This is a genomic window from Pseudomonas fluorescens, from assembly GCF_002022275.1.
In the GTDB taxonomy this organism is placed as follows: domain Bacteria; phylum Pseudomonadota; class Gammaproteobacteria; order Pseudomonadales; family Pseudomonadaceae; genus Aquipseudomonas; species Aquipseudomonas fluorescens_AJ.
Genome location: NZ_MSDF01000016.1, coordinates 286,876 through 344,546 on the forward strand (window position 1 = coordinate 286,876; position 57,671 = coordinate 344,546).

48 protein-coding genes and 2 pseudogenes (2 of these 50 only partly in view) are annotated in these 57,671 nt (G+C 60.8%); 26 read left to right on the plus strand and 24 right to left on the minus strand.

The annotated features are described in order from the left end of the window. From hutG to BFW87_RS13450, 11 genes are all read left to right on the plus strand, one after another. Window positions 1–58, plus strand: the final stretch of a protein-coding gene (gene hutG, locus BFW87_RS13400) for an N-formylglutamate deformylase (RefSeq protein ID WP_078740271.1). 743 nt of this gene lie to the left of the window's left edge; only the last 58 of its 801 coding nucleotides appear in the window; its start codon lies off the left edge, out of view; it ends in the stop codon at window positions 56–58. 216 nt (window positions 59–274) lie between these two features. Then, window positions 275–1,210, plus strand: coding sequence for a choline ABC transporter substrate-binding protein (locus BFW87_RS13405; protein WP_078740272.1), 936 nt, complete (start codon window positions 275–277; stop codon window positions 1,208–1,210). Between the two features lie 137 nt (window positions 1,211–1,347). Continuing rightward, window positions 1,348–2,277, plus strand: a complete 930-nt coding sequence (locus BFW87_RS13410) for an alpha/beta hydrolase (RefSeq protein ID WP_078740273.1) — start codon at window positions 1,348–1,350, stop codon at window positions 2,275–2,277. A 103-nt stretch (window positions 2,278–2,380) separates the two neighbouring features. Then, entirely contained in the window at window positions 2,381–3,352 is a 972-nt protein-coding gene (gene pip, locus BFW87_RS13415) for a prolyl aminopeptidase (RefSeq protein ID WP_078740274.1), read from the plus strand. Next, window positions 3,349–3,786 carry a D-aminoacyl-tRNA deacylase gene (gene dtd / locus BFW87_RS13420; protein ID WP_078740275.1) on the plus strand — a complete coding sequence of 146 codons (438 nt, stop codon included), beginning with the start codon at window positions 3,349–3,351 and terminating at the stop codon, window positions 3,784–3,786. The genes pip and dtd overlap by 4 nt, the downstream gene beginning before the upstream one ends. A 267-nt stretch (window positions 3,787–4,053) precedes the next feature. Continuing rightward, window positions 4,054–5,838: a glucan biosynthesis protein G gene (locus BFW87_RS13425; protein WP_078740553.1), complete on the plus strand. Its 1,785-nt coding sequence runs from the start codon at window positions 4,054–4,056 to the stop codon at window positions 5,836–5,838. Next, window positions 5,831–8,401, plus strand: a complete 2,571-nt coding sequence (gene mdoH / locus BFW87_RS13430; protein WP_078740276.1) for a glucans biosynthesis glucosyltransferase MdoH — start codon at window positions 5,831–5,833, stop codon at window positions 8,399–8,401. Before BFW87_RS13425 ends, mdoH begins: the two co-directional genes overlap by 8 nt. A gap of 186 nt (window positions 8,402–8,587) precedes the next feature. Beyond that, window positions 8,588–9,388, plus strand: coding sequence for a transporter substrate-binding domain-containing protein (locus BFW87_RS13435; RefSeq protein WP_078740277.1), 801 nt, complete (start codon window positions 8,588–8,590; stop codon window positions 9,386–9,388). Window positions 9,389–9,609: 221 nt separating this feature from the next. Next, window positions 9,610–10,407 (plus strand): transporter substrate-binding domain-containing protein, encoded by a 798-nt coding sequence (locus BFW87_RS13440; RefSeq protein WP_078740278.1) that lies wholly within the window; start codon window positions 9,610–9,612, stop codon window positions 10,405–10,407. Between the two features lie 56 nt (window positions 10,408–10,463). After that, window positions 10,464–11,423 carry an amino acid ABC transporter permease gene (locus tag BFW87_RS13445; protein WP_078740279.1) on the plus strand — a complete coding sequence of 320 codons (960 nt, stop codon included), beginning with the start codon at window positions 10,464–10,466 and terminating at the stop codon, window positions 11,421–11,423. Further along, window positions 11,416–12,150, plus strand: a complete 735-nt coding sequence (locus BFW87_RS13450) for an amino acid ABC transporter ATP-binding protein (protein ID WP_078740280.1) — start codon at window positions 11,416–11,418, stop codon at window positions 12,148–12,150. The genes BFW87_RS13445 and BFW87_RS13450 overlap by 8 nt, the downstream gene beginning before the upstream one ends. 61 nt (window positions 12,151–12,211) lie before the next feature. Here the strand turns inward: BFW87_RS13450 and BFW87_RS13455 are convergent, their stop codons facing one another. From BFW87_RS13455 to ubiE, 12 genes and pseudogenes are all read right to left on the minus strand, one after another. Beyond that, window positions 12,212–14,119, minus strand: coding sequence for a methyl-accepting chemotaxis protein (locus BFW87_RS13455; RefSeq protein ID WP_078740281.1), 1,908 nt, complete (start codon window positions 14,117–14,119; stop codon window positions 12,212–12,214). 135 nt (window positions 14,120–14,254) lie between these two features. Then, window positions 14,255–15,127, minus strand: coding sequence for a methyl-accepting chemotaxis protein (locus BFW87_RS32585; protein WP_439848380.1), 873 nt, complete (start codon window positions 15,125–15,127; stop codon window positions 14,255–14,257). Then, window positions 15,113–16,171: pseudogene (locus tag BFW87_RS32590) on the minus strand (methyl-accepting chemotaxis protein); the annotation flags it as partial. The gene BFW87_RS32585 and the pseudogene BFW87_RS32590, both read right to left, overlap by 15 nt. A 195-nt stretch (window positions 16,172–16,366) precedes the next feature. Beyond that, a complete protein-coding gene (locus BFW87_RS13465; protein ID WP_078740283.1) occupies window positions 16,367–17,074 on the minus strand; it encodes a 16S rRNA (uracil(1498)-N(3))-methyltransferase in 708 nt (235 codons plus the stop codon). After that, window positions 17,071–17,862 (minus strand): twin-arginine translocase subunit TatC, encoded by a 792-nt coding sequence (gene tatC / locus BFW87_RS13470; protein ID WP_078740284.1) that lies wholly within the window; start codon window positions 17,860–17,862, stop codon window positions 17,071–17,073. The genes BFW87_RS13465 and tatC overlap by 4 nt, the downstream gene beginning before the upstream one ends. Beyond that, complete coding sequence (gene tatB, locus BFW87_RS13475; protein ID WP_078740285.1) at window positions 17,859–18,275, minus strand: Sec-independent protein translocase protein TatB; 417 nt, start codon at window positions 18,273–18,275, stop codon at window positions 17,859–17,861. The genes tatC and tatB overlap by 4 nt, the downstream gene beginning before the upstream one ends. A 10-nt stretch (window positions 18,276–18,285) precedes the next feature. Continuing rightward, window positions 18,286–18,564: a twin-arginine translocase TatA/TatE family subunit gene (locus tag BFW87_RS13480; RefSeq protein WP_078740286.1), complete on the minus strand. Its 279-nt coding sequence runs from the start codon at window positions 18,562–18,564 to the stop codon at window positions 18,286–18,288. Window positions 18,565–18,589: 25 nt separating this feature from the next. Continuing rightward, window positions 18,590–18,922, minus strand: coding sequence for a phosphoribosyl-ATP diphosphatase (locus tag BFW87_RS13485; RefSeq protein ID WP_003209299.1), 333 nt, complete (start codon window positions 18,920–18,922; stop codon window positions 18,590–18,592). A 2-nt stretch (window positions 18,923–18,924) separates the two neighbouring features. Next, window positions 18,925–19,317 (minus strand): phosphoribosyl-AMP cyclohydrolase, encoded by a 393-nt coding sequence (gene hisI, locus BFW87_RS13490; protein WP_078740287.1) that lies wholly within the window; start codon window positions 19,315–19,317, stop codon window positions 18,925–18,927. Window positions 19,318–19,358: 41 nt separating this feature from the next. Further along, window positions 19,359–20,963, minus strand: a complete 1,605-nt coding sequence (gene ubiB / locus BFW87_RS13495; protein WP_078740288.1) for a ubiquinone biosynthesis regulatory protein kinase UbiB — start codon at window positions 20,961–20,963, stop codon at window positions 19,359–19,361. Then, window positions 20,960–21,583 carry a ubiquinone biosynthesis accessory factor UbiJ gene (locus tag BFW87_RS13500; RefSeq protein WP_078740289.1) on the minus strand — a complete coding sequence of 208 codons (624 nt, stop codon included), beginning with the start codon at window positions 21,581–21,583 and terminating at the stop codon, window positions 20,960–20,962. The genes ubiB and BFW87_RS13500 overlap by 4 nt, the downstream gene beginning before the upstream one ends. Further along, window positions 21,583–22,353: a bifunctional demethylmenaquinone methyltransferase/2-methoxy-6-polyprenyl-1,4-benzoquinol methylase UbiE gene (gene ubiE, locus BFW87_RS13505; RefSeq protein WP_003171186.1), complete on the minus strand. Its 771-nt coding sequence runs from the start codon at window positions 22,351–22,353 to the stop codon at window positions 21,583–21,585. The genes BFW87_RS13500 and ubiE overlap by 1 nt, the downstream gene beginning before the upstream one ends. 145 nt (window positions 22,354–22,498) lie before the next feature. Here ubiE and BFW87_RS13510 point away from each other — a divergent pair, with 145 nt between their 5' ends. The 3 genes from BFW87_RS13510 (at window position 22,499) to BFW87_RS13520 (ending at window position 24,352) form a co-directional block, all read left to right on the plus strand. After that, complete coding sequence (locus BFW87_RS13510) at window positions 22,499–22,774, plus strand: polyhydroxyalkanoic acid system family protein (protein ID WP_078740290.1); 276 nt, start codon at window positions 22,499–22,501, stop codon at window positions 22,772–22,774. A 105-nt stretch (window positions 22,775–22,879) separates the two neighbouring features. Next, complete coding sequence (locus BFW87_RS13515) at window positions 22,880–23,302, plus strand: phasin family protein (protein WP_078740291.1); 423 nt, start codon at window positions 22,880–22,882, stop codon at window positions 23,300–23,302. 12 nt (window positions 23,303–23,314) lie between these two features. Next, on the plus strand, window positions 23,315–24,352 hold the full coding sequence (locus tag BFW87_RS13520) for a phasin family protein (RefSeq protein ID WP_078740292.1): 1,038 nt from the start codon (window positions 23,315–23,317) through the stop codon (window positions 24,350–24,352). A gap of 175 nt (window positions 24,353–24,527) precedes the next feature. On the opposite strand, the gene BFW87_RS13525 is transcribed toward BFW87_RS13520, so the two are convergent. The 10 genes from BFW87_RS13525 to BFW87_RS13570 all read right to left on the minus strand — a co-directional run bounded on the left by BFW87_RS13525 (window position 24,528) and on the right by BFW87_RS13570 (window position 37,516). Further along, complete coding sequence (locus BFW87_RS13525) at window positions 24,528–25,148, minus strand: TetR/AcrR family transcriptional regulator (RefSeq protein ID WP_078740293.1); 621 nt, start codon at window positions 25,146–25,148, stop codon at window positions 24,528–24,530. A 27-nt stretch (window positions 25,149–25,175) separates the two neighbouring features. Further along, a complete protein-coding gene (gene phaC / locus BFW87_RS13530; RefSeq protein WP_078740294.1) occupies window positions 25,176–26,858 on the minus strand; it encodes a class II poly(R)-hydroxyalkanoic acid synthase in 1,683 nt (560 codons plus the stop codon). Between the two features lie 99 nt (window positions 26,859–26,957). After that, window positions 26,958–27,803, minus strand: coding sequence for a poly(3-hydroxyalkanoate) depolymerase (gene phaZ, locus BFW87_RS13535; RefSeq protein WP_078740295.1), 846 nt, complete (start codon window positions 27,801–27,803; stop codon window positions 26,958–26,960). Window positions 27,804–27,998: 195 nt separating this feature from the next. Then, the gene (gene phaC / locus BFW87_RS13540; RefSeq protein WP_078740296.1) at window positions 27,999–29,678 is read right to left on the minus strand and encodes a class II poly(R)-hydroxyalkanoic acid synthase; all 1,680 of its coding nucleotides are present in this window, start codon (window positions 29,676–29,678) and stop codon (window positions 27,999–28,001) included. 248 nt (window positions 29,679–29,926) lie between these two features. Then, entirely contained in the window at window positions 29,927–30,304 is a 378-nt protein-coding gene (locus tag BFW87_RS13545) for a gamma-butyrobetaine hydroxylase-like domain-containing protein (protein WP_078740297.1), read from the minus strand. Between the two features lie 185 nt (window positions 30,305–30,489). Next, complete coding sequence (hslU, locus tag BFW87_RS13550) at window positions 30,490–31,827, minus strand: ATP-dependent protease ATPase subunit HslU (RefSeq protein WP_078740298.1); 1,338 nt, start codon at window positions 31,825–31,827, stop codon at window positions 30,490–30,492. A gap of 36 nt (window positions 31,828–31,863) precedes the next feature. Continuing rightward, window positions 31,864–32,394: an ATP-dependent protease subunit HslV gene (gene hslV, locus BFW87_RS13555; protein WP_017738857.1), complete on the minus strand. Its 531-nt coding sequence runs from the start codon at window positions 32,392–32,394 to the stop codon at window positions 31,864–31,866. A gap of 258 nt (window positions 32,395–32,652) precedes the next feature. Continuing rightward, window positions 32,653–33,354, minus strand: coding sequence for an SPOR domain-containing protein (locus BFW87_RS13560; protein WP_078740299.1), 702 nt, complete (start codon window positions 33,352–33,354; stop codon window positions 32,653–32,655). Between the two features lies 1 nt (window position 33,355). After that, window positions 33,356–35,092 (minus strand): arginine--tRNA ligase, encoded by a 1,737-nt coding sequence (gene argS, locus BFW87_RS13565; RefSeq protein WP_078740300.1) that lies wholly within the window; start codon window positions 35,090–35,092, stop codon window positions 33,356–33,358. A 204-nt stretch (window positions 35,093–35,296) separates the two neighbouring features. After that, complete coding sequence (locus BFW87_RS13570) at window positions 35,297–37,516, minus strand: primosomal protein N' (RefSeq protein ID WP_078740301.1); 2,220 nt, start codon at window positions 37,514–37,516, stop codon at window positions 35,297–35,299. Between the two features lie 423 nt (window positions 37,517–37,939). On the opposite strand from BFW87_RS13570, the gene rpmE reads away from it, so the two are divergent. Further along, a complete protein-coding gene (gene rpmE / locus BFW87_RS13575) occupies window positions 37,940–38,176 on the plus strand; it encodes a 50S ribosomal protein L31 (protein WP_078740302.1) in 237 nt (78 codons plus the stop codon). 288 nt (window positions 38,177–38,464) lie between these two features. Continuing rightward, on the plus strand, window positions 38,465–39,733 hold the full coding sequence (locus BFW87_RS13580) for a malic enzyme-like NAD(P)-binding protein (RefSeq protein WP_016979185.1): 1,269 nt from the start codon (window positions 38,465–38,467) through the stop codon (window positions 39,731–39,733). A gap of 183 nt (window positions 39,734–39,916) precedes the next feature. Here BFW87_RS13580 and BFW87_RS13585 read toward each other — a convergent pair whose 3' ends face one another. Continuing rightward, a complete protein-coding gene (locus BFW87_RS13585) occupies window positions 39,917–42,379 on the minus strand; it encodes a penicillin-binding protein 1A (protein ID WP_439848381.1) in 2,463 nt (820 codons plus the stop codon). Between the two features lie 220 nt (window positions 42,380–42,599). On the opposite strand from BFW87_RS13585, the gene pilM reads away from it, so the two are divergent. From pilM to hemE, 10 genes and pseudogenes are all read left to right on the plus strand, one after another. After that, entirely contained in the window at window positions 42,600–43,256 is a 657-nt protein-coding gene (pilM, locus tag BFW87_RS13590; protein ID WP_254865892.1) for a type IV pilus assembly protein PilM, read from the plus strand. Further along, window positions 43,253–43,804, plus strand: coding sequence for a PilN domain-containing protein (locus BFW87_RS13595; protein ID WP_078740305.1), 552 nt, complete (start codon window positions 43,253–43,255; stop codon window positions 43,802–43,804). The genes pilM and BFW87_RS13595 overlap by 4 nt, the downstream gene beginning before the upstream one ends. Beyond that, window positions 43,801–44,763 (plus strand): pilus assembly protein PilP, encoded by a 963-nt coding sequence (locus tag BFW87_RS13600; RefSeq protein WP_078740306.1) that lies wholly within the window; start codon window positions 43,801–43,803, stop codon window positions 44,761–44,763. Before BFW87_RS13595 ends, BFW87_RS13600 begins: the two co-directional genes overlap by 4 nt. A 139-nt stretch (window positions 44,764–44,902) precedes the next feature. Further along, window positions 44,903–46,159, plus strand: a pseudogene (locus BFW87_RS13605) (type IV pilus secretin PilQ); the annotation flags it as partial. Between the two features lie 4 nt (window positions 46,160–46,163). After that, on the plus strand, window positions 46,164–46,682 hold the full coding sequence (gene aroK, locus BFW87_RS13610; RefSeq protein WP_017138567.1) for a shikimate kinase AroK: 519 nt from the start codon (window positions 46,164–46,166) through the stop codon (window positions 46,680–46,682). A gap of 124 nt (window positions 46,683–46,806) precedes the next feature. After that, entirely contained in the window at window positions 46,807–47,907 is a 1,101-nt protein-coding gene (gene aroB, locus BFW87_RS13615; RefSeq protein WP_078740308.1) for a 3-dehydroquinate synthase, read from the plus strand. Between the two features lie 10 nt (window positions 47,908–47,917). Continuing rightward, window positions 47,918–49,480 (plus strand): SPOR domain-containing protein, encoded by a 1,563-nt coding sequence (locus tag BFW87_RS13620; RefSeq protein ID WP_078740309.1) that lies wholly within the window; start codon window positions 47,918–47,920, stop codon window positions 49,478–49,480. 352 nt (window positions 49,481–49,832) lie between these two features. Beyond that, window positions 49,833–54,278 (plus strand): glutamate synthase large subunit, encoded by a 4,446-nt coding sequence (gene gltB / locus BFW87_RS13630; RefSeq protein WP_078740310.1) that lies wholly within the window; start codon window positions 49,833–49,835, stop codon window positions 54,276–54,278. 32 nt (window positions 54,279–54,310) lie between these two features. Then, window positions 54,311–55,729: an FAD-dependent oxidoreductase gene (locus BFW87_RS13635; protein WP_071482670.1), complete on the plus strand. Its 1,419-nt coding sequence runs from the start codon at window positions 54,311–54,313 to the stop codon at window positions 55,727–55,729. Between the two features lie 251 nt (window positions 55,730–55,980). Continuing rightward, complete coding sequence (gene hemE, locus BFW87_RS13640; RefSeq protein ID WP_078740311.1) at window positions 55,981–57,048, plus strand: uroporphyrinogen decarboxylase; 1,068 nt, start codon at window positions 55,981–55,983, stop codon at window positions 57,046–57,048. Between the two features lie 142 nt (window positions 57,049–57,190). Here the strand turns inward: hemE and BFW87_RS13645 are convergent, their stop codons facing one another. After that, window positions 57,191–57,671: the final stretch of an MFS transporter gene (locus BFW87_RS13645; protein ID WP_439848382.1), read on the minus strand. The gene runs 746 nt beyond the window's last position; 481 of the gene's 1,227 nt are visible here — the last part of the coding sequence; its start codon lies beyond the right edge, outside the window — the gene reads right to left on this strand; it ends in the stop codon at window positions 57,191–57,193.

The window sequence follows — 57,671 nt, forward strand, 5'->3', positions numbered from 1 at the left end:
TGTGTTGAAGCAGTTGCTGGAAGGCTTTCTGGCCTGGGGGCAGAAGCGTTACGGCTGATATCGCCATCGCAGGCAAGCCAGCGACCACATTTGACGGTATTCACAAATCAAAAATGTGGGAGCTGGCTTGCCTGCGATAGGGCCCCACAGTCGCCCCAGTGCAACTGCCGGTCGCCACAGTTCGTGTTATCACAGATCCCGCTCGGTAAGGTTGTGAGTACGGCGCGTCAGACGCCACTCCCCACAATAAAAGCTGCCGAGTGAGCCCTCATCCATGAAAAGACTGTTGTTGACCCTCACCTGCACCGCGCTGCTCAGCGCCAACGCCATGGCCGCTGAGCCCGCGTCCTGCAAGGCAGTTCGTATGGGCGTAGTCAGCTGGACCGACGTGATCGCCACTTCCGGCATGGCCGACGTGCTGCTCAACGGCCTCGGCTACGACAGTAAACAAACCAGCGCCGTACAGCAGATCATCTTCGCCGGCATCCGCGACAAGCGCCTGGACGTCTTCCTTGGGTACTGGAAACCGGCGATGGACAACAACATCGCGCCGTTTCTTGCGGCGGGGCAGGTCAAAGTCCTCGACAAACCCGGGCTCGCCGACGCCCAGGCCACCCTCGCCGTACCGCAATACGTGGCGGATGCGGGCCTGAAAACTTTCGCTGATATTGCGCGCTTCAAGGACAAACTGGGCGGCAAGATCTACGGCATCGAGCCCGGCAGCGGCGCCAACACCGATATCCAGAAAATGATCGACACAAACCACTTTGGCCTCGGGGGCTTCAAGTTGGTGGCATCCGGTGAAGCAGGCATGCTCGCGGCGGTGCAGCGTGCGGTGAACCGCAAGGAATTCGTAGTGTTTGTGGGTTGGACCCCGCATCCGATGAACATCAACATGAAAATGGCCTACCTCACCGGCAGTGAAGACGTGTTTGGCCCTGACGAAGGCCGCGCCACCGTGTCCACCGTCACTGCACCGGATTTTGCCGAGCGCTGCCCGAATGCCAACCGGCTGCTGGAAAACCTGACCTTCACCGCTGCACAGGAAAGTCAGTTGATGGTGCCGATCATGGAGCGGCAGTCACCGCAGGATGTGGCCAAACAATGGCTGCGTGATCATCCCGAGGATTTGCAGCGCTGGCTGGCGGGGGTTACCGCGTTTGATGGCAAAGATGGCGTGGCGGCCGTTCAGGCCAGCCTGAAACCTTAAGTCGGATGCGAATCCCAATGTGGGAGCTGGCTTGCCTGCGATGGCGGTCTATCAGTCAAAGATGCATCAACTGACAGATAGCCATCGCAGGCAAGCCAGCTCCCACAATAGATCTCCATTGTCAGGGATATTTGCGCATGTATCCGATATCACCACAGCTTGCTGCCTTCATCGCCAAAACCGAAGCCTTCACCAGCGACGATTCCTCCCTGGCTGGCCTGCGCCAGAACTACGACCGCATGTGCCAGGCCTTCACCCCGCCTAAACCTGCTGGGCTGCACGTCTCGGACTGTGCCTTGGGCGGCGTCGGCGTGCGCAGTTACTTGCCCGCGGCAGAGGTTCCGGCTGAAGGCTGGCCCTGCCTCCTTTATATGCATGGCGGCGGCTGGGCAGTCGGTAGCCTGGATTCCCATGATTTCATCTGCTTCGAATTGGCGAGCGCCCTGCAAGTGCTGGTAATCGCCATCGACTACCGCCTCGCGCCTGAACACCCCTTTCCGGCAGCTTATGAGGATTGCCGCGCCGTCTGGCAGGCGATCCAGGCCGGGCAGGGGCCGCACGCCATCAACCTGCAACGTCTGGCGGTAATCGGTGACAGCGCCGGCGGCAACCTGGCGGCGGCGTTGTGCCTGGGCCTGCGCGATGACGGGCAAGCGCTTCCCAGTGCCCAAGTCTTGATCTACCCCGGTCTGGGCGGCCCGGCCGATTTGCCGTCGCGCCGTGATTGCATGGACGCCCCACTGCTCAGCACCGCCGACACCGACTGCTACCTGGCGCTTTACCTCAGCGGTACGAGCCAACCGTCAGCCTACGCAATGCCACTGCTGGCACAGAGTTTTGCCGGTTTGCCCAAGGCGCTGATCGCCGTGGCCCAGTTCGACCCTTTGCGCGACGACGGCATGCTCTACGCCGAACGCCTGCGTGCGGCGGGTGTTGAAACGCTGTTGTACCCAGGCAAAGGCCTGGTGCACGGCTGCTTGCGCGCGCGCGGCCAGGTGCCGGAGGTGGATCAGCTCTACGACTACTTGCTGTATTACCTGAGGAGCGAAGGGCTGACACAGGTCTAAGCGCTCAAGGACATGCTCATTGCACAATTCGGGTTTATGATGCCAGACGGCAGAATAATAGACGTCCCCTCAGGGATGAACCCGACACCCTACGGAGCGCGCAATGCAGACTTGGTACCCGCAGATCAAACCCTACGCCCGGCACGATCTGGCAGTCGATGACACCCACACGCTGTACGTCGATGAAAGTGGCTCCCCCGAAGGCTTGCCCGTCGTCTTCATCCACGGGGGCCCGGGCGCCGGTTGTGATGCCAACAGCCGCTGCTATTTCGACCCGAACCTTTACCGAATCGTAACGTTTGATCAGCGCGGCTGCGGGCGTTCCACGCCTCGCGCCAGCCTTGAGAACAACACCACCTGGGACCTGGTCGCCGACCTTGAGCGCATCCGCGAACACCTGGGCATCGACAAATGGGTGCTGTTTGGCGGTTCCTGGGGTTCGACCCTCTCTCTGGCCTACGCGCAAACCCACCCCGAGCGTGTGCTTGGCCTGATCGTGCGCGGCATTTTCCTGGCCCGCCCGCAGGATATTCACTGGTTCTACCAAGAGGGCGCGAGCCGTCTGTTCCCGGATTACTGGCAGGATTACCTCGCGCCGATCCCCGTGGATGAGCGTCACGACATGATCGCGGCCTACCACAAGCGCCTGACCGGCAACGACCAGATCGCCCAGATGCACGCGGCCAAAGCCTGGTCCGGCTGGGAAGGGCGCATGCTGGGCCTGTGCCCGAGCCCGCAGCACGTGGAGCGTTTCTCCGAGCCGCAACGTGCACTGTCCATCGCGCGCATCGAGTGCCACTACTTCACCAACAACTCCTTCCTGGAGCCTAACCAGCTGATTCGCGACATGCACAAGATCGCCCATCTGCCTGGCGTAATCATTCATGGCCGCTACGATATGATCTGCCCGCTGGACAACGCCTGGGAGCTGCATCAGGCGTGGCCCAACAGCGAACTGCAGGTGATCCGCGAGGCGGGCCACGCTGCGTCCGAGCCGGGCATCACCGACGCGTTGGTCCGTGCGACCGGCGAGATGGCACGGCGCCTGCTTGATCTGCCGCCAGAAGAAGCATGAAGGGCTTGTTGCAACGGGTGCGTGGCGCCCGGGTAGAAGTGGCGGGCGAAGTGGTCGGGGCCATCGATCAGGGTTTGCTGGTGCTGGTGGCCGTCGAACCCTCGGACACCCCCGAAAGTGCCGACAAACTGCTGCACAAGCTGCTTAACTATCGGGTGTTCAGTGACGACGAGGGCAAGATGAACCTGTCCTTGAAGGACATCGGCGGCGGTTTGCTGCTGGTGTCGCAGTTCACCCTGGCGGCGGATACCAAAAGCGGGCTGCGACCAAGCTTCTCCACGGCGGCCCCTCCGGCGCTTGGAGCGGCGCTTTTTGATCACTTGTTGTTACAAGCGCAACAATTGCATGGCAAGGTGGCGTCAGGGCGTTTTGGTGCTGATATGCAGGTGCATTTGGTCAATGATGGCCCTGTGACATTCCTCTTACAGACATGAATGTATTAAAAACGACTTTAATGCCTAAAAACGCAGGGTTTCGCTACAAATACTTCGCTGTCCCTGATGCGTTGTTTCGCGGGCTACTAGATAATCGCGCGCTATGGGGATCAGCGTTGTCTGGTCCATTTTTGACTTAGGTAGAGACTTGTCCGACAAACCTGTGGGGAATCATTTTGACCCGGGGGAGTCGGAACAATGCTCGCCAACCTGGCATATAGATAGCTGGCCGTTGGTTTTTTGATCTGTTTTCGGCGAGGGTTGCTCGTGATTGTTAGTCCCTGTAATGCACCAAAATTGTCTGCCAAGCGGTTGCGAAACGCACTGGTAACGGGCTCTGCCCTGTTTTGCCTGTTCGGCGCGGGTCAACTGTGGGCATTCAGTCTGGATGATGTGTCGGCCAAGGCAAAAGAGCTGGCCGGGCAGAAATACGAAGCTCCGCGCAGCAATCTGCCGAACGAATTTCGCGAAATGAAATTCGCTGATTACCAGAAGATTCGTTTCCGCAACGAAAAAGCCGAATGGGCCGATCAGAACACCCCATTCAAGCTGTCCTTCTATCACCAGGGCATGCACTTCGACACGCCGGTGAAAATCAACGAAGTGACCGCTGACAGCGTTCACGAGATCAAATACGACCCGACCCGTTTCGACTTCGGCGACGTAAAGTTTGATCCAAAAGCCACCGAGCAACTGGGTTATGCCGGTTTCCGTGTGCTGTACCCGATCAACAAAGACGACAAGCAAGACGAAATCATGACCATGCTGGGCGCGAGCTACTTCCGCGTTGTGGGCAAGGGCCAGTCCTATGGCCTGTCCGCCCGTGGTATGGCGATCGACACCGCATTGCCGTCCGGCGAAGAGTTCCCGCGCTTTACCGAGTTCTGGATCGAGCGTCCGAAACCGGGTGAAAAACAGCTGGTGATCTTCGCCCTGCTGGACTCGCCACGGGCCACCGGCGCCTATCGCCTGACCCTGCGCCCTGGCACCGACACCATTGTCGACGTCAAATCGCAGATGTACCTGCGCGACAAGGTCACCAAACTGGGCGTTGCTCCGTTGACCAGCATGTTCCTGTTCGGCGCGAACCAGCCGTCCAAAGTCCTCAACTACCGTCGCGAGCTGCATGATTCCAGCGGTCTGTCGATTCATGCCGGCAACGGCGAGTGGATCTGGCGCCCTCTGAACAACCCTAAACATCTGTCGGTCAGCAACTTCACGGTGGAAAACCCGCGTGGTTTCGGCTTGCTGCAACGCGGCCGCGATTTCAGCCACTACGAAGACCTCGACGACAACTACGACAAGCGCCCAAGCGCCTGGATCGAGCCTGAAGGCGACTGGGGCAAGGGTTCTGTTGATCTCGTAGAGATTCCTACAGCCGACGAAACCAACGACAACATCGTTGCGTTCTGGAGCCCGGCCGAGCTGCCGAAAGTCGGCGAGCCGCTGGACGTGTCCTACCGCCTGCACTGGACCATGGACGAAAAAGCCCTGCACCCGGCCGACAGCGCCTGGGTCAAGCAGACCCTGCGTTCCACCGGTGACGTGAAGCAATCCAACCTGATCCGTTCTCCGGATGGCAGCGTGGCTTACCTGGTGGACTTCGAGGGCCCGTCCCTCAAAGCCTTGCCAGCGGATGCCCCGGTGCGCAGCCAGGTCAGTGTCGGCGACAACGCTGAAATCGTTGAAAACAGCGTGCGCTACAACGAGCACATCAAAGGCTGGCGTTTGACCCTGCGCATGAAGATCAAGGACGCAGGCAAGCCAACCGAGATGCGTGCGGCCCTGGTCCAGGATATTCCGCAGGCCGAGCCTGAGAAGGCATCGACCCAAGTGCTCAAGGCCGACAAGTTGCTGGCCAAGCAGCACGAGAAGCAGGCCAAGAAAGACGCAAAAGAGGCGAAAGACACCAAAGACGCCAAAGATGCGAAAGACAAGGATGCCAAGCAGCCAGACGCTGCTCCTGCTACGCCACTTTCTACCCCGGAACCGACCAAGACTGAAAAAGTCCTGACCGAGACCTGGAGCTATCAGTTGCCTGCCGATGAGTAATTCTCAAGCCACGCCAGAGACTCTGTCCGAGTACCTGGCGCATCTCCCGATGACCGCTGAGCAGCGCGCCGAACTGGCGGGCTGCTCATCCTTCAGCGAACTGCACGAACGCCTGTCGTCCAAGGCCTTCGACGCACCGACTGACGCTGCCCAGGCGTCGGTTGGCCGTCGCTTGACGCTGAACACCGCCGAAGAGCTGCAAGACGCCGAAATGCTGGCCGTCGACGCCGGCGGCCGTGTTTGCCTGAAGGCCACGCCGCCGATCCGCCGGACACGCGTAGTGCCCGAGCCGTGGCGCACCAACATTCTGGTGCGCGGTTGGCGCCGGATGACCGGTCGCACCAACCCTCCGGCGCCGCCGAAGGACGAGCGCGTATTGCCGGCTGCACGCTGGCGCACCGTGGGTTCGATCCGTCGTTACATTTTGCTGGTGCTGATGCTCGGTCAGACCATCGTCGCCGGCTGGTACATGAAAGGCATCATGCCGTACCAGGGCTGGTCGCTGGTTTCGTTCGACGAGATCCGTAACCAGACCCTGCTGCAAACCGCCACCCAGGTCCTGCCTTACGCGCTGCAAACCAGCATCCTGATCATGTTCGGGATCCTGTTCTGCTGGGTGTCGGCGGGTTTCTGGACCGCGCTGATGGGCTTTCTGGAACTGCTGACCGGTCACGATAAATACCGGATCTCCGGTAAAAGTGCCGGTGACGAGCCGATCCCGAAAGATGCCCGCACCGCGCTGGTGATGCCAATCTGCAACGAAGACGTGCCGCGGGTTTTTGCCGGCCTGCGCGCAACGTTTGAATCGGTGGCGGCCACGGGTGACCTCGACCGCTTCGATTTCTTCGTGCTCAGCGACAGTAACGAAGCCGATATCTGCATCGCCGAACAGCAAGCCTGGCTCGACGTATGCCGCGAAGCCGGTGGCTTCGGCAAGATCTTCTATCGCCGTCGTCGCCGTCGCGTTAAACGCAAAAGCGGTAACCTCGACGACTTCTGCCGTCGCTGGGGCGGCGAATACAAGTACATGGTGGTGCTCGACGCCGACAGCGTGATGAGCGGCGAATGCCTCACCAGCCTGGTGCGCTTGATGGAAGCCACGCCGGATGCCGGGATTATCCAGACCGCGCCGCGTGCGTCGGGCATGGACACCCTGTATGCGCGCATGCAGCAGTTCGCCACGCGCGTGTACGGCCCGCTGTTTACTGCCGGCCTGCACTTCTGGCAGCTGGGTGAATCCCACTACTGGGGTCACAACGCAATCATCCGTATGAAGCCGTTCATCGAGCACTGCGCCCTGGCGCCGTTGCCCGGTAAAGGCGCTTTCGCCGGTTCGATTCTGTCCCACGACTTCGTTGAAGCCGCGCTGATGCGCCGTGCCGGCTGGGGCGTGTGGATTGCCTACGACCTGCCGGGCAGCTATGAAGAACTGCCGCCCAACCTGCTGGACGAACTCAAGCGTGACCGTCGCTGGTGCCACGGCAACCTGATGAACTTCCGTCTGTTCCTGGTTAAAGGCATGCACCCGGTGCACCGCGCGGTGTTCCTGACCGGCGTGATGTCTTACCTGTCGGCCCCGCTGTGGTTCCTGTTTCTGGTGCTGTCGACAGCCCTGCTGGCGGTCAACACGCTGATGGAGCCGCAGTACTTCATGGCGCCACGCCAGTTGTACCCGCTGTGGCCGCAATGGCATCCGGACAAGGCGGTGGCGCTGTTCTCCACCACCATCGTGCTGCTGTTCCTGCCTAAATTGCTCAGCATCATTCTGATCTGGGCCAAGGGCGCGAAAGAGTTCGGTGGCAAGTTCAAGGTGACCTTGTCGATGTTGCTGGAGATGCTGTTCTCCATGCTGCTGGCGCCGGTGCGGATGATTTTCCACACCCGTTTCGTGCTCGCCGCGTTCCTCGGCTGGGCTGCGACCTGGAACTCGCCGCAACGTGACGACGACTCCACGCCGTGGAGCGAGGCGGTCAAGCGTCACGGCCCGCAAACGGTGCTGGGCTTCCTGTGGGCGCTGCTGGTGGTGTGGTTGAACCCGAGCTTCCTGTGGTGGCTGACCCCGATCGTCGGCTCGCTGATGCTGTCGATTCCGGTGTCGGTGATTTCCAGTCGGGTCAAGCTGGGCCTCAAGTCCCGCGACGAGAGCCTGTTCCTGATTCCTGAGGAATACAACCCGCCGCAGGCGCTGCTGTCGACCGAGAAGTACACCCACGAAAACCGTTGGCATGCCCTGAATGACGGGTTTGTGCGTTCGGTGGTCGACCCGCAGCAAAATGCCCTGGCCTGCGCCCTGGCGACCTCGCGTCACCGTGAGGCTGAGCCGATTGAGCACTTGCGCCTTGAGCGTGTGCGTCACGCGTTGAAAGTCGGCCCTGCCGGCCTCAACAACGGCGAGCGCCTGGCCCTGCTCAGCGACCCGGTTGCACTCGCGCGCCTGCACGAGCAGGTCTGGAGCGAAGGTCACGCCGAGTGGCTGGCTGCCTGGCGTGCTTCGTTCAAAGCGGATCCGCACGCGCCATTGCTGCCGCTGCAACCGCTGTCGTCCCAGGCCGTACCTGCCTGATTCAGACGCCCCCGAGGGATTGCCCCGGGGGCGTTCGAAGCGCTGGTCCTACAGCGTTTTCTGCCCCTTCCGTTTATTTCTAAGTCCTTGTTATTTCGAAACAAAAGACCTTTGTTCGAAGCGTATTGCCGTGCCTGTGGCTGAGGTAGCATCGCCCTCAAAATCTGATGTGCCACGGGGGGATTCATGTTCAAAAGGTACTGTTCGGCATGGCTGATCGGCGTTGTCGCATTGATTCACACAGGCGTCTTGAACGCGGGTGCTCTCGACGATGCCGTGCGCCGCGGCGTGCTTAAAGTCGGCACAACGCCCACTTATGTCCCTTTTGAAATGACGGACAAGCAGGGGCGCATCGTCGGCTTTGAAGTCGACCTGCTCCACGCCATGAGCCGCGCCCTGGGCGTGGAGCTTGAACTGGTCGCGGTGCCCTATACGGACCTGCTGTCGGGGCTGATGGCGAAGAAGTTTGATCTGATCGGCAGCGGCATGACGGTGACTCAGGAGCGCAACCTGAAGCTGAATTTCAGCGATTCCTTCATCGTCGTGGGCCAAACCGTGCTCATGCATCCCGGCTTGGCCGGCAAGGTTTCCAGCATTGAAGACCTCGACGACGCCGTTTACCGGATCGTGGCGACACAAGGCACCACCGGTGAGGCTGCGGCGCAGCGCTTTCTGACGGCGGCCCGGCTGAGCAGTTTCGCCCGTTCCGAAGACGCCTTGCAGCAGGTGGTGGAAGGCAAAGCCGACGCGTTTATTCATGATGCGCCCTACAACCTGATCGCGATGACCCGGCCGCAGAACCGTGCGTTATTGGCACTCGAGCAACCCTTCACCTTTGAACCCCTGGCGTTCGGCCTGAAAAAAGGCGATTACGACAGCCTTAACTGGATCAACCATTTCCTCAATCAGGTGGCCCAGGATGGCACCTACGATCGGCTGCACGACAAGTGGTTCAAAGACACCGCCTGGATGGCGGAAATCGACTGAGCGTCATAACTGCTTACACATCAATGAATTGGCAGACTCGTGCGCTGACGTGTCTACCGCCTGCGCTCCACCGCACCGTTGTGGGGCTTTTCCGACATACACCGACAACATTTACCCGTGAAACCTTTGTGACAGCAGGCGAGTGGGTTAGGATCGCTCCCCGAATTGGTGCAGCCCTTTTTGCGCGCCGACTTTACAAGAATCGTTCAGGGGACTTGATGATGAAAAAGTATCTTTCGATGCTGCTGCTCGGCGTCACCGCGCTGGTCGCCGCGACTGCGGCCCAGGCCGGCGCCATCGACGATGCGGTCAAGCGCGGCTCGCTGAAAGTCGGCATGGACCCGACCTACATGCCGTTCGAAATGACAGACAAACGCGGTGAAATCATCGGTTTCGAAGTGGACATCCTCAAGGCCCTGGCCAAGTCCATGGGCGTCAAGCTGGAGCTGGTGTCCACCGGTTACGACGGGATCATCCCGGCGTTCCTGACCGGCAAGTTCGACATGATCGGCAGCGGCATGACCCTGACCCAGGAGCGCAACCTGCGCCTGAACTTCAGCGAACCCTTCATCGTGGTCGGCCAGACCCTGCTGATCCGCAAGGACCTGGAAGGCACCATCAAGTCCTATAAAGATTTGAACGACGAGAAATACCGCCTGACGTCGAAGCTCGGCACCACCGGCGAGATGGTTGCCAAAAAGCTCATCTCCAAAGCCAAGTACCACGGCTACGACAACGAGCAGGAAGGTGTGCTGGACGTGGTCAACGGCAAGGCGGATGCCTTTGTGTATGACGCGCCGTACAACGTGGTTGCCGAGAAGAAAGTCGGCAACGGCAAGCTGGTGTTCCTCGACGAACCCTTCACCTTTGAACCGCTGGCGTTCGGCCTGAAAAAGGGCGATTACGACAGCCTCAACTACATCAACAACTTTCTGCACCAGATCCGCAACGACGGCACCTACGATCGCATCCATGACAAGTGGTTCAAGAGCTCCGAGTGGCTCAAGGATATGGAATAAGTCAGGCTGAAATCGAGTCGCTCCCATCGCAGGCAACACAAATCCTGGAAAGTGAAATGAAACAGAAAAAAGCCCAATGGCCCTGGCACCTGCTGACTGTCGTCGTGCTGGTTGGCCTGGCCGGCGCGTTGTACTACGCCACCTCGCTGATGGCCTACGAATGGCGCTGGAACCGAGTGCCGCAGTATTTCGCCTACCAGGCTGAAACGTCCCAGCGTGCCGCCGACATCTCCACCGTGGTTGAGCTGGTGCGCAAAGGCGATGTCGCCGAAGTCACCTTGCGCAACGACGCAGGCGTCGAGCAAAAGTTGACTGTCGCGGACAACAGTCTGCAAGTTTCACGCGGCGACGACGTGGCCGAAGGCGATGTGGTCGGCGTAACCCGCCATTGGGCGCTGGGCCCATTGATGTGGGGTTTGTGGACCACGTTGTGGCTGTCGGTGGTGTCAGGCATTTTGGGGCTGGCGATTGGCTTGGCGACCGGCCTGTGCCGGCTGTCGAACAACCCGACCTTGCGCGACCTGTCGACAATCTACGTCGAACTGGTGCGTGGCACGCCGCTATTGGTGCAGATCTTCATTTTCTATTTTTTTATCGGCACGGTGCTCAACCTGTCCCGGGAATTCGCCGGGATCGCGGCGCTGTCGCTGTTCACCGGCGCCTATGTGGCGGAAATCGTCCGCGCCGGTGTGCAGTCGATCACCCGCGGGCAGAACGAAGCGGCGCGTTCCCTGGGGTTGAGCGCCAGCCAGTCAATGCGCCACGTGGTGCTGCCGCAGGCCTTCAAACGCGTTCTGCCGCCGCTGGCCGGGCAATTTATCAGCCTGGTCAAAGACACGTCGCTGGTCTCGGTGATTGCCATCACCGAGTTGCTTAAGAGCGGTCGCGAAGTGATCACCACCTCGTTCTCGCCGTTTGAAATCCTGTTCTGTGTGGCAGGCCTGTACCTGTTGATCAACCTGCCGCTGTCGAAAATGGCTAGCCGGCTTGAGCGGAGGCTCGCGCAAAGTGATTGAAGTCCGCGATCTGGTAAAAGTCTTCGACACCCGTGGCCACGTGGTGCGCGCGGTGGACCACGTCACGACCCAAGTGGCCAAGGGCGAAGTGCTGGTAGTGATCGGCCCGTCGGGCTCCGGCAAGTCGACCTTCCTGCGCTGCCTGAACGGCCTGGAGGAATTCGACTCGGGTTCGGTGAGTATCAACGGCCTGCAATTGGCCGACCCGAAAACCGACGTAAACGCCTACCGCCGTGAAGTCGGCATGGTGTTCCAGCACTTCAACCTGTTCCCGCACATGACCGTGCTGGAAAACCTGTGCCTGGCGCAAAAAGTCGTGCGCAAGCGCGGCAAGAAAGAGCGCGAAGCCAAGGCCCTGGCGCTGCTGGAAAAGGTTGGCATTGCCCAAAAGGCCAACGAATTTCCATCGCGTCTCTCCGGCGGTCAGCAACAGCGTGTGGCCATCGCCCGCGCGTTGGCCATGGAACCCAAGGTGATGCTGTTTGACGAGCCCACCTCGGCCCTCGACCCGGAAATGGTCGGCGAAGTGCTGGATGTAATGAAGACCCTGGCCCTGGAAGGCATGACCATGGTCTGCGTCACGCACGAAATGGGCTTTGCCCGCGAAGTGGCCGACCGCGTGCTGTTCTTCGATCACGGCAAGCTGCTTGAAGACGCCTCCCCGGCCGACTTCTTCGACGCACCGAAAGACCCGCGCGCCCAGGCCTTTCTGCGTCAGGTCCTGTAAGCCTGACACTGTGTGGATTGAGGCGAGCGAGCAAGCTCGCTCGCCACAGGTCCTGTAACCCTCACAGCCTGAATTTGCCGACCAGGGTCTGCAAATCCAGGCTCAGCCGCGCCAACTGAACGCTGGCGGCAGCCGTTTCCTCACTGGCGGCTGCCGTTTCTTCCGTCGCGTCGCGCACCTTCAGCACACTGCGATTGATCTCTTCGGCCACCGCACTTTGCTCTTCGGCGGCCGCGGCAATCTGCGGGTTCAGTTCCTGAATGGTTGAGACCGTACGCGTAATCGCCGCCAGTGCATCGCCGGCGTCACGGGTCAGGTCGACGCTGGTGTGAGTCAGGTTGCGGCTGCTGTCCATGATCTCGGCGACGTGCTGAGTGCCGGTGTGCAAACCGAGAATCAACGCCTCGATTTCCTCGGCCGAGGCCTGGGTGCGCTGCGCCAGGCTGCGTACCTCATCGGCAACCACCGCGAAACCTCGGCCCGCACTGCCCGCGCGTGCGGCCTCGATGGCCGCGTTGAGGGCCAGCAGGTTAGTTTGCTGGGACACGGACTTGATCACGTCCAGCACGCTGCCGATCTTTTGGCTTTCGCGTTGCAACGCCAGCATGGCTTGGCTGGAGCGTGCCATTTCATGGGCCAAATGGCCGATGTGCTCAACGGCTTGATTGACGACGAGCTCCCCCGAATGTGCCTGTTGGTCCGCTTCGCTGGCGGCAGTGGAAGCCCGTTCCGCGTGGTGCGCCACTTCTTGCGCGGTGGCGAGCATTTCGTTCATGGCCGTGGCCACCTGATCGGTTTCATCTTTCTGATTGTTCACCCCGGTGCGCGTCCGCTCGGTCACGGCTGACAGCTGTGTAGCCGCGCCAGCGATTTGTCGGGCGCTGTCGCCAATGCCGCTGATCAGGCTGCGCAGATTTCGGGTCATTTTCCCGATGCTCTGTTGCAGTTGGCCCAACTCATCCTGGCGCTCCACGGGCGGGCTTTCACTGAGATCACCCTCGGCGATGCGATTGGCGGCAATCAACGCTTGGTGTAACGGTGCGGCGATCTGCCGGGCGATCCACCAGGCCGCCAAGGCGCCGAACAGCAGCGCGGCAAGCGTGACGCTGACGAGCAGCGTGCGGGTGTGCTCGGCCTCCCGGTCGCGCTTGAAAAGCTGGCCCTGGCTCACTTGCTCGCTGTGTTCGAGCAACTGGTTAAGCTGCTGTTCAAAGCGGTTTTGCGCGGTTTCAGTGCTGATCTGAGCCTCTTTAAGGTTGATCAGCAGGGCGCGATAGGCTGCCAGGTCGGCTTTCAGCAGGACGGCGTCCACCGGCAGGCGCGTGACGTCGGTTTGCGCGCGGTCCAGGGCATCGAGCGTCTTTGCCACCGCCTCGGCGTAGGTCTGCAATGACTCGGCCGCCCAGGCGGGACCCTGGGTGCGATCCTCGGCTTGCTTCATGGCTTGGCGCAGTTTCTCGACGGCGTCGAGCGCCTGCTGGTCCTGTCGGTCCGGCAGTTCGTTGGCCAGTTGGGCGAGCGTGTCGCTGGCTTGCGTCGCGGATTTATTCAGCACCCGGCGGGTGGCTTCACGCTGCTCGATCAAGGGTGGCAGCTCGACCAAGGCAGCGTTGAAATTCGCCACCAATTGCTTGGCGTCTCGCAGGCGTTGCAGGTCTACCGGATCTATCACGTGGTCGGACAGGTAGTTGAGCCGCTGATTGATTTTCTCAATCTGCAGTACCATTTTGCCCAGGCTGGCCGTGTCGGTGAGGGTGCGGTACACGATGCGATCGGCACGCATCGCCTCGGCGACGGCAGTCAACTGGCCTAGGACGGTCAGGTTGCTGGAGCGAAACAACGCGGCGTTCAAGGCTTGCCAGCCGGTGACGGCAATGATCAGGCTGAGGATCAGCACTTGGCCAAAACCCAAAGCGAGCTTCAGGCGGACGCTGGCGTTGGCCAGCAAACGGGTCAGCCGGGGAAACATGTCGTATCTCCAAATCAGTAAAAAGAGTGTTTAAACGCTAAAGGGATTTGGAGTGATGGCGGGCTGATAACCGTGTAGGAAGTTTCACAAGTTGCGGTGTGCGGCGTCCTTGATGGCCCGCCGCAATAGGGTTGATCAGACGCGGAAGCGCCCTACCAGTGTCTGCAAATAGATCCCAAGGCGTGCCAGTTCGGCGCTCGACGCAGCCGTTTCCTCACTGGCCGACGAGGTCTGTTCCGACACGTCCCGCACATTCAGCACGCTGCGGTTGATCTCTTCGGCCACGGCGCTTTGTTGCTCGGCGGCGGTGGCGATCTGCGAGTTCATCGCCTGGATGGTCGAGACCGTGCGGGTGATATTGCCCAGCGCGTTGCCGGCTCGGCGGGTCAGTTCGACGCTGCTGTCGGTCAGGCTGCGGCTGTTGTCCATAATGGTCGCGACTTGCTGGGTGCCGCTCTGCAGGCCGACGATCAGCTCTTCGATCTCTTCGGTGGACTTCTGGGTGCGCTGGGCCAGGCTGCGCACCTCGTCGGCCACCACCGCAAAACCACGCCCGGCTTCACCGGCACGGGCCGCTTCAATGGCTGCGTTCAGCGCCAGCAGGTTGGTTTGCTGGGCCACGGACTTGATCACGTCGAGCACGCTGCCGATCTTGTCGCTTTCGCGCTTGAGATGGCCCATGGCCTCGGTGGAATTGCCCACCTCGGTGGCCAGGCGTTCGATCTGGGCGATGGCTTCGCCGACGACCTTGTCGCCCTCACGGGCTTGCTGGTCAGCTGCTACGGCGGCTTCAGAGGCTTCCTCGGCGTTGCGCGCCACTTCCTGCACAGTGGCGGCCATTTCATTCATGGCGGTCGCCACCTGGTCGGTTTCGATCTTCTGGCTGTTGACCCCGGCGCTGGTCTGCTCGGTCACGGCCGACAGTTGCTCGGCGGCGCTGGCGATCTGAGTGACGCCGTCACTGATGCCGCCGATCAACTCGCGCAGGCCCACGGTCATGCTTTGCATGGCACGTTGCAGCTGGCCCAGTTCATCCTGGCGGCCGGAGTTGAGGTTGTGGCTCAAGTCGCCGGAGGCTACACGCTCGGCTACTTTCAATGTCTGGTTCAGCGGAATGACGATCTGACGGGTGATCGCCCACGCGGCGAAGATGCCGAAGATCAGCGCCAGCACGGCAGCAAGCAACAACAGCTGTTTGGCCTGTGCCGCTTCGTGATCGCGCACCACGGTCTGGGAAATGGTCAGTTTCTCGCTGTGACCCAACAGGATATCGCCCTGTGCGGTGATGCTTTTCAAGGCGGCAGCCGCGGCCACTTGGGAGTCGCGGTACTGGCTGACGGCGTCGCGGTAGGCTTGCAGCGAGGTGCTCGCCTCTTGCAGGTTGGCCTGGAACTGCTCGGGCAGTTGGCCTTGCAGTTCGGTGATTTTCTTCAGGGCGTTGTCGATCGCGTCCAGCGCAGGCTGCTCGGCTTCAGGTTTGCCGCTGTAGGTGTAGCCGCGCACCTGGAAGCGCGCTTGCTGGAGCAGTTTGCTCAGGTCGACCACGCTGTTGAACTGGGTGACGCTGTCACCCTGCAGCAGGTTTTTTTCGATTTCGCTGGTCTTGGCCACGGCGTTGTCGGCAGTGTCGCCCAGCTTGCTGCGCGCGCCTTCACGCTTGAGGCCGGCCAGGACCATGGCACCGAAGGCCTTTTTGTATTGGTTCAAGGCGTCCAGCTGTTGTTCGACCAGCGCTTTATCGTCGGGCTGTTCGATCAGGGTCTGAGCGGTTTTCAGGCCTGCGTCGAGTTGAGTGATCAAATTGTTGACCGCGTCGGTGCCTTGCTCGCCGCGGCGCATTTCAAAGTCCAGGCGCGCCAGGCGCAAGTCTTTGGTCAGGCCGTTGATGCTGGAGATAAAACCCAGCTTGTCGCCGCGACTCGTCACGTCGTCGAGGCCCTTCCAACCGGTGAACGTGATCAATAGCGTCAGGATCAATACCAGGCCAAAGCCAATGCTCAGCTTGCGATTGACGCTCACATTTCCCAATTTTTCGGCTAACAGACGATACATGCGGCGATCTCCTTTGGAACAAGGCTTGGACTTATTCAAAGGTTATCGGCAGCGTAGGAAAATTCTGTAGTGAGGCTAATCCAATGTGGGAGCTGGCTTGCCTGCGATGCAGACACCTCGGTCTATCATCTGTACTGAGATGATGCTATCGCAGGCAAGCCAGCTCCCACACAAGCCAGTTCCCTCAGGGTTGTGTCAGAACAACCGGGCGAGCAGGGCGGTGACGGCGGTTTCGACGCGCAGGATACGCGCGCCCAGCTGTACTGGCTGCAAGCCGGCCTTGGCCAACAAGTCCACTTCGTAAGGAATCCAGCCGCCTTCCGGGCCGATGGCCAGGGTTACGGGCTCGTCCAGCCCGCGCGGGCAGGGCGGGTAATCGCCGGGGTGGCCGATCAGGCCGAGCGTGCCTGCGGTCATGGCTGGCAGACGGTCTTCAACGAAAGGCTTGAAGCGCTTTTCAATGATGATCTCCGGCAACACGGTGTCGCGCGCCTGTTCCAGGCCGAGGATCAATTGCTCGCGAACCGCTTCAGGTTCCAGGAATGGCGTTTGCCAGAAGCTCTTTTCCACCCGGTAACTGTTGAGCAGCACCACTTTTGGCACGCCCATGGCCGCCACGGTTTGCAGCACCCGGCGCAGCATCTTCGGGCGCGGCAGGGCCAGCAGCAGGGTCAGGGGCAGTTTGGCCGGAGGCGGTTGGTCGAAGCCGACGTGCAGTTCGGCTTCACCGGGCTCCAGGCGCAGCAGTTGCGCGGTGCCCATCAGCCCGCCGATCCGCCCGACGCGCAGGCTGTCGCCGACAGCTGCGCGGTGGACTTCCTGCATGTGCACCAGGCGCCGATCACGCAGGATCACCCGGTCGGCCGCGATAAAATCGGCCTCTTCCAGCAACAGCAGGTTCACGGCTGGGTCGCTGGCGGCTGGTCGTCGTCGGCGGGTTGATCATCCGGGTGTTCGCCACGCTTGCTGATCAGGCTGCCGAAAATGATGCCAATCTCGAACAGCATCCACATCGGTACGGCCAGCAGCGTCTGGGAGAAGATGTCCGGCGGCGTGAGAATCATGCCGACCACAAAGCAGCCGATGATCACATACGGGCGGATCTTCTTCAGGTACTTGACGTCGACCACGCCGATCCACACCAGCAGCACCACGGCCACGGGGATTTCGAAGGCCACGCCAAAGGCGAAGAACAGCGTCATCACGAAGTCGAGGTAGCTGGTGATGTCGGTCATCATCTCCACACCGGCCGGGGTGGCGGCAGCGAAGAACTTGAAGATCAACGGGAACACCAGGAAGTAGGCGAAGGCCATGCCGGTGTAGAACAGCAGGATGCTCGACACCAGCAAAGGCACCGCGATGCGCTTCTCATGCTTGTACAGGCCCGGCGCGATAAAACCCCAGATCTGGTGCAGGATCACCGGGATCGCCAGGAACAGCGAGACCATCATGGTCAGCTTCAACGGCGTCAGGAACGGCGACGACACATCGGTGGCGATCATCGTCGCGCCCGCCGGCAAATACTGGCGCAGGGGCGTGGAGACGAAGGTGTAGATCTGCTGGGTAAAAGCGAACAGCCCGGCAAAGATAATGAAGATTGCCGCTACACAACGCAGCAGGCGGGTACGCAGCTCGGTGAGGTGCGAGACCAGCGGCATATGCTGGTCGGTTTCCGGTTTATCAGCGCTCATGGGGCTCGCGGCGGCAATGTAGGGTCATGGGGCGCGGGCGACGCAACGGGCGTCGGCGCAGGCTCGGTTGGCACGGTCGGGGTTGGGGCAGCGGGTGCGGCTTCGACGGCAGGCGCGGGCGCGATGCTGTGTTCAGCCACCGGCACGACCGGTTTGGCCGACTCGTTCACCGGGGTCAGAATGTTCCGCGCTTCCTGCTCCAACGACAGAATATGTTCGTTGTGCAATTGCCGGCGGATCTCGTCGGCGCCGATTTCCCGTTCAACTTCCTGTTTGATGGCGTTGAAACTGCGTTTCAGGCGCCCGATCCAGAGGCCGGCCGTGCGCGCTGCACCGGGCAGGCGTTCCGGCCCGAGTACCAGCAGGGCAACAAGGCCGACGAGGAGCAGTTCAGAGAAGCTGATTCCAAACATTAGTCAGTGCTCACAAGTCTTTGCGGGTCGGCTCTTCGACTTTCTCAGCCTGCACGTCGAAGGTACGACGTTCGGTGATCGGCTGGGTGGCCTGCGGGTGCACAGGCTGGACCGGCGGCACCGGAGTAACGATCGGGTCGGCAGGCTTTTCATCATCATTCATGGCTTTGCGAAAGCCCTTGATCGACTCGCCCACGTCGGTGCCCAGGTTTTTGAGTTTCTTGGTGCCGAACACCAGTACCACCACCACCAGAATGACGATCCAGTGTTTCCAGTCAAAAATGCCCATGCTGCAATTCCTCTGTGAAAGTTATTCAGGCGGACGGGCGCGAGGCCTTTTCGGCATGCCCGGACAAGCCGAAGCGACGGTCCAGTTCATCCAGCACTGCCTGCGGATGCTGCCCCAGTTGGGCGAGCATGACCAGACTGTGGAACCACAAATCAGCGGTTTCGTAAATCACATCGCTGCAGTCGCCGCTGATCTGTGCGTCCTTGGCTGCAATGATGGTCTCGACGGATTCTTCGCCGAGCTTTTCCAGAATCTTGTTCAAGCCCTTGTGGTACAGGCTGGCGACATAGGAGCTGTCGGCGTCCGCGCCTTTGCGGTCTTCCAGCACCTGGGCCACGCGGTTCAGGGTATCGCTCATGTTCAGTGTCCTGCCGAGTAGATGGCGTGCGGGTCTTTGAGCACCGGCTCGACGGTTTTCCACTCGCCGTTCTCGAACACGCGGTAGAAGCAGCTGTGGCGGCCGGTGTGGCAGGCGATATCGCCGATTTGCTCGACCATCAGGATCACCACGTCGGCGTCGCAGTCGATGCGCATCTCGTGCAGGGTCTGCACGTGCCCGGACTCTTCGCCCTTGCGCCAGAGTTTGCCACGCGAGCGTGACCAGTAGATGGCGCGCTGCTCAGCGGCAGTCAGGCTCAGAGCCTTGCGGTTCATCCAGGCCATCATCAGCACGCGCCCGGTCTTGTAGTCCTGGGCAATGGCCGGCACCAGGCCGTCACTGTCCCACTTGATCTCGTCCAGCCAGTCTTTCATGTTCCGCTCCGGCAATTTGCGACAGTGTATAACCGGATTGGCTATCGACGCACGATCAGATAAATACCCACAGCGACCATGATGCCGGCCGGCCAGTGGCCCAACTGGTTCAGCGGCCCGCCGACGGCCAGCATCACACCGCCCACCAGGTGCGCGGCGCCGAGCAGGCGCAGGAACCAGTCGTCCTTGCGCTGCTTCCACGGCGGCGCCGGGTCTTTGGCGTGGGGCTGGGACATGCGCTCCAGCAAGTCGCGGGTCATATTGGCCAGGTGCGGCAGCTGTTCGAACTGGCTGTGCAGGTTGCCGATCAACGTTTTCGGGCTGACGCGCTCGCGCATCCAGCGTTCGAGGAACGGCTGGGCGGTGTTCCACAGGTCCAGGTCCGGGTACAGCTGGCGGCCCAGCCCTTCAATGTTCAGCAGGGTTTTCTGCAAAAGAACAAGCTGCGGCTGCACTTCCATATTAAAGCGGCGCGCGGTCTGGAACAGGCGCATCAGCACCTGGCCAAATGAAATATCTTTTAACGGTTTTTCAAAGATCGGCTCGCACACGGTGCGGATCGCGGCTTCGAATTCGTTGAGTTTGGTTTCCGCCGGCACCCAGCCCGAATCGATGTGCAGCTGCGCCACGCGGCGGTAGTCACGCTTGAAGAAGGCAAACAGGTTGCGCGCCAGGTAGTCCTGGTCTTCCGGGGTCAGGCTGCCGACGATGCCGCAGTCGATCGCGATGTACTGCGGGCTCCACGGGTTGACGGTGCTGACGAAGATGTTGCCCGGGTGCATGTCGGCGTGGAAGAAGCTGTCGCGGAACACCTGAGTGAAGAAAATCTCCACGCCGCGTTCGGCGAGCATTTTCATGTCGGTGCGCTGGTCGGCCAGGGTCGCGAGGTCAGTCACCTGCACGCCGTAGATGCGCTCCATCACCAGCACTTTTGGGCGGCACCAGTCCCAATACACTTGCGGCACGTACAGCAGCTGCGAGCCTTCGAAGTTGCGCTTGAGCTGGCTGGCGTTGGCGGCTTCGCGCAGCAGGTCGAGTTCGTCGTAGATGGTTTTTTCGTAGTCGGCGACCACATCCACCGGGTGCAGCAGGCGTGCATCGGCAGAAAAACGCTCGGCGGCGCGGGCGAGGATGAACAGCCACGCCAGGTCCTGGCCGATGATCGGCTTGAGGCCGGGGCGGATCACCTTCACCACCACTTCTTCGCCGGTCTTGAGCTGCGCCGCGTGCACTTGGGCGACCGAGGCCGAAGCCAGTGGGTCGACATCGAAGCGGCTGAACACTTCGCTGATCTTCTTGCCGAGTTGCTCCTCGATCAGCTTCATCGACAGTTGCGAGTCGAACGGCGGTACGCGGTCTTGCAACAGCATCAGCTCGTCGGCGATGTCTTCCGGCAGCAGGTCGCGGCGCGTGGAGAGGATCTGCCCGAACTTGATAAAGATCGGCCCCAGATCCTGCAACGCCAGACGCAGGCGCGCGCCACGGGTCAGCTCCAGCTGTTTGCGCGGGAACCAGCGCCACGGCAGCACGTAGCGCACCGCCAGCAGGAACCACGGCAGTGGCAGGGCGAACAGCAGGTCATCGAGGCGGTAGCGGATTACGACGCGCTGGATACGAAACAAACGGCGGACGGCGAGCAGCTTCATGCGTTATCGCTTGGATCAAGGGAACGGCTCAGGCGCTCGAAGCGTGCCTCGAGGCGTTCCAGGTCGATTTTGGCCTTGTCGAGTTCACGAAAGCGCGCTTGCGCTTCGCGTTCTCCGACCAGGGTGCGCGATTCTTCGCTCAGGTATTCGGCGAGGTTCTGGTTGAGGCTGGCGAACCCCTGCTGGTACCAGCGTTTACGGCTGTGCAGGTGCCCGCTGACCAACTGGGTGGCCACGGGGCCGATCCAGCGTGACAGCTCGTATTCCCAGTCCAGCTCCAGGTCTTGCAGCACGGCGGCCAGGTCCATCAGCACCGCGCTGTCGCCTTCCAGTTCCACTTCGGCACTGTGCAGGATCGCGGTCTTGTTGCGGCTCACCGCCAGGTGCAACAGGCTCGAGGCCGGCGCACGCAAGGTGCAGTCGGCCTCGGCGGCCCAGTCGGTGGCGAGCAGCAGGCCTTCATCGCTCGGCAGGATAAACAGCTGCAAGGCGGGGCTGCGGCAGTCGACGGCAATCACCTTGCCAGTCAAGTGCGCGAGCCGCGCCAAGGCGGTGCTGTCCAGGCGCAGCACACGGTTGAGGCCGTGTTCAACGCTGGCGAGAAGGCCCTTGAGCAGCATCAGGGCTTGATGCCACGGTGCAGGGCGACGATACCCGAGGTCATGTTGTGGTAGGTCACGCGGTCGAAACCGGCCTCTACCATCATCGACTTCAGGGTTTCCTGGTCGGGGTGCATGCGGATCGATTCGGCCAGGTAGCGGTAGCTTTCGGCGTCATTGGTGATCAGCTTGCCCATCAATGGCATGAAGGCGAAGGAGTAGGTGTCGTAGACCTTGGACATCAGCGCGTTGGTGGGTTTGGAGAACTCCAGCACCAACAGGCGGCCACCCGGCTTGAGCACGCGCAGCATCGAGCGGATCGCGTCCTCTTTGTGAGTGACGTTGCGCAGGCCGAAAGCGATGGTCACGCAGTCGAAATGGTTGTCCGGGAACGGCAGCTTTTCAGCGTCGGCCTGGACGAATTCGATATTGCCGGCCACACCTTTATCCAGCAGGCGATCGCGGCCGACCTTGAGCATCGAACCGTTGATGTCGGCCAGCACGACCTGACCGGTCGGGCCGACGAGCTTGGAGAACTTGGCCGCCAAGTCGCCCGTGCCGCCGGCGATGTCGAGCACGCGGTTGCCGGTGCGTACGCCCGACAACTCGATGGTGAAGCGCTTCCACAGGCGGTGCATGCCGCCCGAGAGCACGTCGTTCATCAGGTCGTACTTGGCGGCGACGGAGTGGAACACCTCAGCGACTTTTTCCGCTTTCTGGCTTTCCGGAACGTTCTTGAAGCCGAAGTGAGTGGTGGGTTCGGCATCGCTGCCTTTGCGCTGATCAGTCATATCGCTGTCACCAAAAGAGAATGCGGGACATGATAATCCCCACGACCTGCTTTGTCTTGGCAAGGCTGAAGGTAAGATAGGCGGTCACCGAGACCTTTTGCCGCATGGCGGGTGTTCTGAGTCGTTATAAAGAGGAGTCATTGCAATGGCCCGTATTACCGTTGAACGTGCACATTCCCTGGGTAAAGAAGGCGCGCGGGCGAAGGCCGAGAAGTTGGCGAGCAAACTCCAGGAGCAATATGGCCTGGAACCGTCGTGGTCCGGCGATACCTTGAACCTTAAGCGTTCGGGCGTTAAAGGCACAGTGCTGGTTGCCGATGATTCGCTGCGCATTGATGTGGAACTGGGCCTGTTGATGTCGGCCATGAGTGGCACCATCAAGTCCGAAATCGAGAAAGCCCTGGATAAGGCGCTGGCCTGATTCGCGTGTTCTTAGGGTGCCGATTCTAATTTTTCACCCTACTTTGTGCCCAAGCCCTCAACTCCTGCGGGCCGTTCCTCCACCCTATTTTGCGTGAGGTGCACCATGGCCAAAGTTATTTTGAAGAAAAAAATCGACGTTCAGTCCACCGCCCTGAGTGACGTTAGAAGCTATGCCCGCAAGATCTGGCTGGCAGGACTTGGTGCCTATGCGAAGGTCGGCAGCGAAGGCAGCGAGTACTTCAAAGAGCTCGTGAAGAGTGGTCAACATGTTGAAAGTAAAGGCAAAAAAGTTGTGGTTGAACAACTTGATGCTGCCAACAGTCAGATTGACCAAGTAAAGAGCAATGTCTCAAGCGTCAAAGGTTTGGTTGAAGTTCAACTGGATAAAGTTGAAAAAGCTTTTGACACGCGCGTTGCAAGTGCCTTGAATCGGATCGGCATTGCGTCTAAACATGACGTTGAGACACTCTCTGCTAAGCTCGAAGAGCTGACGACATTGCTAGAACGTGTCGCGCGTAAACACTAAGGAGACATCGGGATGGCTGTTAAAAAGACTACTCAGAAAGAAGGCAGCTCGTGGGTCGGGGAAGTTGAAAAATATTCCCGTAAGATCTGGCTTGCTGGTTTAGGCGTGTACTCGAAGGTTAGCAGTGACGGCGGCAAATACTTCGAGACTTTGGTCAAGGACGGCGAAAAGGCCGAGAAGTTGACCAAAACCACGGTTGGTAAAAAAGTTGAAGCGGCCAAGGCAACTGCCGGTTCCGCCAAGTCGAGCATTTCTGACACCTGGGGCAAGTTGGAAGAGACTTTCGACAAACGCCTCAACAGTGCCATTTCGCGACTGGGCGTGCCGAGCAAGGCAGAGCTGAAGACGCTGCACAGCAAGGTCGACACCCTGACCAAGCAAATTGAAAAACTCACTGGCGCTAAAGTGGCTCCGGCTAAAACAGCAGCGGCCAAACCTGCTGCCAAGCCAGCCGCTAAAACCGCTGCTGCCAAACCGGCTGCCAAAACCGCAGCCAAGCCTCTGGTTAAAGCCGCCGCCAAACCGGCTGCAAAACCTGCGGCCAAAGCTCCAGCCAAAGCGGCCGCAAAACCTGCCGCCAAGCCTGCTGCGAAAACTGCAGCGGCAAAACCAGCCGCCAAGCCTGCCGCGAAACCCGTGGCCGCTAAAGCTGCTGCCAAGCCTGCTGCAAAACCAGCTGCCAAGCCTGCTGCAAAACCAGCTGCCAAAGCCGCCGCAAAACCGGCAGCCAAACCAGCAGCTAAAACCGCTGCCGCCAAACCGGCTGCCAAGCCAGCCGCTGCGAAACCTGCAGCCAAGCCGGCCGCCGCAAAACCAGCAGCCAAGCCTGCTGCGGCAAAACCTGCCGCTGCCAAGCCAGCCGCCAAACCGGCTGCGGCGAAAAAGCCTGCGGTCGCCAAGAAGCCGGCTGCTCCAAAGCCAGCTGTTGCGGCCAAGCCTGCAACCCCTGCGCCAAGCGCTTCGACAGCCAACTCGGTGTCCGCACCAAGCCACGCTGCTACCACCCCGACTGCAACGCCGGTAACCCCGACGCCCTCCAGTCAGTCCTGATTTTTTCAGGGCGTAAAAAAATGCCCGGCCTGCGAAGGTCGGGCATTTTTTATTGGGATTTTTTTGAACGTCACCGTTCCAATGTGGGAGGGGGCTTGCTCCCGATAGCGGAGTGTCAGTCTGGAAATTTAACAACTGACACATTGCAATCGGGAGCAAGCCCCCTCCCACATTTTTAATCCGCGTCATCCAGATATTTCAGCGCGAACTTCTCGGTTGCGAGTCTTGCCGGCAGCAGGAGATGCGGCGCCACCAGCATCACGATCTGGTAAACCACCACCCGCACCTCACCCTCACGGTCCAGAATCCGCTGATAATCCAGCGAGAACAGCAGGGTCAGGGTGATCTGTTCCACCAACTGCCCCAGCGCCTGCGTACCACTGACCAACTGCCCTGACGCCTTCAACCGCGCGAGCAACGAGGCCAGCGTACGCTTGAGTGCCGTCAGCAGGTTGCGAATGCCCTTGGCCAGTTTCGGCAGGCGACCCGCCAGGTTTGACAGGTCCTGAAACAGAAACCGGTAATGCGCCATGCGCTCAACGATCAGGTGCAGGAACAGCCAGTAATCTTCGGCCTTCAGCTGCGCATCTGCCGGCGGGTCAAGCAGCGGTGCCAACTCACATTGAAAGCGCTCGAACAAGCCGAGCACCAAGGGCTCCTTGCCATGGAAGTGGTAGTAGAGGTTGCCGGGGCTGATCCCCATTTCATTGGCCACCTCCATGGTCGACACGTTCGGCTCGCCCTTGTGGTTGAACAACTGCAGGGCACATTCAAGGATACGGTCGCGGGTCTTCATCCAGTCTTCTTAATGTGATCGTTGAGCTCAGCGTACGCGCACATAAGTGCCCGGCGCCGCTTCCATCGGTGGGTAGTTCTGGTTGCCCAGTGCGGTGAGGGTTTCGCGCTGCACGCCTGAGCGTTGTTGAATCCACGCCAGCCATTGCGGCCACCAACTGCCTTCGACGTGACGGGCGTCGTAATACCAGGCGCGCGGGTCGCTGCTCAGCTTGGGGTTTTCGACGTAGTTGGCCTTGGGGTTGCCCGGCGGGTTGAGGATGCTTTGAACATGGCCGCTGTTGGACAGCACGAAGCGCTTGTCGCCCCCCAGCAGTTGAGTGGAGCGATACACCGCATCCCACGGCGTGATGTGGTCGTTGATGCCAGCCACGCTGAAGCTGTCCACCGTGACCTTCTGTAAATCGATCGGCGTGCCGCAGACCTCCAGGCCGCCAGGATGGCTCAGCGGGTTGTGCTTGAAGAAGTCCAGCAAATCGCCATGCAGCGCGGCGGGCAGGCGCGTGTTGTCGTTGTTCCAGTACAGGATGTCGAAGGCCGGCGGTTCCTTGCCCAGCAGGTAGTTGTTGATCCAGTAATTCCAGATCAGGTCATTGGGGCGCATCCAGGCGAACACCTTGGCCATGTCGCGGCCATCCAGCACGCCTTGCTGATAGGAGCGGCGCTTGGCGGACTCCAGGGTTTGCTCGTCGGCGAACAGCGTGGCGGGGCTGTCGATCTGGCTGTCCAGCAGGCTCACCAGGTAACTGGCGCTGGAGACGCGCCGCAGCTGGCGCTTGGCCTGCAAATGACCCTGCAGCGCAGCGATGGTCAGGCCGCCGGCACAGGCGCCCATCAGGTTGACCTCACGCGCACCGGTGATCGCCCGGCACACGTTAAGCGCTTCTTCCAGCGCCGCGACGTAGGTGGACAGACCCCATTCGCGGTGACGCACATCCGGGTTGCGCCAGCTGACCATGAAGGTCTGCAGACCGTTTTTCAGGGCGTACTGCACAAAGCTGTTGGCCGGGCTCAGGTCGAAAATATAGTACTTATTGATTTGCGGCGGCACGATCAGCAGCGGCTTGGCGTACTGTTTTTCACTCATGGGCTTGTACTGGATCAGCTCCAGCAGCTCGTTGCGAAACACCACAGAGCCTGGCGTAGTCGCTACCGTCTTGCCGACTTCAAAGGCGTGCTTGCTCACCTGACGTGGCAGGCCGTTGTTGTGCAGCAAGTCATCGAACAAGTTGCTGACGCCGCGCACCACGCTGTTGCCGCCGGAGTTGAGCAGCTCCTTGATCGCCAGCGGGTTGAGCAGGGTGTTGGACGGCGACACCGCATCGTTGAGCAGCGAGAAGGCAAAGTGCGCGCGGGCACGGTCATCGGCGCTCAGCGAGCTGTCGTCGATCCAGTGCCGGGTCTGTTTCTGCCAGCTCAGATAGGCTTGCAGGCTACGGCGGTAGAGTGGGTTGAGCTTCCAGGTCGGGTCAACAAAACGGCCGTCGTTGGGATTGGGTTCGTGCACGGTTTCGCCCAGCAGCACGCGGCCCAATTGGCCGCCCAGGGCCAGGGCGTGACGTGCGGTGTGCACCGGGTTGCGCAGGCCATGGGCGGCGACGCTGCGCAGGGTCGACAGCAGGTCCCGGCCGCGCAGGCCGGTGATCGCGTTTTGCGCATTGATGAACGCGGCAGGGGTGGGGGCCGGGTTCGTCACGGGTCTTTCTCGCATGAGCCAACACTCCTTCGTCAAGCCATCAACAGGCACGCCAATCCAGAACCATAGTCGGTTTTGCCAGAGTTGCGCGGTAGGTCGTCCTGACCTGAACCTCTAAACCGCGGGTCGCGGGTGAATCACGGCGCGCAGGCGCTCCTCTTCGAGAAACTTCATGATGATCGGCGCCACAGCCTCGGCCCGGGTGATCAGGAACAAGTGGCCGTCATCGATGATGTGCAACTGTGCGTTGGGAATGCGCCAGGCCAGCATGCGCATGTTGATCAGCGGGATCAGCGGGTCGTCGTCCCCGGCCAGCACCAGAGTGGGTTGGCGGATTTTGTGTAACCAGTGGATGCTGGTCCAGCCCAGCCCCGCGAACAGCTGCCAGTAGTAACCCAGCTTGCCGGCCGAGCGCACTTTGCTGGCGTGTTCGGCGGCGAGTTTCGAGTCGCGGCGGAATGAACCGCCATAAATCATCGGCGCAATACGCACCACGTGGGACGGCTGGATATACCGGCGCGGGCTGGCCATCAGCCACAGCACTTTCGGCTTGCCCGGCACCATCACCGCACCCGCCGCCGTGGCCGCCAGGATCAGTTTTTTGCAGCGCTCCGGGTAGTCGTAGGCAAACTGCTGCGCCAGCGCGCCGCCCCAGGACACACCCACCGCATTCACCTGGCCATAGTCCAGGTAATCGAGCATGCGCGCGGTGAGTTTGGCCAGGCCGGGGAATCGATAGGGCCGGTTGGGCGTCGAGGAACCGCCCACGCCTGGCACATCGAAGGCGATCACTTCCAGGTCCGGGTCCAATGCCTGGACGAACGGAAACACCAGCTCAAGGTTGGCGCCGATGCCGTTGAAGATCAGCAGCGGCGTCAAATGAGGCTTGCCCGGGCGTACCGCCGTGCGGAGGGTCTGGCCATCCAGGTCGATGGTACGGAAGATGAACGGTTGCGGCATGGGCTTACCCTGCAAAATGGCGCACTATTTCCCTGTCGGAACACGGTCAATGTGGGAGCTGGCTTGCTGTGGCGAGGGAGCTTGCTCCCGTACGGCAGCGTAGCTGGAGCCGGCTTTTGGGGGCGCTGCGCACCCCAGCGCAAGCAAGCTTGCTCGCCACAGCAAGCCAGCTCCCACATTTGATCCCATTCCAGCCTACCTTTCGTGAACGTATGTACCCGGCGCAGCCTCACCCGCGGTATAGGTTTTATTACCCAAGCTCGTAGGCGCTTTCTTCAACTTGCCCGCTCGCTCCGCCTGCCATGCCTGCCAATGCAACCACCACGAATCGGTGTGCTTGGTGGCATTCTCCTGCCATTCCAGCGGCTTGCCCGCGAGGCCATCACTGGTCTGGTAACGCGCCTTGGGGTTGCCCGGCGGGTTGAGGATGCTCTGGATATGCCCGCTGCTGGACAACACAAACTCCACTTTGCCGCCAAACAACTGCGCCGACTTGTAGCAAGACTGCCACGGCGTGATGTGGTCGTTGGTGCCCGCCAGTGAGTAGATATCGGCGGTGACCTGCTTGAGGTCGATCGGCGTGCCGCACACTTCCAGGGCGTTGGCGCGCACCAGCGGGTTGTTCTTGAACAGCTCGATCAGGTCGCCATGGAAGGCAGCCGGCAAGCGCGTGGTGTCGTTGTTCCAGAACAGGATGTCGAACACCGGCGGCTCGTTGCCGAGCAGGTAGTTATTGACCCAGTAATTCCAGATCAAGTCGTTGGGGCGCATCCAGGCGAACACCTTGGCCATATCGCGGCCTTCCAGCACGCCAGCCTGATAAGAGTGGCGTTTGGCGGCTTCCAGGGTCTGCTCGTCGACGAACAGCGCCACCTGGGTGTCCAGCGTCGTGTCCAGCACACTTACCAGCAGGGTCAGGGCGTTGACCTTCTTCTCGCCGAGCGCCGCGTAGTGGCCCAGCAGCGCGGTACAGGTGATGCCACCTGAGCAGGCGCCGAGCATGTTGATGTCTTTGCTGCCGGTAATCGCCGTGACCACATCCACCGCTTCTTTCAGCGCTTCGATATAGGTCGACAGGCCCCACTCGCGCTGGGCCTTGGTCGGGTTGCGCCAACTGACAATAAAGGTCTGCTGGCCATTGCGCAGGCAGAAGCGCGCCAGGCTTTTATCCGGGCTCAGGTCGAATACATAGAATTTGTTGATCTGCGGCGGCACCACCAGCAAGGGGCGCTCGTGCACCTGCTCGGTGATCGGCTTGTACTGGATCAGCTCCAGCACGTCGTTGCGAAACACCACGGCGCCTTCGGTGGTGCCCAGGCTCTTGCCGACTTCAAAGGCGCCCATGTTTACCTGGCTCGGCATGCCGCCGTTGTGCACCATGTCCTTGGCCAGATGCGAGAGTCCATCAAGCAGGCTTTTACCGCCGGTTTCAAAGAAACGTTTGACCGCCGCCGGGTTGGCCGCACTGTTGGTGGGGGCCATGGCTTCGGTCATCAGATTGATCACGAAGTGACCGCGGCTGATGTCCTGTTCCGACAGGTTGCTGTCGCCGATCCAGTCGTGCAGTTCCTTGCGCCACGCCAGATAGGTTTGCAGGTAGCGTTTGTAGAGCGGGTTCTGGCTCCACGCCGGATCATTGAAGCGACGGTCGTCGCCCTCCGGCACCAACTGGGATTTGCCGAACATCACGTTCTTCAACTCGACGCCAAAGTGGGCGACGTGCTTGACGCTGTGCAGCGGTTGTTTGATGGCTTGGGTCAGCACCATCTTCGCCGAGGCGAGTAAATCCTTTTTGCGTAACGCGATGATCGGGTTCAGCCCCAGGGTGTTTTCCGAGGCCTGGCGTTTCAAGTCATCGTTGTTCTTGTTACTCATCTACGACGCTCCATTGTCCGAAAGACGAGTACCGGGTACCGCTGTGCACCAGGTTTCGATACACAACACAAGCCAGGTACGCGACTCGGGTGACCGTTAATACCGCATCGTCAAATGCAGGGAACTTGCCAGTTCCATTGGTTACCCGAGTTTAATTTTTTTCGCAAGCGGGCCAATCGTTGGCCACAGGAGAGGGCATTCAAGCAGATGAAATTAGAAAATGCCCTCTAAAGAGCAAGAAGCCCTGACTAGAGCATCAGCCGCACGACCGACTGGCTCGGGTCGCGGGTTTTCCCGGCGGCTTTGAGTTCGGCCAGGTAGTCGGCCCACAGCGCGTCCTGACGCACGGCCAATTGGTAGAGGTAGTCCCAGGTGAACAGTCCGCTGTCATGCCCGTCGTCGAAGGTCAATTTCAGTGCGTACTGGCCAGCCGGTTCAATCTTGGTCAACCGAACGTTGAGCTTGCCGAATTGCAGGATGGGTTTGCCGTGACCCTGGACCTCGGCGGAAGGCGAGTGGGTGCGCAGCAGCTCGGCGGGGAGCTGGTAGACCTCGTCGGGGCCGTAGGTAAGGCCGAGGGTGTTAGAGGTTTTGTGCAGGTTTACAGCGGTAGGGAATTTCGACATGGGAGACCCGCCCGAAAATGATCCTGAAGGAACCGGCTTCAACATATGGGAACAGGCCTCTGTGGGAGCCGGGCTTGCCCGCGATGCAGGCACCTCGGTGTTTCAGAAACACTGAGGTGATGCTATCGCAGGCAAGCCAGCTCCCACAAAAGCCAGGTTCCTATACAAGCCCTGTCCTGTGTGGCTTACAGGATATAACGAGACAGATCTTCGTTCTGCGCCAATTCGCCCAAGTGGCTATTCACGTAGTCAGCATCGATCTTGATCGCTTCGCCATTCTGCGCACCGGCCATGTCGCCGGCGCTGAAGGACACTTCCTCAAGCAAGCGCTCAAGCAGCGTGTGCAGGCGGCGGGCACCGATGTTCTCGGTCTTCTCGTTGACCTGCCAGGCAATCTCCGCCAGGCGCTTGATGCCATCCGGCAGGAACTCGATGCCAAGGCCTTCGGTTTTCAACAGCTCACGGTACTGCTCGGTGAGCGAGGCGTGCGGCTCGCTGAGGATGCGCTCGAAATCGCCCGGAGTCAGTGCCTTGAGTTCCACTCGAATCGGCAGACGGCCTTGCAGCTCCGGCACCAAGTCGCTTGGCTTGCTCAGGTGGAACGCGCCGGAAGCGATAAACAGGATGTGGTCGGTCTTGACCATGCCCAGCTTGGTGTTCACGGTGCAGCCCTCGATCAGCGGCAGCAGGTCGCGCTGCACGCCTTCGCGGGACACATCCACGCCGCCGGAATTGCCGCGCTTGGCCACTTTGTCGATCTCGTCGATAAATACGATGCCATGCTGTTCGACGGCTTCCAGGGCTTTGGCCTTGAGTTCTTCCTCGTTCACCAAACGCCCGGCTTCTTCGTCGCGCACCAGTTTCAGCGCGTCCTTCACCTTGAGCTTTCGGCTCTTCTTCTTGCCCTTGCCCATGTTGGCGAACAGGTTCTGCAGCTGGCTGGTCATTTCTTCCATGCCAGGCGGCGCGGAAATATCGACGCCGGACACTTCGGCGACTTCGATCTCGATTTCCTTGTCGTCCAGCTGGCCTTCACGCAGACGCTTGCGGAACAGCTGGCGGGTGTTGGAATCCGAAGCCGGCGCGGCGTCTTCGTTGAACCCCATGCGGGCCGGTGGCAGCAGGGCGTCGAGGATGCGGTCTTCGGCAGCGTCTTCGGCGCGGTGGCTGACCTTGGTCATTTCCTGTTCGCGGAGCAGCTTCAGGGCGGCGTCGGCGAGGTCACGAATGATCGACTCGACGTCGCGGCCCACGTAGCCCACTTCGGTGAATTTGGTGGCTTCGACCTTGATGAACGGTGCGTTGGCCAATTTAGCCAGACGACGGGCGATCTCGGTTTTACCGACGCCGGTCGGGCCGATCATCAGGATGTTCTTCGGCGTTACTTCAACGCGCAATTCTTCCGGCAGTTGCATCCGGCGCCAGCGGTTACGCAGCGCAATCGCTACGGCGCGCTTGGCATCGTCCTGGCCGATGATATGGCGATTAAGTTCATGGACGATTTCGCGGGGAGTCATGGACATAGTGTTTGGCGGCCTCAAGCGGAATAAGCCTACGGCTTACTCGGCGAGGTCCTGCTCCTCAATGGTCAGATTGTGGTTGGTGAACACGCAGATATCGCCAGCGATGCCCAGGGCAGTTTCGACGATTTCCCGGGCCGACAGGTCAGTTTTCTTCAACAGTGCGCTGGCGGCAGCTTGTGCATAACCACCGCCGGAACCCATGGCAATCAGGCCGTTTTCCGGTTCAACCACATCGCCGTTGCCGGTGATGATCAAGGACGCGTCTTTGTTGGCCACTGCCAACATAGCTTCCAGGCGGCTGAGGGAGCGGTCGGTGCGCCATTCTTTGGCGAGTTCAACCGCAGCGCGTACGAGGTGACCCTGGTGTTTTTCCAGCTGGCCTTCGAAGCGCTCGAAGAGGGTGAAGGCGTCGGCGGTAGCGCCGGCAAAGCCTGCGAGAACCTGGCCGTGGTACAGGCGACGCACTTTCTTGGCGTTGCCTTTCATCACGGTGTTGCCAAGTGAAACCTGGCCGTCGCCGCCCATGACGACTTTGCCGTGGCGACGTACTGAAACGATGGTGGTCAAGGGGAGAGTCTCCACGCAGCGGGGCGAAAATGCCCTGATGGAAACTGATATGGGGGTGGTGGGGGGGATTTCAACTGTAGGGCGTGTGTGCGGACGAGTGGTGTTTACAGGTCTTACACACTTTTGAGAACACCTCAAAACCAACTGTGGGAGCTGGCTTGCCTGCGATTGCGGTGTGTCAGTCACTGAAAATATTGACTGTTACACCGCTATCGCAGGCAAGCCAGCTCCCACATTTTGACCCGGGTTGAACTTGGGTCAGCGGCTCTGGCGTTGTTGTAACAACAGGTTGCTAAACCCTGCACCGGCCAATTGTTTCTGCGCCACGGTTAGCTGCTCACGGTTGCTGAACGGCCCCACCAACACGCGATACCAGGTCGCATCTTTCACTGTGCCGGACTCAACAGTCACCGCCTGGCCCAGCAAAATGATCTGCGCCCGCACACGGTCGGCGTCTGCCTGTTTCGGGAACGAACCCGCCTGCAGGAAGAACTTGGTCACCGGCGCAGCCTTGGTGGCGGCAACCGGCGGCGGTGGTGGCGGGGTGATTCCCGCCAGCGCCGCTTGAGCCCGCGCGGTGTCGATTTTCGCAGCTTCCGCTGGCGTCACCGGCGTGGTCGGCACTTGCGGCGTCGGCAGGGTTTTTTCCGGCACTGCGTCTGGCGGCACGATCACTTCCGATTCCGGCAGCAGCGTGTAGAAGTCGTACTTCGGCTTCACCGGGGCGGTCGGGCTTGGTGGCGTCTTGTTGGCTTCGGCGATTTTCGTGGCCTTCTGCTGCTCTTGCTTGACGCGTTTGACGTCATCGCCCTTGCCCGGCTCCAGCTTCATCAGAATCACAACGAACGCACCGACCGCCAGGCCGATGGCCATCCACAGCCAGCCCGGAATCGGCTTCTTCGCCGGGGCCTGGTAGCGGCTGGCGCCGCGCTTGGGTGCAGGTTTTTTCTTGGCAGCCAACTTACATACGCTCCAGGGTTTCCAGGCCTAACAGTTCCAGGCCTTGCTTGAGGGTCCGTCCAGCCAGTGCGGCGAGGCGCAGACGACTGTGCTTTTGGGCTTCGTCGTCGGCAGTGAGGATCGGGCAGTTCTCGTAGAAGCTGGAGAACAGGCCCGCGACTTCATACAAATAGGTGCACAGGATGTGCGGCGTGCCTTTCTCGCCGACGCTGTTCAGCACTTCGCCGAATTGCGCGAGCTTGGCGGCCAGTTCCTGTTCGTGCGGCGCTACAAGGTTGATCTGGCCTTCGACTTCACTGAAGTCCTTGCCCAGCTTGCGGAACACACCGGCCACGCGGGTGTAGGCATACAGCAGGTACGGCGCGGTGTTGCCTTCGAAGTTGAGCATCAGTTCGAAGTTGAAGCTGTAGTCGCTGGTGCGGTGCTTGGACAGGTCGGCGTATTTCACTGCGCCAATCCCCACCACGCGGGCGATGTTGCGCAGGTCGGCTTCGGCCAGCTCCGGGTTTTTTTCCTTCACCAGGGTGTAGGCACGTTCCTGGGCTTCGGTCAGCAGATCAATCAGCTTCACGGTGCCGCCGTCACGGGTCTTGAACGGGCGGCCGTCGGCGCCGTTCATGGTGCCGAAGCCCATGTGTTCCATGTGCATCGGGTGGGTGATGAAACCCGCGCGGCGCGCCACTTCGAATACCTGCTGGAAGTGCAGGGCCTGGCGCTGGTCAACGAAATACAGCGCACGGTCCGCCTTGAGCACGCCGCTGCGGTAGCGCACGGCCGCCAGGTCGGTGGTGGCGTAGAGGTAGCCGCCGTCGGCCTTGACGATGATCACCGGCAGCGGCTCGCCGTCGGCAGTCTTGAATTCTTCGAGGAACACGCACTGCGCGCCGTTGCTTTCCACCAGCAGGCCCTTGGCCTTGAGGTCGTTGACCACGTTGATCAGGTCGTCGTTGTAGGCGCTTTCGCCCATCACGTCGGCCATGGTCAATTTAACGTTGAGCAGCTCGTAGATTTCCTGGCAGTGGGACAATGAGATCTCACGGAAACGGCCCCACAGTTCCAGGCATTCCTTGTCGCCAGCTTGCAGCTTGACCACCAGGCCACGGGCGCGGTCGGCGAATTCTTCGGATTCGTCGAAGCGCTTTTTCGCCGCGCGGTAGAAGTTTTCCAGGTCCGACAGCTCGTTGCTGGTAATCGGGTTTTCCTGCAGGTAGGCCATCAGCATGCCGAACTGCGTGCCCCAGTCGCCCACGTGGTTCTGACGGATCACGTCGTCGCCGAGAAACTCCAGCACCCGCGCCACGCCGTCGCCAATGATGGTGGAGCGCAGGTGGCCCACGTGCATCTCTTTGGCCAGGTTCGGCGCCGACAAGTCGATGGCCACGCGTTGCTGCGGGCCAGCCTTGCGTACGCCGATGTTGGCATCGGCCAGGGCTGCGTCAAGGCGCGATGCCAGGGCCTGGGTGTTCTGGAAGAAGTTGATAAAGCCGGGGCCGGCGATTTCGGCTTTGGTAACGCTCTCATCGGCAGGCAGCGCGGCGATGATTTTTTCCGCCAGGTCGCGCGGTTTCATGCCAGCCGGCTTGGACAGCATCATCGCGATGTTGCTGGCGAAGTCGCCGTGGGTCTTGTCGCGGGTGTTTTCCACCTGGATCGCCGGCGTCAGGCCTTCAGGCAACACACCTTCGTTGACGAGTTGGGTGATGGCTTGTTGGATCAGCTGGCGAATGGTGTCTTTCATGGTGTTCTCTTTCGACCGCAAGCGGCGGCGCGCGATGCGCAGGTGGAAAAACTGGGCATTATCCGTGGCGAGGGCGGGCTTGCCAACCGTTCAGACGGGTTGGTAGACCTGCGGGCCTCATCGCGGGCAAGCCCGCTCCCACTTTTTAACGGGTGAATACTTCTACATGTGGGAGCTGGCTTGCCTGCGATGACGGAATTTCTATCAATACAAATCTACGGGATCCACATCCAGCGACCATCGCACCTGCCGGCCGCTGGGCATTTGCTCCAGCGCAAGCAACCAGCTACTTAATAGCCGATGCAGTGGCGCGCGGGAGCTTGCCTGCAAGAGTAGCTGAGCGCGATAACGCCCGGCGCGACGTTCCATGGGGGCGGGCACCGGGCCGAGCAGTTCGATGCCGGTCAGACCCAGTTCAACCAATAAACGTTCGGCGGCGCTGCACGCCTCATCCAGAAAGCCTTCGGCCTGCCCGGGTTTGTGGGCTTCGGCGCGCAACAGGGCCAGATGGGAAAACGGTGGCAAACCGGCCGAGCGGCGTTCGCTCAAGGCCTGCTCGGCGAAGGCAAAGTAGCCTTGTTCTGTCAGCTGAATCAGTAATGGATGGTCGGCCAAGTGGGTCTGGATAATCACCTTGCCCGGCTCTTCTGCACGCCCGGCGCGGCCTGCGACCTGCACGATCAGCTGGGCCATGCGCTCGCTGGCGCGGAAGTCGCCAGAAAACAGGCCGCCGTCGGCATCCAGGATCGAGACCAGTGTCACCCGTGGAAAGTGATGCCCTTTGGCGAGCATCTGCGTGCCCACCAGAATGCACGGCTGGCCCTTCTGAATGGTGGCGAACAACTGGTTCATCGCGTCTTTGCGCGAGGTGCTGTCGCGATCGACGCGCAGCACCGGGTAATCCGGGAACAAGATGCCCAGGCGTTCTTCGGCGCGCTCGGTGCCCGCGCCTACCGGGCGCAAATCGACCTTGCCGCACTGGGGGCAATGGCGCGGCACCCGCTCCACATGGCCGCAGTGGTGGCAGCGCAATTCGCCATGGCGCTGGTGCACGGTCATGCGCGCGTCGCAGCGCTCGCACTCGGACATCCAGCCGCAGTCATGGCACAGCAGCGTCGGCGCGAAACCCCGGCGGTTGAGAAACACCAGGACCTGCTGGCCAGCAGCGAGGGTTTGGCCGATGGCCTGTTGCATCGGGCCGGAAATGCCGCTGTCCAGCGGACGGCTTTTTACATCCAGCCGCAGGAAACGCGGTTGTTTGGCGCCGCCGGCACGCTCGTTGAGGCGCAGGAGGCCATAACGTCCGGTGTAGGCGTTATGCAGGCTCTCCAGGGACGGCGTGGCCGAACCGAGCACAATCGGGATGTCTTCCTGGCGTGCGCGCACCAGTGCCAGGTCGCGGGCGTGGTAGCGCAGGCCTTCCTGTTGTTTATAAGAGCCGTCGTGCTCTTCGTCGATGATGATCAGGCCGGGATTTTTCATCGGGGTGAACAGCGCCGAACGCGTACCGATAATAATGTCGGCCTCGCCGTCTCGCGCCGCCAGCCAGGACTCCAGGCGCTCACGGTCATTGACCGCCGAATGCACCAGCGCGATGCGTGCATTGAAGCGCTGCTCGAAGCGCGCCAGGGTTTGCGGGCCGAGGTTAATCTCGGGAATCAGCACCAGCGCCTGTTTGCCGGCCTGCAGGGTTTCGCGGATCAGCTGTAAATAGACTTCGGTTTTGCCGCTGCCGGTGACGCCGGCCAGCAGGAACGCGTGGAAACTGTCGAAACCGGCGCGAATGGCCTCGTAAGCCGCGCGCTGCTCGGGGTTCAACGGTAATTCCGGCTGGGCCAGCCAGTGTTCGTGGCGCGGGTCGGGGGCGTGCTTGCGGATTTCCACCTGCACCAGGCCTTTGGCGAGCAACAGGTCGAGGCTGTCTTTGCTCAGCATCAGCTTGCTTAATAGCTGATGGGCCACGCCGTGGGGGTGTTGCGCCAACGTCGCCAAGGCTTCACGTTGGCGCGGCGCGCGGGCGATGCGCGGGTCGTCCAGGCGAAAACCCGGCACGGCGGACCAAAAGCGCTCTTGGCGTGCCTCGGCCAATTCACCCTGGCGCAACAGCACCGGCAATGCCCAGCTCAAGGTATCGCCCAGGCTGTGCTGGTAATACTGAGCAGTCCACAGGCACAGCTTGAACAAGGCGGGCGGTAGCGGCGCAGTCGCGTCGAGGATCGCGAGTGCAGGCTTGAGCTTTTCCGCCGGCACTTCGCTGTGGTCGGCGACTTCCACCAGAATACCGATCATTTCCCGCCGCCCGAACGGCACGCGCACGCGCATGCCCGGTTGCAACTGCGCCCGCGACACGCCGGCCGGGGCACGGTAGTCGAACAGGCGGCGCAGGGGCGAGGGCAGGGCTAGGCGCAAAATGGCGTCGGGCACGCGGGGGTCTCATCTATATAGGCAGGCGATGGTACAGGGGCGGGAGCCTAGCAGACCTGTGGTGGAGGTGTCCCGTCTGAGGTGCTTCTGTGGGAGCTGGGCGCACTGTGGCGAGCAGGCTTGCCCTGCGTTGGGGCGCGCAGCGGCCCCGGTGTCCGCAGCGAGTTTCAACTGCAAAATCGCACTGGCCTTATTGGGGCTGCTTCGCAGCCCAGCGCAGGGCAAGCCTGCTCGCCACAACAAGCCCGGCTCCCACATAGAGTGCGGTGGGCCATGTTTTTCTGATGAAAGGGGCTTATATGTGTGGAATCGACCGGCACCGCCGCTTGCGCGATTAAAAAGGTCTGGTAGAATCCGCGGCCTAATTACGTGCGGTATTCGACAATAGTGTCGAGTGGCGGCACGCTAGCCCGAGGAAGTGCCATGAAAGCCGATATCCATCCAGCGTACGAAGTCATCGACGTAACTTGCAGCTGCGGCAACAAGTTCCAGACCCGTTCGAACCTGTGCAAGCCACTGGGTACTGACGTATGCAACGAGTGCCACCCGTTCTACACCGGTAAGCAGAAAACTCTGGACACCGGCGGCCGTGTGCAGCGCTTTGCTGATCGTTTCGGTACTTTCGGCAAAAAACCTGCTGCAGCTACTCCAGCAGAGTAAGGCTCAAAAGCCTTCAGGGCTTTTGCAAGCTGATGAAAAAGGCGTCCCTTGTGGACGCCTTTTTTGTACCTGCGATTTGGCAGAGCGCCCCTCAAATCGAATTTAAACAAAAAATTGTAGACATTTTTTAATTCGATTGTGAACAGTTGAGCCCTTGTATCCCGTGGCTCTTGGCCAAAAGTCGTAGCGCAGGGCCCTTGACACCTGTGACTGCCCAGTCTTGTAGGGACTTTACGACACGCGTATCCTCGGCGGTCCGTCGACCAACAGTAAAAGCGGAATGCCGATATGTCTGATTTGAAAACTGCCGCTCTCGAATATCATGCCCATCCTCGTCCGGGAAAGCTGAGTGTAGAGCTCACCAAAGCCACTGCCACCGCCCGCGACCTGTCGCTGGCCTACAGCCCTGGCGTTGCCGAGCCCGTACGTGAAATCGCCCGCGACCCTGAACTGGCGTACAAGTACACCGGCAAAGGCAACCTGGTTGCAGTGATTTCCGATGGCACCGCGATTCTCGGCCTGGGCAACCTCGGCCCATTGGCATCCAAGCCAGTCATGGAAGGTAAAGGCGTGCTGTTCAAGCGCTTTGCCGGCATCGACGTTTTCGACATCGAAGTCGATTCCGAGAGCCCGCAAGCTTTCATCGACACCGTTAAGCGCATCTCCATCACCTTCGGTGGCATCAACCTGGAAGACATCAAGGCACCTGAGTGCTTCGAGATCGAAAAGGCCCTGATCGAACAGTGCGACATCCCGGTATTCCACGATGACCAGCACGGCACCGCGATCGTTACTGCGGCCGGCATGATCAACGCTCTGGAAATCGCGGGTAAAACCCTGGCTGACGCGCAGATCGTCTGCCTGGGCGCCGGCGCTGCTGCCATCTCCTGCATGAAATTGCTGGTGAGCATGGGCGCCAAGCTGGAAAACATCTTCATGGTCGACAGCAAGGGCGTTGTTCAGTCCGAGCGTACCGACCTGAACCAGTACAAGGCGATGTTTGCCCACGCGACCGACAAGCGCACCCTGGCTGACGCCCTTGACGGTGCAGACGTGTTCGTCGGCCTGTCCGGCCCGAACCTGCTCAGCGCCGAAGGCCTGAAATCCATGGCGGCCAACCCGATCGTGTTCGCCTGCTCCAACCCGGATCCGGAAATCTCGCCTGAGCTGGCTCACGCCACTCGCAGCGATGTGATCATGGCTACCGGCCGTTCGGACTACCCGAACCAGGTCAACAACGTACTGGGCTTCCCGTTCATCTTCCGTGGTGCCCTGGACGTTCGCGCCAAGCGCATCAACGAAGAGATGAAAGTCGCTGCCGCCAATGCCCTGCGTGAACTGGCCAAGCTGCCGGTGCCTCAGGAAGTGTGCGACGCCTACGGCGGTATCAAGCTGGAATTCGGCCGTGAGTACATCATTCCGAAACCAATGGATAAGCGCCTGATCACCCTGATCTCCGATGCCGTGGCCAAAGCCGCCATCGAGACCGGTGTGGCTACCCTGCCGTATCCGAAGCACTACCCGCTGCAAAGCGTGGATGATGTGTTCAACGGCTAAGCCGTTGTAGCGCACCAACAAAAAGCCCCGGCTCTCGCGAGTCGGGGCTTTTTTATTGCTGGATGAACACGGTCACAGGGCGCCGGATAAACCCTGTGGGAGCCGGGCTTGCCCGCGATGGCGGTGTATCAGGTAGACCACTATCGCAGGCAAGCCAGCTCCCACATTGGAGCGACGTTCATCCTAGAACAGATCGATCGGCGCCGCCTCGTCCGCCGGCAGCGGGCTGCCTGGCGCTACGCCGTTGCCCAGCTCGTTGACCGACGGCGGCGTGTCTTCGCTCTTGAACAGTTCGAAGTACGCGTTCGGCGTGCTAGGCGATGCCGCGCGGCCGCTGACCGGGTCAATCCGCAGGCTCAGGATGCCTTCCGGCTCAGCCTGGGTGTGCAGCGGCTTGTCCTTCAGGGCGGCGCCCATGTAGCTCATCCAGATCGGCAGTGCGACGGTGCCACCGAATTCGCGACGGCCCAGGCTTTCCGGCTGGTCGTAGCCGGTCCACACGGTGGTCACGTAGTCGCCGTTGTAGCCCGAGAACCAGGCGTCCTTGGAGTCGTTGGTGGTACCGGTCTTGCCCGCGATATCCGCACGGCCCAAGGCCAGTGCACGGCGGCCGGTACCTTTCTTGATCACGTCTTCCAGGATGCTGTTGAGAATGAAGGTGGTTCGGCCATCCACCACACGCTCTGCGACAGCAGGCGCTTGTGGTTCAGTCGGCGCTGCTGCATTTGTGGCAGGCGCTGTGCCCGGCGTCGGGTTGATGGTGATGCCGCCGTTGGTCGGCGCCGCAATGCCATCCGGCGCCGCAATGCCGTTAACCACGTCACCCGGCACGCGTGGCGGGTTGGCGGTGAACAGGGTGTCGCCATTGCGGCTTTCGATCTTGTCGATCAGGTACGGCGTAATCTTGTAGCCGCCGTTGGCAAAGGTGCTCCAGCCAGTGGCGATTTCCATCGGCGTAAGGGTCGCGGTGCCGAGGGCCAGGGACAGGTTCGGTGGCAGGTCCGACTTGTTGAAGCCAAAGCGTGTGATGTAGTCGATGGTCTTGCCTACGCCCATCGCTTGCAGCAGGCGGATCGACACCAGGTTGCGCGACTTGTACAACGCCTCGCGCACACGGATCGGGCCGAGGAAGGTGTTGGTGTCGTTCTTCGGGCGCCAGACCTTGTCCAGATACTCGTCGACAAACACGATCGGCGCGTCGTTGACCAGGCTGGCGGCGGTGTAGCCGTTGTCCAGCGCGGCGCTGTAGATGAATGGCTTAAAGCTCGAGCCCGGCTGGCGCTTGGCTTGGGTGGCGCGGTTGTAGTTGCTCTGTTCGAAGGCAAAACCGCCGACCAGGGCGCGGATCGCACCGTTTTGTGGGTCCAGTGACACCAGTGCGCCTTGGGCCAGTGGTACCTGGCTGAATTTCAGGCTGTCGTCTTTCTGGCGTTGCACACGGATCAAGTCGCCCACCTGGGCCACGTCCGAGGGCTGTTTCGGCATCGGCCCCATGCTGTTGGTGTTCAGGAAAGGGCGTGCCCATTTCATGCTGTCCCACGGCACAAGCGCCTCGCCCGTGCGGGTCAGCACCTGCACACCGTCTTTCTTCACCTGGGTGACGATGGCCGGCTCCAGGCCGCTGATCGGGCGTTGTTTGCCCAGTTCTGTGGTCCAGGCGCTCAGGGTTTTGCCTGGCAGGCGTGATTCAGGGCCGCGATAGCCGTGACGCTGGTCATACGTGATCAGGCCTGCGTGCACCGAGTTATTGGCGATGTCCTGCAAGTTGCTCGGCACCGTGGTGGTCACACGGAAACCTTCGGTGTAGGCCTCGCTGCCATAACGCCCGACCATTTCGGCGCGGGCCATTTCGGCGATGTACGGCGCATTCACTTCCGGTGTCGGCACGTGGTAGCTGGCGTTCAGCGGTTCGGCCACGGCGCTTTCGTAAGCGGCCTGGTCGATCTTGCCCAGCTTGTACATGCGGCCCAGGATCCAGTCGCGACGCTCTTTGCTGCGCGCCGGGTTGGCCAGCGGGTTGAAGCGCGAAGGCGCCTTGGGCAGGCCGGCGATCATTGCCATCTGCGCCAGGCTGGCGTCACGAATCGACTTGCCGTAGTAGACCTGAGAGGCGGCCTCGATCCCGTAAGCGCGGTTGCCCAGGTAGATTTTGTTCACGTACAGCTCAAGGATCTCGTCCTTGGTCAGCTGACGTTCGATTTGCAGCGCCAGCAGAATTTCGGTGGCTTTGCGCGAAAAGCTGCGCTCGCTGGTAAGGAAGAAGTTCTTCGCCACCTGCATGGTAATGGTGCTGCCGCCGGATTGAATGTGTCCGCTTTTTACCAACTGAGTCGCCGCACGCACCAGGCTGCTGGGGTCAACGCCGTAGTGGTTGGCGAAATTATCGTCTTCCGCCGAGAGCAGGGCATTGATGAAGTTGGGCGGAATTTCGGCGAAACGGATCGGTGTGCGGCGCATTTCGCCGAACTCCGCGATCAGCTTTTCATCGCTGCTGTAGACCCGCAAAGGAATCTGCAACTGGATACTTCTGAGCGCCTCTACGGAGGGCAAACCCGGACTAAGGTAGAGGTATGCACCGCTGAGTACGAGCAGCAGCCCGCAGACGATCGCGACAATGGAGTACCCGAAAAACTTCAGCAGACGAATCAAGGCTTTTGGATTTCCAGAGAAAAGAATGAGTTAGGCGTCGGGGCATGCATGACAAACGATGGATCGACCCGGGCAGCAGATAAAAAGCGGGAAAAAACGCTGGGCATTAAAGCATTTTCGGCCTTGGGCGTCATTCGTGGGGCTCAAACAAGTCGACCGAATGCACGGAGCCCAGCGGCAATCAGGCGGTATGACAGGCAAAGTTTTAGGGAGTTTTATGAGAAAGGGATTTTTCAGGCGAAAAGTTGACACCGTTCTGGGCGTCGACATCAATGACAGCCACGTCAAACTGATCGAACTGGGCCATTCGGCCGGCGGGTATACCGTCGAAAGCTATGCCACGCAGGCGCTTCCTGCTCACGCGGTGGTCGACGGGACGCTGCTGGATCTGGACGCTGTGGGCCAAGCGCTGCTCCAGGCATTGTTGCGTTTGCGCACATCGGCCCGGCAGGCAGCGGTTGCAGTGGCGGGCCCCTCGGTCATCACACGGGTGATCGAGATGCAAGCGGGCCTCAGCGACGAAGAGATAGCCTGGGTGATCCAGATGGAGGCCGATCAGTACATTCCGTATCCACTGGACGATGTTGCCATCGACTTCCAGGTGCGCGGCCCTTCACCTCAGGATTCTGCGCGAGTCGAGGTGGTACTCGCCGCGTGTCTGAAGGCGCAGGTCGAAGCGCGTGAAGCGGTTTTGGCCCTGGCAGGGCTGGTTGCGAGGGTGGTGGATGTGGAAGGGTTTGCATTGGAGCGCGCTTGCCGTCAGGATTTCGCCAGCTTCACGCCGGGCTATCGAGTCGATAGCGCACACTGGGCCGTGGATGCCCACGGGATGGGAATTGCTTGCGGGTTGGCCCTGAGGAGTTTCGCTCAATGACACGAATCAATCTTTTGCCCTGGCGCCAGGCCCGGGCGGAGCGGCGACGCAAATACTTTCTGGTATTTTTGCTGGCGTTCGGCTGTGTGGCGCTCGCGGCGGTTTGGTTGGCCGACCAGGTGATTGACCGAGCGATCGACCGGCAAGTCACGCGCAACAGCCATGTGGGCAAAGACGTCGCCGTCCAGGATTCACGCATCAAGACCATTGACGATATTCAGGAGCAAAGCCAGCAATTGGCGGAGCGCATGAAGGTCGTGCAAGACCTGCATGACGCACGCTCTGACAGCGCCAAAATGTTTGATCAACTGGCTCGCGCGGTCCCCGAGGGTGTCCACTTGCATGAGGTGGTGGCCAAGGGCAATACCATCAGCGTCAGTGGCAGTGCGCAATCCAGCCAGGACATCGCCCAACTGATGCGCCGTCTGGAGGCCACGCAAGGCACCCGTGCCACACAGTTGCAACATGTGCGGGCGGATGCCGAGCAGGGCGGTAACGAATTCCAATTGATGGTGCGCCAGGGAGAATCCACCGAGGCGCAACCATGAGCCTGCCCAGGCTCGACTTCTCCACGCTTTCTCACAACGCTGCAAAATGGCCCCTGCCGGGCAAGGTCCTGTTGGGCTGTGCGCTGGCGGGTTTCGTGTGGGGCGTGGGCGATAGCCTGCTTCTGAGCCCGTCGCGTGAGCGGTTGCAAGCGTTGGCGATGGAGGAAGCAACGCTGCAACGCCAGCTTTCGGAAAAAACCGACCTGTCTGCCAGCCTTGAGGCGCGCACTCGGCAGTTCGAGCTGGCTCAGGCAAGCGCTGCAGAACTGTCGTTGCAGTTGGCGGGTGAAGGTCAAATGCCAGGCGTGCTGGACGACCTCTCACGGCTGGCAGTAGCGAATGGTCTGGCGGTCGAAAGTCTCACCGTGCTGGATGAGCTGCCTCAGGCGGTTTATGTCGAACAGCCCCTGAAAATGGGGGCCAGCGGTGCTTTTCACGACCTGGCGGCATTCGTGAAGGCTTTGGGTGGGTTGTCGCGAATGGTCACGGTGCACGATGTTTCGCTTCGAACAGAGGGAGCGGCGCTGCGTCTTGAGCTGCTGGTGAAAACCTATCGAAATTCAACGCAGGGCGCCGCAGCTGTAGAACCGGGCGAACGGCTTGCCGAGGGATCGAGCCCTGTGCGTGACCCTTTCCAGCCACCCGAGATGCAGCCCGGGCCTGTGACCGGCCGGCCAGCTTCTGCGCCGGACCTTGCCCGCCGCCGCAGCTCTCTGGAAGCCCTGGCCGTGGATCAGTTCGAAATGGTCGGTACGTTGTCCAAAGGTGTGCAGAGCTTTGCGCTGCTGCGGGTGGCTTCAACCGTACACCGGCTCGCAGTCGGTGATTACCTGGGCCCAAACCATGGCCGTGTCATGGCCATTCATGACGACCATGTCGAACTGGCCGAATTGTTTCCAGATGAACAGGGCGCATGGCTGGAGCGCTCACGAACCCTCGTGTTGAACGTCAACTCATAACGGAATAAGACAAATGAAAAGGACTTTCTCGTCCTTCGGTGTGGCGCTATGGATAGCGTTCACGGCACCGATGGCTTTTGCTGTGCCCAATCGTGTGGATCTGATCCAGTTGCCGCCTCCTGGCAATGCAGTTCCGGGCGCGTATACCGGCGACAAACTCAACCTCAACTTCCAGAATATCGAGCTGCGAACGGTGCTGCAGCAGATCGCCGACGTGGCTGGCCTCAATCTGGTGGCCAGCGACGAAGTTCAGGGCTCGATCACTCTGCGGCTCAAGGATGTGCCGTGGGATCAGGCGCTGGACCTGGTGTTGCAAACCAAGGGGCTGGATAAGCGCGTGAAAGCTGGCGTGTTGCTGGTGGCGCCTGCCGATGAACTGGCGGCGCGTGAATTGCTGACGTTGGAGGCGCGCAAGCAGATGGCCGAGCTGGCGCCCCTGCGTCGCGAACTGTTGCAAGTCAATTACGCCAAGGCGGCGGACCTGGCCAAGTTGTTCCAGTCGGTGACAGGGCTTGAAGGCGTCACTGATGAGCGCGGCTCGGTGGCCGTGGATGATCGCACCAACAATATCATTGCCTACCAGACCGGCGAGCGGCTCGAAGAGCTGCGGCGGATCGTGGCGCAGCTGGATATTCCGGTGCGCCAGGTGATGATCGAGGCGCGGATCGTTGAGGCCAACGTGGATTACGACAAAAGCCTGGGTGTGCGCTGGGGCGGGCGGCTCAACCGTGGCAACTGGGGCGCGGGAGGCATTGGCAAGCCTTTGGCCGAGGGTGCCGAGCCGCCGGAAAACCCGCCCAGCTCGCCGTTTGTCGACCTTGGATCACTCACCGGGACGTCAGGTCTGGGCCTGGCCTTCATTACTGACAACCTGCTGCTGGACCTGGAACTGACGGCCATGGAGAAGTCAGGCAATGGTGAAATTGTCTCGCAGCCCAAGGTGGTCACGTCCGACAAGGAAACCGCGCGCATCCTCAAAGGCACCGAGATTCCTTATCAGGAATCCACGTCCCAGGGCGCTACATCGGTGTCGTTCAAGGAGGCCTCGTTGTCGTTGGAAGTCACCCCGCAAATCACCCCGGATAATTGGGTGATCATGGAGGTCAAGGTCACTAAGGATGAGCCCGACTACCTGAACAAACTCAACGACGTGCCGCCGATCAAGAAAAACGAGGTCAACGCCAAGGTGCTGGTCAAGGACGGCGAGACCATCGTCATCGGTGGGGTTTTCTCCAATACCCAAAGCAAAGTGGTAGATAAAGTGCCATTTTTGGGCGATGTGCCGTATCTTGGCCGCCTTTTCCGGCGCGATGTGCTGGCACAAAGAAAATCCGAGCTGCTGGTATTCCTGACTCCGCGTATTATGAATAACCAGGCGATTGCTGTGAGTCGTTGATTCTGTGCGAAATTTGATTCTTGTAGGACCGATGGGGGCTGGAAAAAGCACCATCGGCCGTTTGCTGGCCAAAGAGCTGCGCCTGCCGTTCAAAGATTCCGACAAGGAAATTGAATTGCGCACGGGCGCCAATATCCCGTGGATCTTCGATAAGGAAGGCGAACTGGGCTTTCGCGACCGCGAGCAGGCGATGATTGCCGAGCTGTGCGGCTGCGATGGCGTGGTATTGGCCACCGGTGGTGGTGCAGTGATGCGCGATGAAAACCGCCGGGCGCTGCACGCCGGGGGGCGTGTGGTGTATTTGCATGCTTCAGTCGAGCAGCAGGTGGGCCGCACCGCTCGCGATCGCAATCGTCCGCTTTTGCGCACCGCTGACCCGGCAAAAACCTTGCGGGATTTGCTCACGCTGCGCGATCCGCTTTATCGGGAAATCGCCGATCTGGTGGTGGAAACCGATGAGCGGCCACCACGAATGGTCGTTCTCGACATTCTTGAGCGCTTGCAGCAGTTGCCACCCCGTTAAAGCCCGACCCGAAATGCGCTATTCTCGGCAGCGCGCCATGACCCTTCAAGGTTCGGTGCAGAGCCATCAGGCGACGTCAGATCCGAGCGTTGCCGATCGTAAATATATCTTCACGCGGGGACACATGCAGACACTTAAGGTCGATCTAGGCGAGCGCAGCTACCCAATCCATATTGGCGAAGGTTTGTTGGACCAGCCCGAGTTGCTCGCACCGCACATTGCCGGGCGGCAAGTGGCGATCATCTCCAACGAAACGGTCGCGCCGCTGTATCTTGAGCGTCTGAGCCGCAGCCTGGCGGCGTACTCGGTGATTTCGGTGATCCTGCCGGATGGCGAGGCCCACAAGAACTGGGAAACCCTGCAACTGATCTTTGACGGCCTGCTGACCGCGCGCCATGACCGCCGCACCACCGTGATCGCCTTGGGCGGCGGTGTGATCGGCGACATGGCCGGCTTTGCGGCCGCCTGCTACCAGCGTGGCGTGGACTTTATCCAGGTGCCCACCACCTTGTTGTCCCAGGTCGATTCATCGGTGGGCGGCAAAACCGGCATCAACCACCCGTTGGGCAAGAACATGGTCGGTGCGTTCTATCAGCCGCAAGCCGTGCTGATCGACACCGCCACCCTCAATACCCTGCCGCCGCGCGAGCTGTCGGCGGGCCTGGCAGAAGTCATCAAGTATGGGCTGATCTGCGATGAGCCGTTTCTAAGCTGGCTTGAAGAACATGTAGATGCCCTGCGCGGCCTCGACCAGGTGGCGCTGACTGAAGCGATTTCCCGCTCCTGCGCCGCTAAGGCGCTGGTGGTGAATGCCGACGAGCGGGAGTCCGGCGTGCGCGCCACGCTGAACCTGGGTCACACCTTCGGCCATGCGATCGAAACGCACATGGGCTATGGTGTGTGGTTGCATGGGGAGGCTGTAGCGGCTGGCACTGTGATGGCATTGGAGATGTCGCAGCGCTTGGGCTGGATCAGCGCCCAGGAGCGGGATCGCGGCATTCGCCTGTTCCAGCGCGCCGGGTTGCCGGTCATACCGCCGCAGGAGATGACCGAGGCGGATTTCCTCGAACATATGGCAATAGACAAGAAAGTGATCGACGGTCGCCTGCGACTGGTGCTGCTGCGCCACATCGGCGAAGCGGTAGTGACCGACGATTATCCGAAAGAGATTTTACAGGCCACGCTGGGAGCGGATTACCGCGCCCTGGCCCAGCTTAAAGGTTAATAAGATCCCGATGACTAGTTTGCATGCCGACGAGGCGTTCCTCGGCCATTACCAGTTAAGCCACGACCCTTTTGCTCCACGGGTGCCCGGCTTCAAATTTTTCCCTGCCCAGCGCAAGCCGGTGCTTGGCCAGTTGCACCATTTGGCGCGCTACAGCCAGCTGTTGCTGGTGGTAACCGGCCCATTGGGCAGCGGCAAGACCTTGCTGCGTCAGGCGCTGGTTGCCAGCACCAACAAGCAATCGGTGCAGAGCGTGGTGGTTTCGGCCCGTGGCGCCGGTGATGCGGCAGGCGTGTTGCGCCAGGTTGCCCAGGCCCTGAACGTGGCCACCGCCGAGCCGAACGCGATCCTCAAGCAAGTGGTGCAACTGGGCCTGACCGGCCAGGAAGTCTACCTGCTGGTGGATGACGCCGAGCAGCTCGACGAATCCGCTCTGGAGGCGCTGCTGGCGCTCGCCGCAGGTACGCCGGAAGGTCGCCCGCATGTGTTCCTGTTTGGTGAGTCTTCGCTGATCGCCGATCTGGAGCAGATCAGCGGCGAGCAGGAGCTGTTTCACGTCATCGAATTGCAGCCGTACGAAGAGGAAGAAACCCGCGAATACCTGGCTCAACGCCTCGAAGGCGCGGGCGCCGGTATCGAACTTTTCACTGCAAATCAGATCTCTGATATTCACGAAAGCGCAGGCGGCTGGCCTGGCACCATCAACCAGGTTGCCCGCGATGCCTTGATCGAAGCCATGATCGCCAGCCGCTCTGCGGTGAAGCGTCCAAAGATGGGGTTTACTATGCCTAAGAAGCACGTATTGGCGATTTCCGCCGTTGTCGTGGTTGCTGTCGCCGCCGCCTGGTTGATCCCGGGTCGCAGCAAGGCACCGACGACTGCCGGTGCCCCAACCGAACAGGCGCAGTTGCCACTGGGCAAGCCCACGCCAAACGTCGAATTTGCCAACTCCGGCCAACCGACCAACCTGCCGATGGTCGGCCAGCCTGTGATGCGCGGCCCGCTTGCCGAAGAAGCCGGTGGCATCTCCGAAGGCGACGACGGCGTGCCGGTGGAAGGCTCCAGCGCCACACCGCCGACCGTGACCACCACCGCGCCGCCGGCAGGTGTTCCGGCCGGCCAACCGGCTCCGGTTGCCAAGCCGACCCCGGCGCCGACCGTTGCTACCGCCAAGCCAGCACCTGTCGCCAAACCTGTCGCACCTGCGCCGGTAGCCAAGCCTGCTCCAGCCGCCAAACCGGTTGAAAAGCCAGCAGCGGCCACCGTCGCCAAAGCCGGCGCTACCGGCAGCAGCTGGTACACCAGCCAGCCGGCCGGCCACTTTGTGGTGCAGATCCTCGGCACCAGCTCCGAAGCCAATGCCCAGGCGTTCGTGAAAGAGCAGGGCGGCGAGTACCGTTATTTCAAGAAAGTGCTCAACGGCAAGCCTCTCTTCGTGATCACTTACGGCAGCTTCCCAAGCCGTGCCGCAGCCGATTCCGCGATCAAAGCCTTGCCAGCGAAGGTTCAGGCTGGTAAACCTTGGCCTCGCACTGTTGCCAGCGTTCAACAAGAACTCGCAACAACTCGCTGAAGATTCGGCGGCCTTACCCAGGCCGCCTCTCCCGGCACCTCAAAAAAATCCGCAAGTGCGTGCTGCCCTCAAGGCCGCGCGCTTTGTGGTGTCTGCATCACAGTAGCCTTTGAGTCGTAGCGGTCCGAACTAAAAAAGTTTTGACTAGCACAGCATATCGCTTTAAACCTTTCATAAATGCGACATAGATTTGCGACATTTCGTCGCTAAATTTGTGAGCGCCTGTGTCGGTGTGTACAATGACCTCCCTTTTGCCCCCGCTAAGCCGGCGTACGTTCGGCGTGGAAGGTAACCGGTTGAATTGAAAAGAAATTTGCCTCGTCATAAGAGGCAGCCTGGTGAGAAAGTGTCTATGAAAGCAGGTCTGTACCAACCCGATGAATTCAAGGATAACTGCGGTTTCGGCCTGATAGCCCACATGCAGGGCGAGCCCAGTCATACCCTTTTGCAAACGGCCATCGAGGCCCTGACCTGCATGACCCACCGCGGTGGGATCAACGCCGATGGCAAGACCGGTGACGGTTGTGGCTTGCTGATTCAAAAGCCCGACCAGTTCCTGCGCGCTGTCGCCAAAGAGCATTTCGCGGCCGATCTGCCCAAGCAATACGCTGTGGGCATGGTGTTCTTTAACCAGGACCCGGTTAAGGCCGAAGCGGCTCGCGAAAACATGAACCGCGAAATCGTCGCTGCCGGCTTGCAACTGGTCGGCTGGCGCAAAGTGCCGATCGACACCAGCGTACTCGGCCGCCTGGCCCTGGAGCGCCTGCCGCAGATCGAACAAGTGTTCATCGCAGGCGATGGCCTGAGCGACCAGGACATGGCGATCAAGCTGTTCACCTCGCGTCGTCGCTCGTCCGTGGCCAATGCCGCCGACACCGACCACTACATCTGCAGCTTTTCGCACAAGACCATCATTTATAAAGGCCTGATGATGCCGGCGGATTTGACCGCCTTCTATCCAGACCTGAAAGACGAGCGCCTGCAAACCGCCATCTGCGTGTTCCACCAGCGCTTCTCCACCAATACCCTGCCGAAATGGCCGCTGGCTCAGCCATTCCGCTTCCTCGCCCACAACGGCGAGATCAACACCATCACCGGCAACCGCAACTGGGCCGTGGCCCGTCGCACCAAGTTCGCCAACGATTTGATGGACCTGGAAGAGCTCGGCCCGCTGGTTAACCGCGTGGGTTCCGACTCTTCCAGCATGGACAACATGCTTGAGCTGATGGTCACCGGCGGCATCGACCTGTTCCGTGGCGTGCGCATGATCATTCCGCCAGCGTGGCAGAACGTCGAAACCATGGACCCGGACCTGCGTGCATTCTACGAGTACAACTCGATGCACATGGAACCGTGGGACGGCCCGGCCGGCGTCGTAATGACCGACGGCCGCTACGCCGTGTGCCTGCTCGACCGTAACGGTCTGCGCCCGGCGCGTTGGGTGACCACCACCAACGGTTTCATCACCCTCGCCTCGGAAATCGGCGTGTGGGACTACAAGCCCGAAGACGTCATCGCCAAAGGCCGCGTAGGTCCTGGCCAGATCCTGGCTGTGGACACCGAAACCGGGCAGATCCTCGACACCGACGCGATCGACAACCGCTTGAAGTCGCGTCACCCGTACAAGCAATGGCTGCGCAAGAACGCCCTGCGCATCCAGGCGACCATGGAAGACAACGACCACGGTTCGGCGTTCTACGACGTCGACCAGCTCAAGCAGTACATGAAGATGTACCAAGTCACGTTCGAAGAGCGCGACCAGGTGCTGCGTCCGCTCGGCGAGCAAGGCTACGAGGCCGTCGGCTCCATGGGCGATGACACGCCAATGGCCGTGCTGTCCCAGCGCGTGCGCACGCCGTACGACTATTTCCGCCAGCAGTTCGCCCAGGTGACCAACCCACCAATCGACCCGCTGCGCGAAGCCATCGTGATGTCGCTGGAAGTGTGCCTCGGTGCCGAGCGCAACATCTTCCAGGAATCGCCGGAGCACGCTTCCCGCGTCATCCTCAGCTCGCCTGTGGTGTCGCCGGCCAAGTGGCGCTCGTTGATGACCCTGGATCGCCCGGGCTTCGACCGCCAGATCATCGACCTGAACTACGACGAGAGCCTCGGCCTTGAAGCCGCTGTGCGCAACGTCGCCGACCAGGCCGAAGAAGCCGTGCGCGCCGGTCGTACTCAGATCGTATTGACCGACCGTCACATCGCGCCCGGCAAGCTGCCGATCCACGCATCCTTGGCGACCGGTGCCGTGCACCACCGCCTGACCGAAAAAGGCCTGCGTTGCGACTCCAACATCCTCGTCGAAACCGCCACCGCCCGCGACCCGCACCACTTTGCGGTGTTGATCGGCTTCGGCGCCTCGGCGGTGTACCCGTTCCTCGCGTACGAAGTACTGGGCGACCTGATCCGTACCGGTGAAGTGCTGGGCGACCTCTATGAGGTGTTCAAGAACTACCGCAAAGGCATCACCAAGGGCCTGCTGAAGATCCTGTCGAAGATGGGCATCTCCACCGTTACCTCTTACCGTGGCGCGCAACTGTTCGAGGCCATTGGCCTGTCCGAAGAAGTCTGCGAGATGAGCTTCCGTGGCGTGCCAAGCCGCATCAAGGGCGCGCGTTTTGTCGACATCGAAGCCGAGCAGAAAGCCTTGGCGGCCGAAGCCTGGAGCGCGCGCAAGCCGATCCAGCAAGGCGGCCTGCTGAAGTTCGTGCACGGTGGCGAATACCACGCGTACAACCCGGACGTGGTCAACACCCTGCAAGCCGCAGTGCAGCAGGGCGACTACGCCAAGTTCAAGGAATACACCGCGCTGGTGGATAACCGACCGGTGTCGATGATCCGCGACCTGTTCAAGGTGAAGACTCTGGACACACCGCTGGCCATCAGCGAAATCGAGCCGCTGGAATCGATCCTCAAGCGCTTCGACTCCGCCGGTATTTCCCTCGGCGCCTTGTCGCCTGAGGCGCACGAAGCCCTGGCCGAAGCCATGAACCGCCTGGGTGCGCGTTCCAACTCCGGCGAAGGCGGCGAAGACCCGGCGCGCTACGGCACCATCAAGAGCTCGAAAATCAAGCAGGTCGCGACTGGCCGTTTCGGTGTAACCCCGGAATACCTGGTCAACGCCGAAGTGCTGCAGATCAAAGTCGCCCAGGGCGCCAAGCCCGGTGAAGGCGGCCAACTGCCAGGCGGCAAGGTCAACGGTTTGATCGCCAAGCTGCGTTACGCAGTGCCGGGCGTGACGCTGATTTCGCCACCGCCGCACCACGACATCTATTCGATTGAAGACTTGTCGCAGCTGATTTTCGACTTGAAACAAGTCAACCCGCAGGCGCTGGTCTCGGTGAAACTGGTCGCAGAAGCCGGCGTGGGCACCATCGCCGCTGGCGTGGCCAAGGCCTATGCCGACCTGATCACCATCTCCGGCTACGACGGCGGCACCGGCGCTTCGCCGCTGACCTCGATCAAGTACGCGGGCGCACCGTGGGAACTCGGCCTGGCCGAGACCCACCAGACCCTGCGTGGCAACGACCTGCGCGGCAAGGTTCGGGTACAAACCGACGGCGGCCTGAAAACCGGCCTCGACGTGATCAAGGCCGCGATCCTCGGCGCCGAAAGCTTCGGCTTCGGCACTGCGCCAATGATCGCCCTGGGCTGCAAATACCTGCGCATCTGCCACCTGAACAACTGTGCCACCGGTGTCGCGACTCAGAACGAGAAGCTGCGTAAGGATCACTACATCGGCACCGTCGACATGGTGGTGAATTTCTTCACCTACGTCGCCGAAGAGACCCGTGAGTGGCTGGCCAAGCTGGGCGTGCGTTCGCTGGAAGAGCTGATCGGCCGTACCGACCTGCTCGACATCCTCGAAGGCCAGACCGCCAAGCAACAGCACCTGGACCTGACGCCGCTGCTCGGCAGCGATCACATCCCGGCAGACAAGCCACAATTCTGCCAGGTGGACCGCAACCCGCCGTTCGACAAAGGCCTGCTGGCCGAGAAGATGGTCGAGATGGCCTCCTCCTCGATCAACGACGCCAGCGGTGGCGAATTCGCCCTGGATATCTGCAACTGCGACCGTTCCATCGGCGCACGCATCTCCGGCGAAATCGCGCGCAAGCACGGCAACCAGGGCATGGCGAAAGCGCCAATCACCTTCCGCTTTAAAGGCACGGCAGGCCAGAGCTTTGGCGTGTGGAACGCCGGCGGCCTGCACATGTACCTCGAAGGCGACGCCAACGACTACGTGGGCAAGGGCATGACCGGCGGCAAGCTGGTGATCGTTCCGCCTAAAGGCAGCGTGTACAAGACCCAGGACAGTGCCATCATCGGCAACACCTGCTTGTACGGCGCCACCGGTGGCAAGCTGTTCGCCGCCGGTACTGCCGGTGAGCGTTTCGCCGTGCGTAACTCCGGTGCTCACACCGTGGTGGAAGGCACTGGCGATCACTGCTGCGAGTACATGACCGGCGGCTTTGTCGCGGTATTGGGCAAGACCGGTTACAACTTCGGTTCGGGCATGACCGGCGGTTTCGCCTACGTGCTCGACCAGGACAACACCTTCGTCGACAAGGTCAACCACGAGTTGGTCGAGATCCAGCGGATCAGCGGCGAAGCCATGGAATCCTACCGGAACCACTTGCAGCACGTGCTGGACGAGTACGTTGAGGAAACAGACAGCGAATGGGGTCGTAACCTCGCTGAAAACCTCGACGATTACCTGCGCCGTTTCTGGCTGGTCAAGCCCAAGGCTGCCAACCTGAAATCGTTGCTTTCCAGCATCCGTGCCAATCCGCAGTGATATGCGCCTGAACAGTTTGATGAGGTTTTAACATGGCTGAACGTCTGAATAACGACTTCCAGTTCATCGATGTCGGGCGCAAAGATCCGAAGAAGAAACTGTTGCGTCAACGCAAGAAAGAGTTCGTGGAAATCTACGAACCCTTCAAACCCCAGCACTCGGCCGACCAGGCCCACCGCTGCCTGGGGTGCGGTAACCCGTATTGCGAATGGAAGTGCCCGGTGCACAACTTCATTCCCAACTGGCTGAAATTGGTGGCCGAGGGCAACATCCTCGCCGCTGCCGAGCTGTCGCACCAGACCAACACCCTGCCTGAAGTCTGCGGCCGGGTGTGCCCGCAGGACCGTCTGTGCGAGGGCGCGTGCACCCTTAACGACGGCTTTGGCGCGGTGACCATCGGTTCGGTGGAGAAGTACATCACCGACACCGCGTTCGCCATGGGCTGGCGCCCGGACATGTCCAAGGTCAAGCCGACCGGCAAGCGCGTCGCCATCATCGGCGCCGGCCCTGCTGGCCTGGGCTGCGCCGATGTGCTGGTGCGTGGCGGCGTGACCCCGGTGGTGTTCGACAAGAACCCGGAAATCGGCGGCCTGCTGACCTTCGGCATCCCCGAGTTCAAGCTCGAAAAAACCGTCCTGAGCAACCGTCGTGAAGTGTTCACCGGCATGGGTATCGAGTTCCGTCTCAATACCGAAATCGGCAAAGACATCACCATGGAGCAACTGCTCGCCGAATACGACGCCGTGTTCATGGGCATGGGCACCTACACCTACATGAAGGGCGGCTTTGCCGGCGAGGACCTGCCGGGCGTTTATGACGCCTTGGACTTCCTGATCGCCAACGTGAATCGCAACCTGGGCTTTGAAAAGTCGCCGGAAGATTTCGTCGACATGAAGGGCAAGAAGGTCGTGGTTCTCGGCGGTGGCGATACCGCGATGGACTGCAACCGTACTTCGATTCGCCAGGGCGCCAAGTCGGTGACCTGCGCGTATCGTCGTGACGAAGCCAACATGCCGGGCTCGCGCAAAGAGGTGAAGAACGCCAAGGAAGAAGGCGTGCGATTCCTCTACAACCGCCAGCCGATCGCCATCGTCGGTGAAGACCGCGTTGAAGGCGTGAAAGTGGTCGAGACCCGTCTCGGCGAGCCGGATGCCCGTGGCCGTCGCAGCCCTGAGCCGATTCCGGGCTCCGAAGAAATCATCCCGGCGGATGCCGTGGTGATCGCCTTCGGTTTCCGCCCAAGCCCGGCGCCGTGGTTCGAGCAGTTTGAAATCCAGACCGACAGCCAGGGCCGCGTTGTGGCCCCGGAACAAGGCCAGTACAAACACCAGACCAGCAACCCGAAAATCTTCGCCGGTGGCGACATGGTGCGCGGTTCTGACTTGGTGGTGACGGCAATCTTCGAAGGTCGCAATGCCGCCGAAGGGATCCTGGATTACCTGCAGGTCTGACCCGAATCCCTGATTGAAATGGGATCAAAGTGTGGGAGCGGGCTTGCCTGCGATGGCGGCGGTGAATTCACCACCGCCATCGCAGGCAAGCCAGCTCCCACACAAACCCCATTCCGCATTGGGTTTGGTGGTGTTGCTCATACCGCAAGACACCGCGACAAATTGACCCGATAGACAAAAGGCACGGCGCATTCCGTGCCTTTTGCGTCGCGCTCTGAGAAAATGCCCGCACTTTTTTTGCGGATGCCGACATGACTGCCCTCAAGAACGACCGTTTCCTTCGTGCCCTGCTCAAGCAACCCGTGGACGTCACCCCCGTGTGGATGATGCGCCAGGCCGGTCGCTACCTGCCGGAATACCGCGCCAGTCGCGCCAACGCCGGCGACTTCATGAGCCTGTGCATGAACCCGGAGTTCGCCTGCGAAGTCACGATGCAGCCGCTGGACCGCTATCCACAACTGGATGCGGCCATCCTCTTCTCCGACATCCTCACCATCCCTGACGCCATGGGCCAAGGCCTGTATTTTGAAACCGGCGAAGGCCCGCGTTTCAAGAAAGTCGTCAGCACTTTGGCCGATATCGAAGCCCTGCCGATCCCGGATCCGCACAAGGACCTGGGCTACGTGATGGACGCCGTCAGCACCATCCGCCGCGAGCTCAACGGTCGCGTGCCGCTGATCGGCTTCTCCGGCAGCCCATGGACCCTGGCCACTTACATGGTCGAAGGCGGCTCGTCGAAAGACTTCCGCAAGACCAAGGCCATGCTCTACGACAACCCGCAGGCCATGCACCTGCTGCTCGACAAGCTGGCGCAGTCGGTCACGTCCTACCTCAACGGCCAGATCATGGCCGGTGCGCAAGCGGTGCAGATCTTCGATACCTGGGGCGGCAACCTGTCGGCGGCGGCGTATCAGGAATTCTCCCTGGCCTACATGCGCAAAATCGTCAGCGGCCTGATCCGCGAATACGAAGGCCGCAAAGTGCCGGTCATCATGTTCACCAAGGGCGGTGGCCTGTGGCTGGAAAGCATCGCCGACGCTGGCGCCGACGCACTGGGCCTGGACTGGACCTGCGACCTGGGTGAAGCCCGCCAGCGCGTGGGCAACCGCGTCGCGCTGCAAGGCAACATGGACCCGACCGTGCTGTACGCCAAGCCGGAAGCGATCCGCACCGAAGTCGGCCGCATCCTCGCCAGCTACGGCAAAGGCACCGGGCACGTGTTCAACCTCGGCCATGGCATCACCCCGGAAGTGAACCCGGAGCATGCGGGTGCGTTCCTGCAGGCAGTGCACGAGCTGTCGGCGCAGTATCACGAGTAATTAAAAAAGCCCGGCAGACGCCGGGCTTTTTCATGGATGAACACAAAACAAAATGTGGGAGCTGGCTTGCCTGCGATGACAATAGTGAATTCACTACAGCCATCGCAGGCAAGCCAGCTCCCACATTCAAAGCCAGAAAGGCTCAGGCCTGCACATTCCCCAGCGGCGCCAACTTCGCCAGCTTCAACGCCACCAGCAACGCGCCGATCAGCAGCGCGAGGATAAACGCCCCAATCCCGTTCCAGCCCGCAAAGTGCCAGAAGAACCCGCCCGCCGTCCCCGCAATACTCGACCCCACGTAATAGCAGAACAGGTACAGCGAAGACGCCTGCCCCTTGGCCTTCACTGCGCGGCGGCCGATCCAGCTACTCGCCACCGAATGGGCGCCGAAGAAACCAAAGGTGAAGATCAGCATGCCCGGCACCACCAGCCACAGCGGTGTGAACAGGGTCAGGCTCATGCCGGCCAGCATCAGCACTATGGTGCCCCACAACACGCGCCGACGGCCGAGGCGGTCGGCCAGTGAGCCGATCTTGGCTGAACTGTAGATTCCGGTGAGGTACACCAGCGAGAGCAGACCCACCACCGCCTGGCTAAGCCCGTAAGGTTCGGCCAGCAGGCGA

Bases quoted from the DNA above. Each gene is read 5' to 3' on its own strand.
- BFW87_RS13500 (WP_078740289.1), bottom strand. From the start codon at position 21,583: ATGCTGCTCAAGGGCCTTCTCGCCAGCGTTGAACACGGCCTCAACCGT.
- hisI (WP_078740287.1), bottom strand. From the start codon at position 19,317: ATGAAAGACTGGCTGGACGAGATCAAGTGGGACAGTGACGGCCTGGTG.
- dtd (WP_078740275.1), top strand. From the start codon at position 3,349: ATGAAGGGCTTGTTGCAACGGGTGCGTGGCGCCCGGGTAGAAGTGGCG.
- hemE (WP_078740311.1), top strand. From the start codon at position 55,981: ATGACTGCCCTCAAGAACGACCGTTTCCTTCGTGCCCTGCTCAAGCAA.
- phaC (WP_078740294.1), bottom strand. From the start codon at position 26,858: ATGCGAGAAAGACCCGTGACGAACCCGGCCCCCACCCCTGCCGCGTTC.
- ubiE (WP_003171186.1), bottom strand. From the start codon at position 22,353: ATGACTGATCAGCGCAAAGGCAGCGATGCCGAACCCACCACTCACTTC.
- BFW87_RS13595 (WP_078740305.1), top strand. From the start codon at position 43,253: ATGACACGAATCAATCTTTTGCCCTGGCGCCAGGCCCGGGCGGAGCGG.
- BFW87_RS13485 (WP_003209299.1), bottom strand. From the start codon at position 18,922: ATGAGCGATACCCTGAACCGCGTGGCCCAGGTGCTGGAAGACCGCAAA.
- hslU (WP_078740298.1), bottom strand. From the start codon at position 31,827: ATGTCCATGACTCCCCGCGAAATCGTCCATGAACTTAATCGCCATATC.
- BFW87_RS13410 (WP_078740273.1), top strand. From the start codon at position 1,348: ATGTATCCGATATCACCACAGCTTGCTGCCTTCATCGCCAAAACCGAA.
- BFW87_RS13445 (WP_078740279.1), top strand. From the start codon at position 10,464: ATGAAACAGAAAAAAGCCCAATGGCCCTGGCACCTGCTGACTGTCGTC.
- BFW87_RS13440 (WP_078740278.1), top strand. From the start codon at position 9,610: ATGAAAAAGTATCTTTCGATGCTGCTGCTCGGCGTCACCGCGCTGGTC.
- phaZ (WP_078740295.1), bottom strand. From the start codon at position 27,803: ATGCCGCAACCGTTCATCTTCCGTACCATCGACCTGGATGGCCAGACC.
- BFW87_RS13405 (WP_078740272.1), top strand. From the start codon at position 275: ATGAAAAGACTGTTGTTGACCCTCACCTGCACCGCGCTGCTCAGCGCC.
- pip (WP_078740274.1), top strand. From the start codon at position 2,381: ATGCAGACTTGGTACCCGCAGATCAAACCCTACGCCCGGCACGATCTG.
- pilM (WP_254865892.1), top strand. From the start codon at position 42,600: ATGAGAAAGGGATTTTTCAGGCGAAAAGTTGACACCGTTCTGGGCGTC.
- rpmE (WP_078740302.1), top strand. From the start codon at position 37,940: ATGAAAGCCGATATCCATCCAGCGTACGAAGTCATCGACGTAACTTGC.
- argS (WP_078740300.1), bottom strand. From the start codon at position 35,092: ATGAAAGACACCATTCGCCAGCTGATCCAACAAGCCATCACCCAACTC.
- BFW87_RS13545 (WP_078740297.1), bottom strand. From the start codon at position 30,304: ATGTCGAAATTCCCTACCGCTGTAAACCTGCACAAAACCTCTAACACC.
- ubiB (WP_078740288.1), bottom strand. From the start codon at position 20,963: ATGAAGCTGCTCGCCGTCCGCCGTTTGTTTCGTATCCAGCGCGTCGTA.
- BFW87_RS13455 (WP_078740281.1), bottom strand. From the start codon at position 14,119: ATGTTTCCCCGGCTGACCCGTTTGCTGGCCAACGCCAGCGTCCGCCTG.
- tatC (WP_078740284.1), bottom strand. From the start codon at position 17,862: ATGAGCGCTGATAAACCGGAAACCGACCAGCATATGCCGCTGGTCTCG.
- BFW87_RS32585 (WP_439848380.1), bottom strand. From the start codon at position 15,127: ATGCAAAGCATGACCGTGGGCCTGCGCGAGTTGATCGGCGGCATCAGT.
- gltB (WP_078740310.1), top strand. From the start codon at position 49,833: ATGAAAGCAGGTCTGTACCAACCCGATGAATTCAAGGATAACTGCGGT.
- BFW87_RS13435 (WP_078740277.1), top strand. From the start codon at position 8,588: ATGTTCAAAAGGTACTGTTCGGCATGGCTGATCGGCGTTGTCGCATTG.
- phaC (WP_078740296.1), bottom strand. From the start codon at position 29,678: ATGAGTAACAAGAACAACGATGACTTGAAACGCCAGGCCTCGGAAAAC.
- mdoH (WP_078740276.1), top strand. From the start codon at position 5,831: ATGAGTAATTCTCAAGCCACGCCAGAGACTCTGTCCGAGTACCTGGCG.
- tatB (WP_078740285.1), bottom strand. From the start codon at position 18,275: ATGTTTGGAATCAGCTTCTCTGAACTGCTCCTCGTCGGCCTTGTTGCC.
- BFW87_RS13635 (WP_071482670.1), top strand. From the start codon at position 54,311: ATGGCTGAACGTCTGAATAACGACTTCCAGTTCATCGATGTCGGGCGC.
- BFW87_RS13580 (WP_016979185.1), top strand. From the start codon at position 38,465: ATGTCTGATTTGAAAACTGCCGCTCTCGAATATCATGCCCATCCTCGT.
- BFW87_RS13480 (WP_078740286.1), bottom strand. From the start codon at position 18,564: ATGGGCATTTTTGACTGGAAACACTGGATCGTCATTCTGGTGGTGGTG.
- BFW87_RS13510 (WP_078740290.1), top strand. From the start codon at position 22,499: ATGGCCCGTATTACCGTTGAACGTGCACATTCCCTGGGTAAAGAAGGC.
- BFW87_RS13525 (WP_078740293.1), bottom strand. From the start codon at position 25,148: ATGAAGACCCGCGACCGTATCCTTGAATGTGCCCTGCAGTTGTTCAAC.
- BFW87_RS13620 (WP_078740309.1), top strand. From the start codon at position 47,918: ATGACTAGTTTGCATGCCGACGAGGCGTTCCTCGGCCATTACCAGTTA.
- BFW87_RS13520 (WP_078740292.1), top strand. From the start codon at position 23,315: ATGGCTGTTAAAAAGACTACTCAGAAAGAAGGCAGCTCGTGGGTCGGG.
- BFW87_RS13600 (WP_078740306.1), top strand. From the start codon at position 43,801: ATGAGCCTGCCCAGGCTCGACTTCTCCACGCTTTCTCACAACGCTGCA.
- BFW87_RS13515 (WP_078740291.1), top strand. From the start codon at position 22,880: ATGGCCAAAGTTATTTTGAAGAAAAAAATCGACGTTCAGTCCACCGCC.
- aroB (WP_078740308.1), top strand. From the start codon at position 46,807: ATGCAGACACTTAAGGTCGATCTAGGCGAGCGCAGCTACCCAATCCAT.